The sequence below is a fragment of the Maritimibacter alexandrii genome (assembly GCF_005871115.1).
GTDB classification, from domain to species: Bacteria; Pseudomonadota; Alphaproteobacteria; order Rhodobacterales; family Rhodobacteraceae; genus Maritimibacter; species Maritimibacter alkaliphilus.
This window is the reverse complement of sequence record NZ_SWKQ01000009.1, coordinates 1,134,499-1,190,635: the sequence shown is the minus strand read 5'-3', so window position 1 is coordinate 1,190,635 and position 56,137 is coordinate 1,134,499. Positions and strand designations below refer to the sequence as shown.

The following is a 56,137-nucleotide window of genomic DNA, read 5'->3' as shown; positions in this document are numbered from 1 at the left end:
TCGCGTTGAACCCGATCTCCATACCCTCGTCGCCATAGGCCACGATCAGTTCTTCCTCGGCAGCGCCGGCATCGGGCGCGTTCACGGACAGCGTCAGTTTGTCTTCGGCCAGCGCGAGCTTCACGGCGCGGGACCGTTCCGACGACACGGTCGCCACACGGTCGACTGCCTTGGCGAATTCGGCGGCGTCCACTTCCATCTTCTTCGTGTTCCCCATCGGGATCACGCGGGTGTAGTCCGGGAAGGTGCCGTCGATGACCTTGGAGGTCAGCGTGATGTCGGGGGTCGCGAAGCGCACCTTGGTTTCCGACACCGACACGGCGATCTGCATGTCGTCATCGTCCAGAAGCTTGCGAAGCTCGCCCACGGTCTTGCGCGGGACGATCACGCCGGGCATATCCTCGGCCCCTTTGGGCAGATCGGCGTCGATGCGGGCCAGACGGTGACCGTCGGTCGCCACGCAGCGCAGCACCTTGCCGCCCTCGGCATCGGACACGTGCATGTACACGCCGTTCAGGTAATAGCGCGTTTCCTCGGTCGAGATCGCGAATTTGGACTTGTCGAACAGGCGGCGCAGCACCGGCGCGGGGGCCGAGAAGTTGGCGCTGTATTCCGACGAAGCCATCACCGGGAAATCTTCTTTCGGCAACGTGGCGAGCGAGAAGTTCGAACGACCCGCCTCGACCGTCAGACGGCCCGCGGCACCATCGTCGGTGAGCTGGACCATCGCGCCGTCCGGCAGCTTTCGCACGATTTCGTGCAGCGTGACCGCGCTGACCGTCGTGGCGCCCGCGCGTTCGACCATCGCGGGGGCCTTGTCGACCACTTCGATGTCGAGATCGGTGGCGCGAAAGCTGACCGTGCTCCCCTCGGCCTCGATCAGCACGTTGGCGAGGATCGGAATGGTGTTGCGGCGTTCAACGACCGACTGCGCCTGACCGACCGCTTTCAACAGCACGGCGCGTTCGACGGAAATCTTCATGTCCCACTCCCGATATCGTCAGGGCGCACTGGCCCCGGGACGGCGACATTACCCGGTTCCCCGCCCGTCTCAAGGTTTTTCGCACTGTCTGAGTGTTTCAAGGCAGGGTCAAGGCCCCGCCCCGGCATCGACGTGCGTCCATCGCGCTGGGCCTAGTGCTCCAGCGCCTTGCGCAAAAGGTCGACGTCTTCGGCGATCTGGTGGTCCGTCGAGACCAGTTCCTCGACCCGCTTGACCGCATGCATGACCGTCGAATGGTCACGGCCACCGAAGCGGCGCCCAATGTCGGGATAGGACCGGGTGGTCAGATCCTTGGACAGCTTCATCGCCACCTGACGCGGACGCGCGATCGAGCGCAGGCGTTTGGGGCCGATGAGGTCGGACAGGCGAATTCCGTAATGTTCGGCCACCTTGCGCTGGATTTCTTCGACCGTGACCTTGCGGTCCGAGGCGCGCAGCACATCGGTCAGGCATTCCTGAGCACGGTCCAGCGTGATTTCCCCCCCGACGAGCGAGGCGAAGGCGAAGAGCCGCATCAGGGCCCCTTCGAGCACGCGGACATTCGTGGTGATCCGGTGGGCGAGGAATTCCAGCACGCCGTCTGCGATGGACAGGTCAGGGTAGGTTTCGCGGTAGGCCGCGACTTTGGATTGAAGCACGCCGAGGCGCAGTTCGTAATCGGTCGGGTGCAGATCGACGACAAGGCCGCACTGGAGGCGCGACTTGATCCGCTCTTCCAGATCCTTGATCTCGCCCGGCGCACGGTCGGCGGAAATGATGATCTGCTTGTTCTGGTCGATCAGCGCATTGAACGTGTGGAAGAACTCTTCCTGCGTCGAATCCTTGCCCGCGATGAACTGCACGTCATCGACCATCAGGACATCGACCGAGCGGAACATGTGTTTGAAGTCCATCATCTGCTTGTCGCGCAGCGCCTGCACGAAGCGATACATGAACTGTTCGGCGGACAGGTAGAGGACGCGCAACTGCGGCTGCCGCTCGGTCATTTCATGCGCGATGGCATGCATCAGGTGCGTCTTGCCGAGACCGACGCCACCATAAAGGAACAGCGGGTTGAAGGTGACGGGGCCACCCTCGGCCACGCGGCGTGCGGCGGCATGGGCAAGCTCGTTCGGCTTGCCGACGACGAAGCTGTCGAAGGTGAAGCGTTTGTCGAGCGGCGCCCCCGGAAGGTCGTCGCTCGCCCCGGACTTGGCGGCGGCAGGCCGGGCGTTTCCGTTCGCGGGTGCCGGGGCCTCGTCCGCGGCGGCGGCACGGTTCGTCTCACCGACACGGGGCACGACGAATTCGAGCCGCGAGACCCGCGCACCGGCATTCACCATATGCTGAAGAATCTGCTCGCCGAAATTGCGCTGAACCCAGTTACCCATGAAGTTCGTCGGCACGAGGAACGTCGCGACGCCCCCGTCCAGATCGTTGAACTCGAGGGGTTCGATCCAGTTCCGATAGTTATTCTGCCCGACCGAGCGTTCCAGCCGCTCGCGTACTTGTCCCCACATATTATCCGCCATCTCGTCTCTGACCTGCTTCGTTTAGTCCGCGTGTCGCGCGGCCCGTTCCCCCGGCAAGGCACATGCCGGTTCAGCGATCATCTCTGACAAGACTGACGGCCCATGACCCGCAAAGGTCACGCGCCACCAAACGCAACAAGCGCCCGACGGAATACTCCGTAGGTGCCGGATTGCGTCCGGTTTGCAGCCGAAGGTACCCCCTCAGATCCCTTCGGTACGGCTGAACGAGGATCCCCACCCCCGTTTTCCGTTCTGTCCCAAGTCAGCGATGTGAATCGCCTGCTCAAGATAGGTGGGGGGTCGGGAGAGTCGCAACTGATCTTCGCGCTTGACTCTGACTGGGGTCAAACGAATCCAGAGCCGCTTTCACAATTGCAATGTTTCACTTGGGAAACTGTCGGTTTGAACCGAATCGTGGCTTTGGATCGAATTGTCCGAAAGCATACATGGCGTGTCCGTTCGGCATCATCTGCACGCCCGAACGAAAAAACGCGGCCCGCTTGGGGCCGCGCCTTGATGTCGCGTCGTCACGTCCGATGACGGATCAGGCAAGCGCCTTCACGCGCGAAGACAGGCGGGACATTTTCCGCGCTGCGGTGTTCTTGTGGTAGACGCCTTTGGTCACGCCACGCATCAGTTCGGGCTGGGCGGCTTTGAGGGCGGCGGTCGCCGCTTCCTTGTCGCCCGAAGCGATGGCTTCCTCGACTTTGCGGAGGTAGGTGCGGATGCGCGAACGGCGGGCTTTGTTGACGGCAAAACGACGCTCGTTCTGACGGGCGCGTTTCTTGGACTGGGGCGTATTCGCCATGGTGATCTTCCCTTCGTCGGGTTCGTTTCAAATATCGGCAGCATGAGACGACGTCCCGACCGGGTTTCCTACCGGCTGATTCCGACCTGAGCGGGTCTCACGCGCATGTAGCGGCGGCGTATATGGGGTTTCGCACGGCTTGTGAAGTCCCTTGTGAGCGAATCCTTCAATGATCCCCGTTATTTTCATATACAAACCCTGCGCCGCGCTGTAAGGACGCTGATCTTGCGCGGCCAGATCGCGCCCATGCGTGCCAATGCACCGACGACTACGGACCACCTGAACATGACCCGCCTGATTAACGAAGCGCTCGCCGAGCGCGGTTACGACACTCTTACCCCGGTGCAGGAGGCGGTGAGCGATCCCGATCTCGCCGGTCGCGACCTGCTGGTTTCGGCCCAGACCGGGTCGGGGAAAACGGTGGGCTTCGGCCTGGCCATCGCGCCCACGCTTCTGGGTGAGGACGAAGAGTTCGGGCCTGCCGGTCTGCCGCTGGCGCTCGTCGTCGCACCGACGCGCGAACTTGCGATGCAGGTGAAGCGCGAACTGATCTGGCTTTATGGCAAGACCGGCGCGCGCCTCGCCTCCTGCGTGGGCGGGATGGACATGCGGGACGAACGCCGGGCGCTGGAGCGCGGCGCGCATATCGTCGTCGGCACGCCGGGCCGCCTGCGCGACCACATTCAGCGCGGGTCGCTGGATATGAGTGAACTGCGCGCCATCGTGCTGGACGAAGCGGATGAGATGCTCGACCTCGGTTTCCGCGAAGACCTTGAGTTCATGCTGGAAGAAGCGCCCGAAGAGCGGCGCATCCTGCTGTTCTCGGCCACCGTGCCGCCGACCATCGCGAAGCTTGCCGAGCAGTATCAGAACGACGCCGCGCGGGTGAACACGATCACGGGCGCGACCCAGCACGCCGACATCGCGTATCAGGCGATCCGCGTGGCCCAGACCGATGCCGAGAACGCGATCTTCAACCTTCTGCGCTACCACGATTCGGAAAACGCCATCGTGTTCGCCAACACCCGCGCGCAGGTCGCGCACCTGACCGCGCGGTTGTCGAACCGTGGCCTGAACGTGGTGAGCCTGTCGGGTGAGCTCAGCCAGAACGAACGCACCCACGCGCTGCAAGCCATGCGCGACGGGCGGGCGCAGGTCTGCGTGGCGACCGACGTGGCCGCGCGGGGGATCGACCTGCCGAACCTCGATCTGGTGATTCACGCCGATCTGCCGAAGAACACCGAAAGCCTGACGCACCGTTCGGGCCGCACGGGCCGCGCCGGGCGCAAGGGCATTTCGGCCCTGATCGTTCCGCCGCGCGACGTGAAAAAGACCGAGCGTCTGCTTGGCTGGGCCAAGGTCACCGCCAAATGGACCGAAGCGCCGTCGGCTGACGACATCCACGCTAAGGACGAAGAGCGTCTGCTGGCCGATCCCGTGTGGTCCGAACCTGTGACCGAGGCGCAGGCGGCCTTTGCCGAGAAACTGCTCGCCCAGCACGGGGCCGAAGCGGTCGCAGCCGCCTATCTGCGTCTGTTCCAGTCGCGCCAGGGTGCGCCCGAGGATCTGCTGCCCCCGGATACGAAGCCGGAGCGCAAGGAGCGCAAGCCGTTCGGGCCGAGCAAGTGGTTCGCGCTGTCGGTCGGGCAGGCCGAAAAGGCCGAAGCGCGCTGGCTCCTCCCCCTCATCATGCGGGCGAGTGGCGTTGACAAGGCCGACATCGGCGCGATCCGGGTTCAGGGGGCCGAGACCTATCTCGAACTGACCGAAAAGAGTGCCGAAGGGTTCCTGTCGTCGCTCGGCGCGGACGGCGAACTGGACGAGGGCATCAAGGCCCGTGCGCTGGACGCCGCGCCCGAGCTTGGTCCGCGTTCCAAGCCCGAACGCCGGGACGGCAAGCCGGGCGGCCGCGACGGAAAACCGCCCTTCAACAAAGGCCCGCGTGACCGGGGCGAGCGGAAAGAGCGGTCGGACGACAAGCCGCGCGAACATGGCGCCGCGAAGCGCAAATTCGACGACAAACGGCGCGCGCAGGCCGAGGATGGCGCGACGACCGCCTACAAGCCGCGCAAGACATCAGACCGCAAGGATGATGACAAGCCACGCGGCAAACCCAAAGGCGAGTTCAAACCCAAGGGCGACTTCAAACCGAAAGGCGAGTTCAAGCCCAAGGGTGACGGCAAGAAGCCCTACAAGCCGAAAGGCGCGAAACCTTCGGGCGACCGGCCGTCGCCGAAAGGCAAACCTGCCGGGGCTGCCAAGCCGAAACCCGCAGGCAAGCCCGGTGCAGGCGATACGTCGAAGTCGTTCAGGAAACCGCGTGCGAGCGCGGTGAAGGGCAAGCAACCGCGCGGCGCGAACGCCACGCCCCGTCGCAAGCCCTGACGCAATGTGACGCCCGGCTGGCGCAAACCAGCCGGGACAGGATCACTTGTCGCGGAACTGCGGCTCGCGCTTTTCGATGAAGGCGGCCATACCCTCTTTCTGGTCCTCGGACGCGAAGAGCGAATGGAACACGCGGCGTTCGAACAGGATCGCCTCGGTCAGCGGCATCTGGTCGGCGCGATGCACCGCTTCCTTGATCGCCATGACGCTGATCATGCCCTTCTCGGCGATCTTGCGGGCGGCCGCGGTCGCCTCGTCCAGCAGCTTCTTCGCGGGAACCACGCGGCTGACCAGCCCCGAACGCTCGGCTTCTTCCGCGTCCATGAACCGACCCGTCAGGTTCATGTCCATCGACTTGGCCCGGCCCACCAGACGCGTCAGGCGCTGCGTGCCGCCCATGCCGGCCATCACGCCCAGGTTCACCTCGGGCTGTCCGAACTTGGCGCTGTCCGCCGCGATGATGAAATCGCACATCATGGCCAGCTCGCAACCGCCGCCCAGCGCGTAACCCGACACCGCCGCGATGATCGGCTTGCGGATGCGCATGACCGCTTCTTCTTCCGGCGTGAAGAGATCACCCAGAAACACGTCGGCAAAGCTCTTGCTCGACATCATCTTGATGTCCGCGCCCGCCGCGAAAGCCTTTTCCGAGCCTGTGATGATGAAGCAGCGAACCTTGTCGTTCTTCTGCCCGTCCGCCAGCGCGTCGCCCAGTTCCTTGAGCAGTTCGAGGTTCAGCGCGTTCAGCGCATCCGGACGGTTGAGTTTGATTGTGCAGACGTGATCTTCCACGTCCACGATGATGTTGTCGTAAGCCATCTGTTATGATGCCCCTTCCCGTGCAGTCCGCCCATGCCTAAGCGAGTCTCAGGCGGGGCTTCAAGTCACCTTTGACACGTGGGGCAGTAGAAGGACGAACGGCCGGATTGCACGATCCGCGCGATTTTCGCCTGACATTCCGGGGTTTTGCAGGGCTGACCCTCTTGGTCGTAGACCCGGAAAGTGTGTTGAAAATATCCCAACTCGCCGTCGGCCTGCCGGTAATCGCGCAACGAGCTCCCCCCTGCCGCGATCGCCTCGGCCAGCACGTCGCGGATGATGGGAACCAGCGACGCGATACGGGCGGCCGAAATGCGCCCCGCCTTGCGGGCCGGGTGGATGCCCGCACGATAAAGCGCCTCGCACACATAGATATTTCCCAGCCCCGCCACGATCCGCTGATCCAGCAGCGCCGACTTGATCGGCGTGTTCTTCCCGGCGAGTTTCGCGATCAGGTAGCCTTCGTTGAATTCGTTTCCCAATGGTTCCGGCCCCAAAGCGGCGATGAGCGGATGAAGATCACCCGTGCCGGTCGTGAACAGGTCCATCGCCCCGAACCGCCGCGCATCGTTCAGCGTGATCCGCGCGCCGCCGTTCATGTCGAGCACGACGTGATCGTGTTTTTCCGGCGCGGGGTGCTCATGGTGGAACTTGCCCAGCGTGGTCCCGGAAATCAGGATGCGCCCGGACATGCCAAGGTGGATCAGGCATGTCTCATTCGTATCCAGATCGGCGAGGATGTATTTCGACCGCCGCCGCAGGCCCAGCACGGTCGCACCCGTCAACCGCTCGGCCATGCGCTCGGGAAACAGCCAGCGCAGACCTTCGCGCCGAACCTCGGCCCGCGCGATCCTGTGACCCGTCATCACGGGCTCCAACCCCCGGCGAACCGTTTCGACCTCTGGCAGTTCCGGCATCTCATCCCCCTTGGTAAGCCGTGCGTATATAGGGCATCGGCGCCCGGCGCGACAGTCTGCCCGCCAGTTCGGGTTTGTCGTTTGCCGTCAGGGAGGTTATCTGCACTCTGACCTGATCGAGGCAAGACGCATGACCGACGACAAAAAGACCACCCACTTCGGCTACCAGACCGTCGACGAGGATCAGAAGGCCGGGATGGTGCACGGCGTCTTCACCAATGTCGCCTCGAAATACGACATCATGAACGACGTGATGAGCATGGGCATCCACCGCGTCTGGAAAGACGCGATGATGGACTGGCTCGCCCCGCGCCCCGGTCAGAAACTGCTCGATGTGGCGGGCGGCACCGGCGACGTGGCGTTCCGGTTCCTGAACCGCGCACCCGGGGCCCACGCCACGGTCTGCGACATGACCGAGGGAATGCTGATCGAAGGCCGCAAACGGGCCGAAGCCGAACAGATGGCCGCAAGCCTCGAATGGGTCGTGGGCGACGCCATGGCGCTCCCGTTCGACGACAACAGCTTCGATGTCTACACCATCAGCTTCGGCATCCGGAACGTGACACGCATCGCCGACGCGCTGGCCGAGGCCTATCGCGTGCTGAAACCCGGCGGGCGGATCATGGTGCTGGAATTCAGCCAGATTCCCAACGACATGATGCAGAAGGTCTATGACCTTTACTCGTTCAACATCATCCCCCGTATGGGGCAGGTGATCGCGAACGACCGCGACAGCTACCAGTATCTCGTCGAATCGATCCGCCGTTTCCCGGATCAGGAAACCTTCGCAGGCATGATCCGCACCGCCGGGTTCGAGCAGGTGAAATACCGCAACCTGACGATGGGGATCGCGGCGCTGCATTCCGGCTGGAAGATCTGATGAAAGGCCCGATCAACATCTGGCGCCTGATCCGTATCGGCGCGACGTTCGCACGCACCGGCGCCTTGGGCGAGGTGCTGCACGCGATGAACGCCCCGCCGCTGGTCAGGGTCACGACCCGCGCGGTCAGCTGGACCTTCGCATGGGTCGGAAAACGCGGCGACAAGTCGCTCCCCCCGGTGACCCGCGCCGTGACGGCGATGGGCCCGGCCTACATCAAGTTCGGGCAGATCCTCTCGACCCGCCCCGATGTCGTGGGCGAAGAACTGGCCGAGCAACTGCAATACCTGCAAGACAAGCTCGACCCCTTCCCCACCGACGTCGCGCGCCGGATGATCGAAAGCGAGCTCGAGATCAAAGTCGACGATGTATTTTCGGACTTCTCCGATCCGGTCGCGGCGGCCTCGATCGCGCAGGTGCACAAGGCACGTATCCGCGCGACCGGCGAACAGGTCGCGGTCAAGGTGCTTCGCCCCCGCATCGAACGGGCCTTCCGCAACGACCTCGATGCCTTCCATTTCGCAGCGCGCGTGATCGAGGTGCTCCTGCCTCAGACCCGCCGCCTGCGCCCGCAGGACGTGGTCAACCATTTCGAAAACGTGGTGCTGGGTGAGCTGGATCTGCGGCAGGAGGCCTCTTCGGCGTCCGAGTTCGCCGAGAACACCGAAAAAGACGCGGGCTTCGTCGTCCCGCGCATCAACTGGGGCCTCAGTTCCCGCCGCGTGATGACGATGGATTGGGCCGAGGGCATTCCCGCGAACGATCTCGAAAAACTCCGCAGATCGAACCTCGACCTCGAAGCGATCGGGAACCGCGTCTTGCACCTGTTCCTCGCCCATGCGCTGCGTGACGGGCTGTTTCACGGCGATATGCATCAGGGCAACCTCAAGATCGCGGCGAACGGCGACCTCATCGCCATCGACTTCGGCATCATGGGGCGCATCGACGAATACACCCGCCGGGTCTATGCCGAGATTCTCTATGGCTTCATCCAGCGCGACTACAAACGCGTGGCCGAGGTGCATTTCGAGGCCGGATACGTGCCCGCCGACAAGGATGTCGAGGAATTCGCGCGGGCCCTGCGCGCCGTCGGCGAACCGATCTTCGGCATGGATGCGAGCCACATTTCGATGGGTCGGCTTCTCGCCTATCTCTTCGAAGTGACCGAAAAATTCGGGATGCAGACGCGCACGGAGCTTATCCATCTGCAACGCACGATGGTGATCGTCGAGGGCGTGTCGCGCTCGCTGAACCCACATATCAACATCTGGGAAATCGCGCGCCCAATCGTCGAGGATTACATCGCTGGCGCCATCGGGCCCAAGGCCGTCATCAACGACCTTATCAAGACGGTGAAAGTCCTATCCCGTTTCGGCCCGCGCCTGCCGGAACTCGCGGAAGCCGCGCTCATCAATCAGGCGAAACCGCAGAAAGAGGTCGACCGAGCCCGTCCGCTGCGCGCCATGGGGTATGTCGCACTTGGCGCGGCTATCACCCTTGCCGCCGTCCTGATCGAAGCGCTTCTCTGACCGCCTCGCCCCTTCTCTGTTTCCGGAAACCTCGGGAGAGCGCGAGAGGGCTGGCCCTCTCGCCCCGCCTGTGCCTGCCAGAGGCAGGGACAGGCTCATAAAGCGTGCGCGCAAGCGCACTCATCTTTCAAGCAGCGACGCCTTGCCGTATCCGTCGTCACCGCGCGCGGCCCGCCAGCGGCAGTAGCCGCGCATCCGGGCCTGATAGAGCGGCGCGAGGGCGCGGTATCGCTCGGTCACGTCGCCCTCGCCATAGGCCGCCAGAAATCCTTCCACCTCGTCCTCGGTCAAGGGCCGGTTGCCGGAGATGACCTGCATCGCCGGCGACAGGAACACCGCGATGTCGTCGCAGGCATCCCCCACGCCGGGGCATTGCCAGTCGATGAAGGTCACCCGGCCTTCCGACACCAACGCGTTCGCCGCCGTCGCATCGCCGTGGATGAACGCCTCGCGGGCTTTCGGCAGATCGTCCGGCACGACCGGGACGTTTTCGCCCAGCGCCATGGTCTGCTGAACCAAGGCATCCTTGCCCATCGGCTTGTGCGGCAGACCTTCGGGCGCTTCGATCGCGTGCAGGCGGGACAGCCGCTCGGCCACGCAGGCCACGCCATCCTCCGGCTGCCAGCCCCGACCGGGGGCGAGGCGATAGACCAGACTGTCGCCCTCGGCCGCGATCAGTTCGGGGGCGAGGTTCGTGCCTTTCAGCGCCCTCAGAACCTGCCGTTCCGCGTTGGGGTCGTTCGTGAACAGCGGCGTGTCGGCCTCGGGCCGATAAAGCTTCACCACCCGGTCGCCCACTTGCCAGAGCGCGTTGGTGTTGCCGCCCGTCAGGGGCTTCCAGCGGACGAGCGGCTCGACGGCCCCCTGCTGTTCCCAGAAATAGATGAGGTCAGCGTCCGGGAATGACACGGCGCTTCTGGCCCTTTTCGTCCCAGTTCTCCATCGCCTCGATCGCCTCCTCTGCGGTGTCCACGAACCTGAACAGCTTGAGATCGTCGGGCGAAATCGTGCCCGCATCTTCCAACGCCTTCCAGTCGATGATCCGTTCCCAGAATTCGCGCCCGAAAAGCAGGATCGGGATCTGTTTCATCCGTCCGGTCTGGATCAGGGTCAGGCTCTCGAACAACTCGTCCAGCGTGCCGAAGCCGCCGGGGAAAACGGCAATCGCCTCGGCCCGCATCAGGAAATGCATCTTGCGGATGGCGAAGTAGTGGAAGTTGAAACACAGCTCCGGCGTCACGTATTCGTTCGGCGCCTGCTCGTGCGGCAGGACGATGTTCAGGCCGATGGACACACCGCCCGCGTCCGCCGCGCCCCGGCTGCCGGCCTCCATCACACCGGGACCGCCGCCCGTGACGACGACCTTTTCTAGCTCCGGCGTCTTCAGCCCTTCGATGGTCAGAAGTCGCGCGAATTCGCGGGCCTGATCGTAGTATTTCGACAAATTGCGCAAGGTGTCGGTGCGGGCCTTGTCCTTGTTCGCGGGGGCCGGAATCCGTGCGCCGCCGAACATGACCACCGTCGACTTGATCCCCGCCTCGTTCATGACGAGCTCCGGTTTCAGAAGCTCCAGTTGCAGCCGCACCGGGCGCAATTCCTCGCGTGCCAGAAATTCGGGATCGTCGAAGGCCAGCGCATAGGTGGGGCTGCGCGTCTGCGGCGTGTCCGGGATGTCGTGGCTCGCCCGCCGGTCTTCGGAGCTGTCCCGGAACGGGTGGGCGCGGCTTTGTTCTGTCATGCTCGTCCTCTCTTGCCGCGTTGCGCGGGGCTGCGTCCGCCTTTATAGCCGTCGCGACACAAGACGTAACACGGGATTTCGGGGAGACACCATGTCCAACGCCGCACTGGAGACCGCCATCGAAGCCGCCTGGGAGGCGCGCGATACGATCACGCCGACGACCGGGGGCGAAACCCGCGAAGCCATCGAAGATACGCTGAACGCGCTCGACTCGGGCGAGCTGCGCGTGGCCGAGCGCCGGGACAACGGCGACTGGCATGTGAACCAGTGGGCCAAGAAGGCCGTTCTTCTGGGCTTTCGCATCAAGGACATGGAAATCCAGCCGGGCGGCCCGCAAGGCGGCGGCTGGTGGGACAAGGTCGACTCCAAGTTCAAGGGCTGGGGCGACAACCAGTGGAAGGCCGCAGGCTTTCGCGCCGTGCCGAACTGCGTCGTTCGCAAGTCGGCCTACATCGCGCCGGGCGTCGTGCTGATGCCGTCCTTCGTGAACCTCGGCGCCTACGTCGACGAGGGCACGATGGTCGACACATGGGCCACGGTCGGGTCCTGCGCACAGATCGGCAAGGGCGTGCACCTGTCGGGCGGCGTGGGTATCGGCGGCGTGCTGGAACCGATGCAGGCCGGTCCGACGATCATCGAAGACAACTGCTTCATCGGTGCCCGGTCCGAAGTGGTCGAGGGCGTTATCGTGCGCGAGGGTTCGGTTCTTGGCATGGGTGTCTACATCGGCCAGTCCACCAAGATCGTGGACCGCGAGACCGGCGAAGTCATGTACGGCGAAGTGCCGCCCTATTCGGTCGTCGTCTCCGGCTCCATGCCCTCGACCGGCGGCGTGAACCTGTACTGCGCGGTGATCGTGAAGCGCGTGGACGAAAAGACGCGCTCCAAGACCGGGATCAACGAGCTTCTGCGCGACTGATACCCACTCATCGCTGGGTTTTGGATCAGGGCCGGGGAACACTCCGGCCCTTTTTCGTGTTTGTTCGGGGAACACCGGCCTGCCCGGTACAGACAACAGGAGATTTGACATGACCGGAGTCGGTTGGTTTGCAGCTATCATCATCGGCGCCGTGGCCGGGTGGCTGGCGGAACAAGTCATGAAGTCCAACATGGGGCTTCTGATGAACATCATTCTCGGGATCGTCGGTGCGCTGGTGCTGAACGCCATCCTGATGTTCGTGGTGGGGAGCACGCTGGGCGGCTGGCTGGGTCAACTCGTCGTCGGCTTCATCGGTGCCTGCCTGCTGATCTTCATCGCACGGGCCTTCCGTCGCGGGACTTGAACCGGAGGTCGACGAGACCGGAGACATATTGGGCCGCGCGTCGATGGATGCGCGGCCTTCGCGTATCGCAGGGGTCGCAAGGCCTCGGTCAGGCCGCGGGTTTTTTGCGGCAGTGGATTGAAATGGCTCGGCGGGGGACCATCTGAGTCGAGCGCGGTCTTTGCGTTCTCGGAGTGCTCTTTCCCATGATCGATGTTCTGTTTCTGCTCGGCGGCCTTGTCGGGCTGGTCATCGGCGGCGAGTTTCTGGTCCGGGGGGCCGTGTCCGTCGCCGAACGGGCAGGCCTGTCGCCCATGGTGATCGGCCTTACGCTTGTGGGCTTCGGCACCTCGGCGCCGGAGCTGGTCACATCGATCCAGGCCGCCTTTGCGGGATCGCCCGGAATCGCCATCGGCAACGTCGTCGGATCGAACACCGGGAACATCCTGCTGATCCTCGGTCTCACCGCCCTGATACGGCCCGTGCTGATCGACCGGAACGCCCTGATGCGCGATGGTGGCGTGGTGATCGCGGCAAGCGTGCTCCTTGTAGCGGTCGCCCTGACCGGCGCGCTTGGGCGGGGGGCCGGCGTGCTGCTGTTCGGCCTGCTGCTGGTCTACCTCATCGCGACGCTGGTCATCGAGCGGCGGCGCAACACCGCCACCGGCGCGGTCTATGCCGCCGAGGCCGAGGCCATTCCGCAGGCCTCCCTGTCGCTGGGTGCCGCACTGGGCATCGCGGTCGGCGGTCTCGTGCTGACCATCTTCGCCGCGCGGGCGCTGGTGTTCGGGGCCGTCGGTCTGGCTGAACTGGCGGGCATGTCGGAAACCGTGATTGGCCTGACGATCGTGGCCATCGGCACGTCGATGCCGGAACTCGTCACCGCCATCATCGCGGTGCGAAAGGGTCAGGGCGACGTTGCCTTTGGCAACGTGCTGGGGTCGAACATCTTCAACATCTTGGGCATTCTCGGCGTGACCGCGATGCTGCGGCCCTTGGCCATTCCGCCGGAAATCCTGCGGCTCGACATCTGGGTCATGCTGGCCGCAACGCTCGCCATGGTGCTGTTCGCGATAACCGGCTGGCGCCTGTCACGTCGCGAAGGCGCGGTGTTCGTCGCCTCCTACGTCCTGTATCTCGGCGTGCTCATTTCCGGGGTCTGAGCCACGCGAAAGCGCGTTCGAGAACGGCTGTCCCATCGGTCGTGACCGGCGCCCCGTGCGCCACGACGACAGCCTTGGGAGACCACCCCAGAATGCGGCGAACGGCGGCGCGGGCGGCGTCCTTGTCGCTGAACGCCACGCGGAATTTCTTCGGCACGCTCGGTTCCAGACCGATCATGCCGTCGAGTCGGGCCACGATGGCCCGCCAGCCTTTGAACCAGCCGACCGGGAGTTGCTGAAGCAGGTCGCAGAACAGGACCGTGCGCGACGGTATGTGGTAGAACACGACCTCGGTCGTGATCCGGTTGCCGGGGATAACGACCTGTTCGATCACATCGGACCAAGGCGGCGCTGGATCGTTCCCCAAGGTGCCCGCGAAGGCCAGATCGCCCCGTTTTTCGGCAAGCCCCGGCGCCGCCCAGATTTCCGCCCGCGGATAGGCTTCGGCCCAGTCGGCTAGAAAGACGTGGTGCAGGTGGTTCGGTGCGACGAGGTATCCGACAGGTCCGATCGCATCGACCGCCGCACGGATATCCTGTGAAAGCGCCACGGGGGACCACAGCCACAGCGCCCCATCGGTCAGGCGCACGACCACCATGCGCGTGGGGTAGTGAAACCCCATGGCGGCAACGACCTCGGGGCCATTGGCGAGCCAGATTCCATCGGCGAACTCGTCCAGCATCATGGCCTCCTGCTACGCTCAAGGGAGCCTAGATTGGCGGCCGTGAGCCATCAAGATCGTTTGGCTTGCTGCGGAATGCGTGGAGGCGCGCGGTCCGGCATCATCGACCGAAACGACCACCGGCACCAATACCGATGTCGCGGTCGACCCATTTCCATGCGCCATCGTTATATGCCTGCAAGCGGCGGAGTTTCCTTCCCGCAGGCAAAAGGAACCCTCTGCGGTCACGTGGGTTGGGATTAGGTCCCCGGCACGAATCCCGCATGAAAGGCCCGGTTTGTTCGACGATTTCTCGACTGTCGTATTGTTCCTCGTGTTCGGCATTGCGGGCGCCCTCGTCGTCGGTGCGTCGATCAAGGCGACCGGGTTGGCCGATACCATCGCCGACCGAACAGGCATGGGCGAAGCGATGGTCGGCGGGCTGGTTCTTGGCGGCGCGACCTCGCTGTCGGGCGTCGTGGTGTCGGTGACGGCAGCGTCCTCGGGCGACGCGAGTTTCGCCATCTCGAATGCCGTCGGCGGGATCGCGGCACAGACCCTGTTCCTTGCCATTGCCGACCTGATCTATCGGCGCGCCAATCTGGAACATGCGGCGGCCGAACCTGCGAATATGTTTCAGGCCGTCCTGCTGTTGATCCTTCTGTCCCTGCCCATCGCCGCCATGGCAGGGCCGGACTTTTCGTTCTTCGCGATACACCCCGTGTCGATCATACTGTTCGCCGGATATCTCTGGGGCGTCAGGCTTGCGACCTCCGTCCGCAACCGACCGATGTGGGAACCCGTCGAAACCGGCGAGACGCGCTTCGACGAACCCGAGGATGAGGCCGACGCGGCCAAGTCCGCCCGAAAGCCCGCCATCATCTTCGCCGCGCTGGTCGTCGTCATGGCGGGCTGCGGCTGGGTCATCAGCCAGGTCGGGGGTCAGTTCATTTCGCGTTTCGGGCTGAGTTCGTCTCTGGTCGGTTCGCTCGTCACCGCCGTCGTCACATCGCTGCCGGAGCTGGTGACGACGCTTGTCGCGGTGCGCCGGGGCGCCCTTCAACTCGCGGTCGGCGGGATCATCGGCGGCAACACGTTCGACACCCTGTTCCTCGTCTTCTCCGACGTGGCCTATCGTGAGGGGTCGATTTTCCACGCGGTCGGGATGAACGATCTCTACTGGTTCGCAACGGGTCTTATCATGACGGCGGTGCTGCTGGCGGGCCTGATCCTGAGGCAGCGCGAGGGGCCGGCGCGGATCGGCATCGAAAGCGCGCTGATGATCGCCGTCTACGCGCTTGCCGTCGGGGTGGAGGTCTTTGCCCGTGCTTGACTTTGCAAGGCCCCCGGCGCACCTCTGCCGCAAGAATGCGGGGGCGGACATGACCGACAAACCGAAGAAACCGAAACGTCAGAAGGTCTATACCCTGCTGGTCGATGTCGGGCGCAAAGACGGCGACGGGTTGCCCGACGGGTCAACCGGAGCCGCGCTCGTCTGCTATGCCTCCGGCGTGGACGAGGCCGAGGCGGTGCGCGAAACGGTCGCGATCCTGAAGCAAGCCGACCTCGCCCCGCTTGACGTCACGGGCTATGGCACGCTGGAAGAGCGCCTGTCCGAAGGCCATGACATCCCGGACGAAGAACGGGCGCTGATGGATCGTGCGCTTTCCGAGAATTCGGTGGTCGTCGCGCAGATGACGCCGTTTTTCGAGGACGGCGAGGCATGAGCGACCGGCTGATCCAGATCGTCACGGCGAAAGAGCATGTCGAGACGATCACGGGCTGCCTGAAAGACCTTCCCGAAGAGCATTGGTACTGTTTCCCGTCGGGCGAGGATGATCGGCAGGTCATCATCGCGTCGCTGGATCATGTCGACATGCAGGACGTGCTCGACGCCATTTCCGAAGCGATGGACGGGCGGGAGGGCTGGACCCTTCACACGTTGCCGACCGAGGCGCGTCTGCCAAAGGCCGAGGACGAGGAGGAAGAGGAACGGGTCGCCCAGGCCGAGAACGCCAATGCGCGGGAAGAGATCTATTCCGACATTCGCCAAGGCACCGCGCTGACCGTCGATTACCTCGTGATGACGGGTCTGGCGACGGTCGTCGCGGCCATCGGGCTGTTGCAGGATCAGGTCGCCGTCGTGATCGGCGCGATGGTGATCGCCCCTCTGCTGGGGCCCATCCTCGCATTCGCCTTCGCGACGACGCTGGGCACCGTGCCGCTGATGTGGATCGCGCTGCGCGCCCTTGGGGCCGGGCTGGGGGTCGGTGTCGTCGCTGGGGTCATCCTGGGATTCATCGTGCCGTTCAACGGGGAGTCTTCGTTGATGGCCTATGACGGTTCGCTGACCCTCATGACCGTCGCGCTGCCGCTCGCCTCGGGCGCGGCGGCGGCGCTGATGGTCGCGGGTGGCCAGACCTCGGGCCTTGTCGGGGTGATGGTGGCGGCGGCCTTGTTGCCGCCGCTCGCCGCCTTTGGCCTGTTGCTGGGCAACGGGTCGTATGTGCCTGCGGTCCGGGCGCTTGCCACCGTCGTCATCAACATCGCGGCGATCAACCTCGCCGCGCTTGTGGTGTTCCGGGTCAAGGGGATCCGCCCCCGCGACTTCGAGACCGAGGAACACCAGACCTCGATCAGAACCTCGCTCGCCATCGCCGCCGCGGTCGTGGCTTTGCTTGCGCTTGCGGTCTATGCGGCCGAGCACGGGTGGCTCTTGTTCGGCGGATGACCACCGTATTCCTCGACCTTGACGGAACGCTGACGGACCCGGCGGTGGGGATCGTCACGTCGGTGATTTATGCGCTGGAACACGCGGGGCTCGACGCGCCGCCGCCCGACACCCTTACGTGGGTGATCGGGCCGCCCTTGATCGAAAGTTTCGCCCGGCTGGGCGTGCCGGACCCTGTCAGGGCGCTCGCGTTGTACCGGGAACGGTTTTCCGAGGTCGGGCTATTCGAGAATGTGCCCTATTCGGGTGTGGAGGGCGTGTTGGCGCGCCTCGCCGCAGAGTATCGACTGTGCCTCGCGACCGCGAAACCGCTGGTCTATGCGAAACGGATCACGGCGCATTTCGGCATGGATAGACACTTGTCGGCCCAGTTCGGACCGGAGCTGGACGGGACGCGCAACGACAAGGGCGATCTGCTGACCTATGCGCTGGATCAGCTCGGGGAACGTGCCGGGAATGCCGTGATGATTGGCGACCGGCACCACGACATCGACGCGGCAAGAGCCGTCGGCATGCGCTCCATCGCGGTGACATGGGGATACGGCACGCCGGAGGAACACCGGCAGGCCAATCTGGTTTGCGACCACCTCACCGACCTGCCTGAGGCTGTGGCCCGCGTGTTCGAAACGCACTAAGACCCAGGAACGAGTTCCACGTCGAAGCTGGACGGAAGGCTTTCGGGTTCCGGCATGAACATGATGGTCAGCGGGATCACGAGTTCGGCTGCGGTGCCGTCGCGGATGATCGTGCCGTTGGTCGACACGATTTCCTTGCCGATCACGGTCAGCGACATGGCGTGCCCTTCAAGCGAGTCGCCGAACATGGCCGCCATCTGCTCCCGCTCTTCCGGGGGCGGCAGGTCCGACGTCATCTCGGACAGGTCGAACGAGATCGAGATGTTGCCGTTGTCGAGTTCTTCGATCGTCACCCCGTCGCCGATTCCGATGTCGTTGTCCGGGTCGTCCATCGCCATGAGCAGGTCTTCGAGCGACCGGCGTTCGAGCATCGAACAGGTGTAGGTGCCATCGGCGTTCTCGGTTCCGATCCCTTCTTCACAGGGATCTTCGCCCATGCTCGACGCCATCTGGTAGATTTCGGCGCCCATGGTCATGACCGCATCCAGCTTGACCTCGTCGGTGTTGGTGAAATCGGCCCGGATGTCGGCGTCGAAACAGGCGGCGAGGGGCAGGATCGCCGCGAAAGCGAGTCCCTTGACGAAATGGCGCATAGCGAACTCCCTGAAATATCCTTCGGCTACTCTGTCAGCGGCATGATGGCCTGTCCACCGTCAGCGGTGGAGCACGGACGCAAGCGACCGGGCTTCGTGATCCGACAGCCGGTGACGCGCGAAACTCCGATGCGTCGGAATGGCCGAGCGCGGCATCTCGGCAAGCGCCGTGGCATCCAACCTGACCGGATCGGTGGCAATCTGGCCGACATACAGGCTTTCGGACCAGAGCGAGTCGTGCAGCAGGCAATCGTGCCGGTCGAGCAGGACGTGATAATAGGTCACGGTCTTGAGCCGGGCTTCCGACACTGCCGCGCGGCTACCCATCAACCGCTGGGCCGGAAGAAGCGCGTCTTGTTCGCCCAGAAGATATTCGGTCTCGGACCCTTCGACGAGGATGCGGTGATCGGGTGCGACCAGCATGTCTTCGGACAGGCCGAAGAACGGGGCACGGATGCGGATCGGACGAAAGCGGCCCAGCGCGGGCACCGTGCGCCGGGTGATCCAGCGTACCGGCTGGATACCGGAGGTCGCGGTCAGAACGCGGTCGCCCAGCCTGAGGTTTTCGACCCGCACCGAACCAGACGGCGTTTCGATGCGCGACCCTTTGCAGATACCGGCGGAAAGCCCGACCGGTTCCACCTTGTCCGACACCGCGACGAACGCCGCCTCGGCGCTGATCCGCGTGGAATGGCCGTTTCGCATGATCGTCAGCGCGTCGAGCATCGGCATGGGCAGCGGATTTCCCACCTTGATGACGAAGAACTCGCCCGTGTCGACAAGCTTCACCGCCAGCCGACCCCAGCGTTCCGGTGCATTCCAGCTGAAATAGAGCCTGATGGCCGCGTCACGTTCGGGCACCGGGAATTTCAGTCGCGCGATGAAACGGCTTTGTCCCTGAACCATGCGCACCTGCATCTCGCCCGATTTCCTGAGCTCGACCGACAGGTGCCGGTGCCAATCTTTGCTGCGTTCATAGTGGAGGACGGCCTGTGATCCGTCCGTCTCGGGGCGGAACAGGGTTTCGACGATCAATGTTCCGGTCGGAAGAATCTCGTTCGGCGCGGCGACCTGCACATTCGTGTGCTGCGGTTTCGCACCCAGTCCCGCCGGATTGAAAAGACCCTTGGTCAGGTCGGTAAGGCCGATCCAACTCATGGGATGACCCCCGCGCCTTCGCCGAAGATGGCGGTCGCCATCGCAAGCGCGGACGCATGTGTTCGATTCGGCAAATTCCTCGCCGTTGCCATGAAACTCTGCCCTCTGCCCACGCGGCAGCCGACGACACAGGGGGGCGAAATGCCTTGGTCCTGAAATCCGCTCGCGGGTCCTGCGCTTTGCGCGCTTTTGGGTGGACCGCTACAACTGCCTCGTTGTTATTGCGCCATCTATGAACCAAAAATTCCAATTTGTTAACCGTGTGGTTCAAAAAACTACGTTTGTCTTCAACCCCCTGTCACCCGGACGCAACATTGCGAGGCGGCGGGGCGGCGTGTATCACCGGGCGGTCAATGTGAGGCTGTCATGACCGAAACCAATCCTGTCGAAATCACGCGGCGCTTGATCGAGTGCCCTTCGGTCACGCCGGAAGAGGGCGGGGCGTTGGTCTATCTGGCCGATCTGCTCGAGGGCGCCGGGTTCGTATGCACGCGCGTGGATCGTGGCGGGATCGCGAACCTGTTCGCGCGCTTCGGGCCCAAAGGCGCGCGGCTGACACTTGGTTTCAACGGTCACACCGACGTGGTCCCGGTCGGCGATACCGGCGCTTGGACGGTGCAGCCCTTTGGCGCGGAAGAGCGGGACGGTCACCTTTGGGGGCGCGGCGCGACGGACATGAAATCGGGCGTCGCCGCGTGGGTCGCCGCCGCGATGGATGCAACGCGGGACTTGCCGGACGATTGCGGGCTGATCCTTGCAATTACGGGTGACGAAGAAGGCGACGCGACCGACGGAACCAAGGCGCTGCTCGACTGGATGGACCAGAACGGCGAGGCGATGGATGCCTGTGTCGTGGGCGAGCCGACCTGCCCCGACACGATGGGCGAGATGATGAAGATCGGGCGCCGGGGGTCGATGACCGCCTTTTTCACGGCGCGCGGCGTGCAGGGGCACGCGGCCTATCCGCACCGCGCGAAGAATCCCGTGCCTGCGCTGGCGCGGTTGGTGTCGGACCTCGATGCGCATGTTCTGGACGAAGGCACCGCCCATTTCGACGCCTCAACGCTGGCGGTCACGACCTTCGACGTCGGCAACCCGGCGACGAACGTGATCCCGGCCGAGGCGAAAGCCACGGTGAACATCCGGTTCAACGATGCGCATACTTCGGCGGGCCTGACCGATTGGCTTCAGGCCCAGATGGACCGGGTCGCCGGCGAGACGGGGATCGAGATCGGCATGGTCGTCAAAGTGTCGGGGGAGAGTTTCGTCACACCCCCCGGCCCGCTGTCCGATACCGTCGCTGCGGCGGTCGAGGCCGAGACGGGGCTGCGCCCGGTCATGTCCACATCGGGCGGCACCTCGGACGCGCGGTTCGTCAAGGATCACTGCCCGGTGGTGGAGTTCGGTCTGGTCGGCAAGACAATGCATCAGGTCGACGAGCGGGTGGAGATTGCGCAGATCGGGCAGCTCAAGTCGATCTATGGCCGGATCATCCGCGACTTCTTCGCCTGAACGGAAAACGGGCGCGCCGACCGGCACGCCCGTTCCTCAACCGACTGCCCTCAGAGCGTGATGCGGAAGCGGGCGAAACCGTCCGGACCATCGCCCGCCGGCTCGATCTCGACCCCTTCGACCGATGCAGCGTAGTCGGCCGCCTTCGGCCCGGTGTCGAACAGAACCGTCGCTCCATCCATCGGCGCAAAGGTCCAGTTGGCGTCGGCGCTGGGGTTGATGGTGCCTTGTTCGACGATGTAGCGCACGATCACGTCGCGGTTGGTGTCCGGCCCCTCGAAGATGATCGTATCGCCCTTGGCCCCCGGGAAATCGCCGCCGCCGCCCGCGCGATAGTTGTTGGTCGCGACCACGAATTCCATATCGTCGGTCACCGGGGCGCCGTCGAACATCAGGTTCACGATCCGGTTCGCATCCGAGTTGATCTGGTTTCCGATCCGGTCGAACCGCGACGGCTGGCTCAGGTCGATCTGGTAGGTCACGCCGTCGATCACGTCGAAGTTGTAGGAAGGAAAATCGGGATTCAGAAGGACCTGATCCGCTTCACCCGGCGTGATCTGGTTGAACATGCCCGCAGACCGTTCGAGCCATCCCCTGAGCTGCGCTCCGTCGATCTTCACCGCGCGCACCGTGTTGGGATACAGATACAGGTCGGCCACGTTCTTGATCGCCACCGGCCCCTCGGGCACGTCGGTGTAGTATTCCGGTCCGCCACGTCCCCCGGCCTTGAACGGGGCTGCCGCGGACAGGATCGGAAGCCCCTCGTACTCCGTCCCGCGCATCATCTGTTCGATGTACCAAAGCTGCGCGTTCGAGACGATCTGAACGCTGGGATCGTCGGCCACCAGCGCGAAGTAGCTGTGAAGCGGGGCCGAGGTTTCGCCAACTGCGCGGCGCACGTATTCGAGCGTTTCGTTGTGCGCCTGTTCGACGCTGGCCAGAACGGCGGGCACGTCTTCGACCAGCGCGGTCACGCTGCGGTCTTCGTTGCGTTTCGAAATCGGGCGCGCCTCGGTCTCGGCCATGACGACCCGCCAAGCGTTGCCGTCGCGCTCCAGCATCAGGTCGATGACGCCAAGGTGCGACCCCCAGAACCCGCCCATGACGGCGGGCTTACCGTGGATCGTTCCGGCCTCGGCGTCGAGACCCGCGTAATCGGCGTAGTCAGGCGACGGGAAGACGAGGTGGCTGTGACCCGTCATCAACGCGTCGATCCCCTCGACTTCGGCAAGCGGGACCGATGCGTTTTCCATCCGGTCCTCATGCTGGGCCGACCCGATGCCTGAATGGCTGAGCGCGATGATGATGTCGGCGCCCTCTTCCTTCATCTGCGGCACCCAGGCCTGCGCGGCTTCGACGATGTCGCGGGTCGTGACGTTACCTTCTAGATGGCGGCGGTCCCACGTCATGATTTGCGGCGGCACGAAGCCGATCAGGCCCACCCTGATCGGCGCGGTCGTCCCGTCGCCCAGCGTCACCTCGCGGTCGAGGATCACGTAAGGTTGCACCAGCGTCTTGTCGCCCCGTGGGTTTTCGGCCCGTTCGCTGACCACGTTGGCGGAAACGACCGGGAAGTCGGCCCCGGCCAGCGACTTGGTCAGAAACTCGAGACCATAGTTGAATTCGTGGTTGCCCAGCGTCGACGCGTCGAACCCAACGGTGTTCATCGCCTGAATGACCGGGTGCATGTCGCCTTCCTTCATCCCCCGCTCATAGGCGATGTAGTCGCCCATCGGGTTGCCTTGAAGGAAGTCGCCGTTGTCGACGAGCATCGAGTTCGTCGCTTCGGCGCGGATTTCCTCGATGATCGACGCGGTGCGCGACAGGCCCACGGTGTCGATAGGGCGGTCCGAGTAGTAGTCATAGGGATAGACATGAACGTGAAGGTCCGTCGTCTCCATGATCCGCAAGTGCGCCTGTGCGCCCTGTGCACGGGCCGAGAACGGGTGCAGCGCGATCAGCGCGGCACCAGCGGTGCCCGACATGAATGCGCGGCGGGAAAGGGTGAAATCCTGTGACATGCGTGTCCTCCAACTGTCCTGCCGAAAACGCTATGCGCGGTTCGTGACAGGCCAAAGACAGGATTTCCTTGTTCGGCGGATTTCAGCTTTTTACCGTGCGGTCAAAGCCTGAAACGGCCCCTGCGCGCCCATGAAACGCGCAAGCTGGTCTCATTTCGGCGCGAAACGCGAAGGGTCGCGGGCGTCCCAGATCGCTTTGGCCTGCTCGTTCGCCTCGGCCTGAGTCGCGGCGCGGCCCATGGTCTTGAGCGTAACCGCGAGCGTCGAAAGCACGGCGGCGAGCGCATAGGCATCGGCGTCCCGACCGGCCCAGACCTGTTCAAGCCGGGCGACATCCATCGTTTCGTCAGCCGGCGCATGGCCGTCGTCGAGCGTCGCGGGCCATGTCTCGACCACAGGGTCGGTGGCACCATGCGTCGTCCAGACTGGGCAGGGCTTGTTCGGGCGCATCTCGATCTCGCCCCCATCGCCGCGAAACACCGCCATGTTGGGAATGTCGAGGATTTGCGCGGCACCGGAATGGATGTCGAGGAAGCCGCGATGAAAGATCCCCTGCATCACGGTCGGCGCGTCGAACGGGTTGAGAAGCCGGGTGAAGCTGTTGACGGGCGAGCGCAGGCCGAGCACGGGCTTCAACTCGATCAGGTCGCGCAGGACCGGCGAGAGCGTCTCGAGCGGCATATAGGTCATGCCCTGCGCCTCGATCTGACCGGCGGCATCGGCGAAGTCGCAAGCGATCGGCAGGCCGAAACGCGCAAAGACGTCACGCGTATAGACGCGGCCGGGCGTGTGCCCTTCGGCCCCATGCAGCACCACGCGGGTGCCGGACTGGACCAGCGCGATGAGCGACAGGATGAACCACGGCAACTGAACCCGTTTGCCCGCGTAGCAGGACCAGTCCAGGTCGACCTGCGGGAGTTCTTCGGGACGCTCGAATGTCGCCCGCGTTCCGGCAACGAACCCCGCGATCTCTTCCGCCGTCTCTTCCTTGAGCCTGAGGAGCATGAGATAGGCCCCGATCTGCTCTGGCAACGCCTCGCCCCGCAGGATCATCGCCATCGAATCGCGCGCTTCCTCATAGGTGAAGGGTCGCTGCTTGGTCTTGCCACGCGCGAGGATCGCGACATAGGGCGCGAACGGGTGCGGGTTGTCGGCGGTGAAGGGGCGTTGGATGTTCATGTCAGCATCATACGCTGCGTTGCGGCGGGCGTGTAGGCCCTTTGAAACATGCGGATTCGCGCATTTGACACGCAGCCCGGAAAGCGGGACATGGACGAAAGAGCCAAGGGGACGCGGACATGGATTACCTTCCCATCTTTCTCGAAGTCGCGGGCAAGCGCGTGATCGTGGATGGCGGCACGACGGTCGCCGCACGACGGGTGGAACGGGCGCTGAACGCGGGCGCGCTGGTCGAGGTGTTCGATCCCGATCCGGGGGACGAGGTTCGCGCGTTCCTTGGCCACGAACGGCTGACACATCACGCGCGCGTACCGGACGAGATCGATTTTCAGGGATGCCTCGTCGCCTATGGTGCGTCGGAGGAGCATGACCGGGATGCGTTGCTTCACCGCGCCGCCAAGGCCGCGGGGGCGCTGGTGAACGTGGCGGATGAAAAGCAATACTGCGATTTCATCACCCCCTCGGTTGTCGAGCGCGACCCGATCACCATCGCCATCTCGACCGGCGGCGCGGCCCCAGTGATCGCGCGTATCCTGCGGGCGCGGATGGAGGCGATGCTGCCGGCCGCCTACGGCCGCCTCGCCAAATTCCTCGCCGATTTCCGGGGGCGCATCTACGAAGCCGTGCCGAACGGGCGCAATCGTCGCCGGTTCTGGGAGAACCTGATCGAAGGGCCGGTGGGCGATGCGTTTCTCGCGGGCGAGGAAGGTCTGGCGCAGGAACGGCTGGAGGCCGAGTTGCAGCGCGGCGCCGACGTCGATCTGAAACGCGGCGAGGTCTGGCTGGTGGGTGCAGGTCCGGGCGACCCCGATCTACTGACCTTCAAGGCGTTGCGCATGATGCAGCACGCCGATGTGGTGTTCTACGACCGCTTGGTCGGGGACGGGATCGTCGACCTGCTACGCCGCGATGCCGAACGCATCTACGTGGGCAAGAAACCCAACGAACATACTCTAACCCAGCGTGAAATCACCGATCAGATGATCGAACGCGCCAAGCGGGGCGAGCGTGTTCTGCGCCTCAAGGGCGGCGATCCGTTCATATTCGGGCGTGGCGGCGAGGAGTTGGAGGATGTCGCCGCCGAGGGTATCCCGGTCGAGGTCGTGCCGGGGATCACGGCGGCTGCGGGATGCGGCGCGGCGGCGGGTATTCCGCTCACCCATCGCGACCACGCGCAAAGCTGCGTCTTCATCACGGCCCATGGTGCGGGTGGCGTGATCGGACACGACTGGACGCGATACGCCCGCAAGGGGCAGACGGTCGTCGTTTACATGGGCCTCAATGCGATCAAGACGGTGATGGACGCGGCCCTTGCCCAAGGTGTCGATCCCGAAATGCCGGTGGCCGTCATCGACAATGGCACGCGACTGGATCAGCGCGTGATTACAGGCACGCTCGCGAATATCGAGGCCCGCGTGGTCGAGGCCGATCTACCCGGCCCCGCGCTTATCGTCATCGGGCATGTCGTGTCACTCTATGGCGCACTCGGCGTGAAAGGCGCGGTTGCGGACCAATACGACATGACGCTGAAGGCCGGATCGACGCTCTAGCCGAAAACAGGCTCTAAACCAGCGCAAGAAGCGCGTTGTGGCGGGCGACGAAGTCGTGCCGCACATCGACGGGCGGACGCGGCGCGATGGTCAGGCCCTCGATAAGCCCCTCGTCCGGGTGGCCGAAGAACCTGTCCGCTTCCGCCATCGAAAACCCGGCGATCTGGGTCGCTTCCAGCCAAGCCGACACCTTGTCGGCCTTCTTGATCGCCTTCTTGATGTTGGCGGGCACCTTGTGCGGCAAGCCGAAGCGCAGGTGGATCGCCGCCATGAGCCGATCGTCGAGTTCCCCGTAGCCCGGCCCCACGGCGGCCTTCACCGGCGAGATCATGTCGCCGATGACGTATTCCGGTGCATCGTGCAGCAAAGCGGCGAGTTGCCATTTTGCTGGGGCTTTGGGGTTCATGCGTGAGAACAGCTCTTCGACCAGAATGGAGTGTTCGGCCACCGAATAGGGAAAATCGCCACGCGTCTGCCCGTTCCAGCGCGCGACGAAGGCAAGGCCGTGCGCGATGTCTTCGATCTCGATGTCCACCGGGGTCGGGTCGAGGAGATCGAGCCTTCGACCGGACAGCATTCGTTGCCACGCACGGGCCATCAGCCTCGCCTCCCTTCAAGCGCATCGGGGTGAGCCTGCGCGGACGTCGCATGATCCGGCCCTTCGGGCACGCCACAGTGACCGCCTTGTCGTTCGTTCATCGTGTAAAACATTCGCCTGCCTTTTACGCGAAGTGTTCCCAAAGACCGCGCAAAGTCAACGCAGGCTTCGTTGCACCTTGGGTGAGGTGGTGCTAGCAACCTGCAAACGCTGACCTACGGAGAGATACCTGTGACTCAGGATTATATCGTTAAGGACATTTCGCTTGCAGACTTCGGGCGCAAGGAATTGGACATCGCCGAAACCGAAATGCCCGGGCTGATGGCTCTTCGGGAAGAATACGGTGCGACCCAACCGCTGAAGGGCGCCCGGATCGCGGGGTCGCTGCACATGACGATCCAGACGGCCGTTCTGATCGAAACGCTCGTTGCGCTCGGCGCCGACGTGCGCTGGGCGTCGTGCAACATCTTCTCGACGCAGGATCACGCGGCCGCCGCCATCGCGGCTGGCGGCACCCCGGTTTTCGCCGTGAAGGGCGAGACGCTGGAAGAATACTGGGACTATGCCGACCGCATCTTCATGTTCGAAGAGGGCGGCTGCAACATGATCCTCGACGATGGCGGCGACGCGACCATGTACATCCTGATGGGTGCGCGTGTGGAAGCGGGTGAAACCGACCTGATCGAAACGCCGACCTCGGAAGAAGAGGAATACCTCTTCAAGCAGATCAAGAAGCGCCTCGCGGCAAGCCCCGGCTGGTTCACCAAGCAGCGCGACATGATTAAGGGCGTTTCGGAAGAGACGACGACCGGCGTTCACCGCCTGTACGAGCTGATGAAGAAGGACCTGCTGCCCTTCCCGGCTATCAACGTCAACGACAGCGTCACCAAGTCGAAGTTCGACAACAAATACGGCTGTAAGGAATCGCTGGTCGACGGTATCCGCCGCGCCACCGACACCATGATGGCCGGCAAGGTCGCCGTGGTCTGTGGCTATGGCGACGTTGGCAAAGGCTCTGCCGCCTCGCTGCGTGGCGCAGGTGCCCGTGTGAAAGTGACCGAGATTGACCCGATCTGTGCGCTTCAGGCCGCGATGGACGGGTTCGAGGTCGTCACGCTCGAGGATGTCGTGTCGACCGCCGACATCTTCGTGACCACCACCGGCAACAAGGACGTCATCCGCATCGAGCATATGCGCGAGATGAAGGACATGGCCATCGTCGGCAACATCGGCCACTTCGACAACGAGATTCAGGTGGCGAGCCTGAAGAACCACAAGTGGACGAACATCAAGGATCAGGTGGACATGATCGAGATGCCCTCGGGCGCCCGCATCATCCTGCTGTCCGAAGGTCGCCTCCTGAACCTCGGCAACGCCACCGGCCACCCCTCGTTCGTCATGTCGGCGTCGTTCACCAACCAGGTGCTCGCCCAGATCGAACTTTGGACCCGTGGCGAGAACTACAAGAACGAGGTCTACATCCTGCCCAAGCACCTCGACGAAAAAGTGGCCCGCCTGCACCTCGACCGGATCGGCGTGAAGCTGACCGAGCTGAAGCCGGAACAGGCAAGCTATATCGGTGTGACGGTCGAAGGGCCGTTCAAACCGGAACACTACCGGTACTGAGCCACTCGTTTACCGAGGAAATCGAGACGCCGCTTCCCGCTTGGGGGGCGGCGTTTTCATTTCCGGCGCTTTTTCGGTCCCCGCGCATTGACCGAATCGTCCGGTCTGGCCGGATACTGGTCGTCGAGAGGAGACCAGACATGCGCCGACTCCTACTTGCCGCCGTGACGGCCTTGTTCGTTTCCGGGCCGGGCACCACTTCAGAAGCGGCCACGGACGACGAGATCGCACGCGCTGTCGCCGAAGTCATCGTCGAGGAATACCCCGATCTCACGCTCGACGTGGTCGGACGTGCGTTGCGCAAGACCTGGGCCAGCATCCAGTTCATCATGTACCACGAAATCGCGCACATGCTGATCCACGAGTATCAGTTGCCCGTGCTCGGGTGGGAAGAGGACGCGGCGGATACGCTCGCCGTGGCCATGCTGGTCGGGAACGAAACCGATGAAAATAATGAAACCCTCTACGCCGCCATTCAGGATTGGGCGATCAACAGGGGTGATCCGGCGACCCTGACCGATGCCCATTTCTACGACGAGCACAGCTTGAACCTTCAGCGGGCCTATCATGCCACGTGTCTGCTCGTGGGACGGGACGGGGACCGCTACGGCCCGATTGCCGACATCATGCAGATGCCCGACGACCGTCGGGAAAAGTGCGTCCATATCTCCGAGCGGGCGCTGGATGGCTGGCGCGCCGTGCTGAAGCCGCATCTTCTGCCCCGTGACGCACCGAGAACGGGCGGCGCGTTTGCGTTGAATTATGTGCAGCCGGAGCCGGGCATGACATACCTGCTGGGCCAGATGCTGATGGAGATGAAGTTCCTCGAGAAAGTCGAAGCTTTGATCGCCGGGAATTTCGACCTGCCCCGAGATCTCCAGATCGCCACTGCGCCCTGTGGCACCGTGAACGCCTTTTACCGCCGTGATCCGCCGGCCATCGTGATGTGCTACGAGATGGTATTCGCCAAGTTTTCCCAGTTCACGAACTACGAAATGGGATTGGCTGCCCGCGAGGAGAGCGACCGCATGGATGGAACCACGCCACCGGAGACGGAACCCGGCGTGGCCCAAAGACGGTTCGGTGGCGCCGTGGACCAGAGCGGTTGGTCGATCACGGTGACGTCCGAAGGCGAATGGTCCGGGCGCGATGCGTCCGGTAACGAGCTTAGAATGCCGTCCACGCTGACCACGAAAGGGCTGGACAACGCCCGGCGGTGCCCGGGGCGCGGAACCTGGCCGAACTGTTTTTCGGACTAGCGGAAGCGTGCGCGATCGCAGCTTCGGGGTGATCCGCGGGCCAAGCCGCCCATTACCTTTATTGTTTTTTGTCAGACACTTGATTGAAAAATGGGCAGGTTCCCGCCCGGCCTTGCTTGGGCGGAATGCGGCCCGACCTGCGGGCGGTCATCGGCCATCCTTCGCCAACCGCTCCCCGTCGCGATCCCTTAGTGGGAACCGACTCACCTCCAGCCCGGTTTGAACGGCAATACAGCGACCGAAAAGGAGGATCGTTATGAAACTCAAGACCCTTATGATGGGTGCCAGCCTGGCCGCTCTCGTGGCAGGTGGTGCCTATGCGCAAGACACCGACGAACCCATGGCGGCAGAAGAGCCGATGGCGGCCGAAACCGAAATGGGCACCGACATGACCGGCACGACGGACATGGAAGGTGACGTGGCTGCGGCCCCGACCTTCGCCTCGCTCGACGAAATGACCGTCGGCGACGTCGTCGGCTTTGTCGCCTATGACCCCGAAGACAACCGGATCGGCGAAATCGACTATGTCGTCGCCAATGGTGACGGCGCGGATGCCGTGATCGGTATCGGCGGCTTCCTGGGCCTCGGCGAATACACTGTCGCCCTGCCGCTGGAAGACTTCGAGCTGCGCGAAGACGGCATGTCCTTCGTCCTCTCGACCGACAAGGAAACGCTGAAGGAACAGCCGGAGTTCGATGAATCGGACGTCGAGGGCCTGCCGGACGAAACGCCGGTTGCCGACCTTCTCCCGGCTGAGGAAGAAGCGCCGGCGGCTGACGACGCGACCGGATCGGACGCATCGGCCAGTGCGGATGACGCGATGGAAGGTGAAGACGCGACCGAAGACATGGCCGCGGAAGAACCTGCCACGGAAGACGGCGCGGTGGAAGAAGACGTCGCCACCGATACCGAGGCGACGACCGAAGGTGCCGCCGAGGAAGACATGGCGGCCGACACCGACGCGACTGATGAGGAAGCGACCGAAGACGATATGGCCGCGACCGAAGAGGAAACTGAGACGGAAACGACCGCCCAGTAATCCGACATCCCTGAGTGTTGTTGAGGGCGCGTCTTCGGGCGCGCCCTTGCATATGCGCCGTATACCGGCAGGATCGCATCGAGATTGCAGGAGGACGTGATGCGGTTCGTTGTTTTCGGTACAGGCGCCATCGGAGGGGCGGTCGCGGCGGCCCTTCATTTGGCGCAAAAGGATGTCATCGCGATCTCGCGTGGGGCGCAGCTTGACGCGATCCGGTCCAAGGGATTGCGGCTCAGGACACCTTTGATGGACGAGGTCGTCAAGCTTCACGCCGTCGGCGCGGCCAACGACATCGAATTCGGTCCCGACGATATGATCCTGCTTGCCATGAAAGGTCAGGATACAGGCGAGGCGCTGGAAGACCTGCGTGCGGCGGGTGTGACCGATCAGCCGATCTTCTGCCTCCAGAACGGGGTCGCGAACGAGTCAAAGGCGTTGCGGCTCTTTCCGAACGTGCACGGCGTGACGGTGATGATGCCCGCGCTGTTTACCGTGCCCGGTGAAGTCGTCGTGCAATCGGCACCCAAGACCGGGCTGTTCTACATCGGTCGGTATCCGGGCGGCGTGGACGACGCGGATGAAAGCCTGTGCGCGGCACTGACCGACGCTGGCATCGCCGCTTTCCCGAAAGACAACGTGATGGCCACGAAATACGGGAAGCTGCTCATGAACCTGTCGAACATCGTCGGCGCCGCACTGGGCCATGGCGCGCCCGCCCCCGGCTTGCGCGAGACGATGCGCGCCGAGGCCGAAGCGGTTCTGGCCGCTGCAGGCATCGATTGGGAGGACGTGGGAATGGATCACCCGGACCGAAAAGCCCACATGACGTTCACCAAGGTTCCCGGTGTCGAGAACGCCGGAACCTCGACGACCCAGAGTTTTCTGCGAAAAACTAAACGTGTCGAAACGGATTGGCTGAACGGCGAGATCGTCTGGCTTGGGCGAATGCACGGGGTGCCGGTGCCGGTGAACGCGGCCCTCACCCGGATCGCGGCCCGCATGGCGCGCGACGGGGTTGCGCCCGGCAGCGTGACAATGGATGAGATCGAAGCAAAAATTCGAACGTCTTGAAGGCATTGCACCCGTGAAATTCATTCTCATCCCGGCGATTTCGGTCGGCATCTTCTTTGCCATCGCATTTGTTCTGATCCTGTCCCAGCCGCCCAAGGGTTTCGTCTCGGCCGAAACGCTCGACTTTCCCGAGGGCGATTCCGGCGCGCCGGTGTCGGACCTTTTGACCTTCACCGCGCGGGATGGGGCGACGCTTGGCTATCGCGACATTGCGGGAACGGGTTCGGGCGACATGATCCTGGTCCACGGGTCAGGGTGGCACGGCGCGGCCTATGAGCCGCTTGCCCAAGCGATCTCGCAGCGGTGCGGTTACCGTGTGATCGTGCCCGACCTGCGCGGACACGGGCCGCTGGCCGACCCGCGCGGCGATATCGCCTATGTCGGACAACTGGAAGACGACCTTGCCGATCTGCTGGATCATCTGGGGTTGGACCGCGCCGTGTTCGCGGGGCATTCGTCGGGGGGCGGTCTGGTCATCCGGTTTGCGGGCGGTGCCCATGGGGCACGCATGGACCGTGCGGTTCTGATCGCGCCCTTTCTGAAATACAACGCGCCGACCGCAACCGAAGGGTCCGTCTGGGCCCGCCCGTTGACGCGCCGGATCGTCGGTCTGTCGATGCTGAACGCGGTGGGCATCCGCGCACTGAACGGCCTGACCGTGATCGAGTTCAACTTGCCCGAAACCGTGCGAGCCACCGAACAGGGGCAATGGGCCACGGCGTCCTATAGCCACAGGCTGAACACCGGATATGCGCCGCGTTCCGATTATCTCGCCGATGTTGCCGCGCTTCCGCCCTTCCTCCTGCTGGCCGGGTCGGATGATGCGGCCTTTCGGCCCTTTGAGTATGAGCCGGTGATGTCCGGCGCCTCGACCAACGGGCGCTACGAGATCCTTCCCGGTCTCGGTCACCTCGGCATTCTCGACGCGGCGGAAACGACCGAGGCGATTGCGGACTTCCTCGGATGCCCCAAATAAGAAAGGCCCGGAATTCAGCCGGGCCTTCCGCTTGAAGAACGCTGTGCCGATCAGGTCGGAATGCGCAGCACCTGACCCGGGTAGATTTTGTCCGGGTGCTTCAGCATCGGTTTGTTCGCCTCGAAAATCTCGTTGTAGCGCGAACCATCGCCCAGGGTTTTCTGGCTGACCGCCCAAAGCGTGTCGCCCTTTTCGACTGTATGAAACAGCGTCTCGGTCTCGACATCGGCTTCGACCTCGGAAATGCCTTCGACGTTGCCGACGGCAAGGATGACCTTTTCCTTTTCTTCGGTCGTCATCGATCCGCCGGTCACCTTGACCTTGTCACCCTCGACCTTGATCTCGAGCCCCTCGGTCGAAACGCCGAGTTCCTCGACCTCTTTCTTGAGCGCGTCCTCGTTCTTGGCGTCTTCGCCGCCGAAAAGCGACTTTCCCGCCCCTTTCACAAAACTCCAGAGTCCCATCGTACCCTCCGATTGATAAAATGCGCCGCCATGTTGCGCCATCCGGGCCGTGATGGGTAGAGGGAATGATCGGGGGATAATTTTCTTTCGATTTGGCACATTTGCGCCTAGGCTCCCCGGCGAGGGACGGACGCCCTCGGGACAGAACTGGGAGTCTTTTCATGGGAAAACGTGACGACAAGATCGCCACTTACGCGGACGATCTGAAGAACAAGTGCGGGATGACCCCCGACATGGACCTGCTGACCAAGGTGACGATCGGCTGCGGTCCGGCGATCTACAACCCCGACGCCGAAACGGTGGCCGGAAGTCAGGCGCACGAGCTTGAGACCGTCAAAAACAATTTCCTCATCAAGAAACTTGGCCTGACCGATGGCCCGCAACTGATGGACGCGATCAACGCGGTGATCGAGACCTACGGCAAGTCCGAGCGCAACAAGTATCGGGCCGTGGTCTATTACATGCTGGTCAAGCATTTCGGCAAAGAGTCGGTCTACGCCTGACCCCACACCATTCGTTGTCATGCTTCGAGGGCGGCCGCTGGTCGCCCTTTGTCGTTCTGCCCGTCGCGTCGAATTTGGCTAAAATCCCAGAGACTTGGAGATTGAGCGACTCGATGAGATGCCCTATCTCTCTTCTCGAAGGCCAGGACGGTCGGACCCTAAATTCAGAGACACGTGCGGTGCTGAGGGAGCACGTGGGGTGGATGGAGGGTTCGGCGCGGGGCCGGACCCTCCAGTTTTTTTCGGGCTGCGTTTCTCAGAACGCCATCAGGATTGCGCCGATGATCGCGCAGCCGCCGACGGCGTAGCCTCCGTCGATCACGGTCAGCAGGAAGGGGCGGCCCGGATAGGCGTTGTTGATCATCGTCCAAGGCGTGATGAAGAACAGACCGATCCCCATACCAGCGACGAAGCCTTTGCCGATGGTATCGATGGCCGTCATCGCGAAGATGTGGCGCATGAACCCGGCGACGACGATCATTGCCACTGCCGACAGGATGAAAGGAAGCGCGCCGCCCATCGGGCGCCCAGTCTGTTCGTCGACCTTGACGCCAGACACCCGCATCCACGGTTTCGACAGCACCATGTACCAGACGGCCCCGAAGACCCACGCCGCGGCAGCCGCGACCAGAACGTTGACGATTTCCATGATTGTCCCTCACTGACACAGTTTGTTGTGAGCCAATCATGCCGTGAGGGGGCAATTTCCCCTAGTCCTATTCTCCGGCCAGTTCGAGAACGACGTTCCATTCCGCTTCGGTCACGGGCTGCACCGACAGGCGGGTGTTGTTGACCAGAACCATGTCGGCAAGGCGCGGGTCGTTCTTGCACATGTCCAGCGTCACGGGGTTTTTCACCGGGCGGACCGCCTTGATGTCCACGCATTCCCAGCGGGGATCGTCGGTCGTGCTGTCGGGATGGATTTCCTTGCAGACCTCGACGATCCCGACCACGCGTTTTTCGTCGACGGAATGGTAGAAAAACCCAAGGTCGCCCAGCTTCATCTCACGCATGTTGTTGCGGGCCTGATAGTTGCGGACACCGTCCCACTCCTCGCCCGCCTCGCCTTTGGCGACCTGATCGTCCCATCCCCAAGCGTTCGGTTCGGATTTGAACAGCCAGTAACGCATCAGCCGACCACCTTTTTCCATTCCTCAATCCGTACGTCGGCGAACAGGTCGGCCTTGGCATACGGGTCACCCTTGGCCCAGTCGAGTGCCGCCTCGCGCGAAGTAACGGACAGGATGACGAGTGAGCCGTTCATGTCGCCGTTGTCGTCAAGAAACGGCCCCGCCATGACGACGACGCCGGTGTCCTCGATATAGCCGAGGTGCGCGTCACGGTTGGCTTTGCGGATGTCCAGGCTTCCGGGCTTGTCGGTGCAGATGACTGCGAACATTCATTCCTCCTTGAGCGGGCGGGCGAGCAACAGATCGCTCGCCTCGTTGATCGTAATATTGCCGGACATGACCGCGACGACCATATTCGTGATCGGCATTTCGATCCCGGCTTTCGTGGCGGCGTTCGCGACGGCCTTGGCCGTGGCCTTGCCTTCGATCGTCACGCCTTCGGCCTGAGGCTCGCCCCGGCCGAGAGACAGGCCATAGGCGAAATTGCGGGACTTTTCCGAAGTGCAGGTCAGCGTCAGATCTCCGAAACCGGACAGGCCCTGAAGCGTGTCGGCTTCGGCCCCCCGCGCGATGGCGAAGCGGTTCATCTCGGCGAACCCGCGCGTCATCAGGGCGGCGCGGGCGGATTCGCCCAGCCCGGCGCCGATGGCGAGCCCGCAGGCAATGGCGATCACGTTCTTCATCGCCCCGCCGGTTTCGACCCCGATCATGTCCGTCGACCGATAAAGCCGCAGATTGCCGCCCGTCAGCGCATGTTGAAGCGGTTCAGGCTCTGATGCGGCCAAGGTCAATGCAGTCGGCAGGCCCGCCGCGACGTCGACGGCAAAACTGGGACCGGACAGAAGCGCGGGGGTCGCGTCGGGGCAGAGACGGCGAATGATCTCGCCCGGTCCTTCGCCGGTCTCGACGTCGATGCCCTTGCAGGTCGCGACCAGCGTGCGCCCTGACAGCACTTCACAATACTCGGACAGGAACGCGCGCAGCTTCTGCATCGGGACGGCGAGCAACACGACATCGTCCGTGACCGCGGATATGTGTTTTGTGATCACAAGCTTGTCCGGGAAGGCGAAGCCGGGCAGGCGAAGAGTATTCTCGCGCTGGTCCGCCATATCCCGAACATCGCGCGCCCAAAGTGTCACGCCCTTGCCGGACCGCGCCATGGCGATGGCCAGCGATGTTCCGAAAGCCCCTGCACCAAGGACAGCCACGCTCATGCTTTCGCTCCCTTCTTGCCGAACCCGAGCATCGGCGCCGCACTCTGATCCAACGGCCAGCGCGGGCGGGCGGCCAGCGTCATGTCGTCGGTGTCCCCGGATCGGAACTTCTCGATCCCGGCCCAGGCAATCATCGCTGCATTGTCGGTGCACAGGGCCAGCGGCGGCGCGACAAAGCCGACGCCATTCTCCGCCGAAACAGTCTCTAACGCAGCACGAATGGCGGAATTCGCGGCCACACCGCCCGCGACCGCGATCACGGGTACCGTTGGCGACAGGGCCAAATATTCGGCAATCGCGCGGCTGGCCTTTTCCGCCAGAACGTCGGCAACAGCCGCCTGAAAGCCCGCGCAAAGGTCGGCTCGATCCTTGACCGTGATCCCGCCTTGAGCGGTGACGAGTTTGTCCCGTTCGCGCAGAAGCGCCGTCTTGAGGCCAGAGAAGCTCATATCGCATCCCGGCCGGTCCAGCAGGGGCCGTGGGAGGCGAAACCGCTTCGGGTCGCCCGCGCGCGCCTCAACTTCGACCGACGGGCCGCCGGGTTGCGGCAGGCCCAGCAAACGCGCGGTCTTGTCGAACGCCTCGCCGGGCGCATCGTCGATGGTGCCGCCCAGCCGCGTGAACCGATCCGGTCCATGCGCGATCAGGAATTGGCAATGCCCCCCCGACACAAGCAGCATGAGATAGGGAAAGGATGTGCCGTCGGTCAGACGCGGCGTAAGCGCGTGGCCTGCAAGGTGGTTCACCCCGACAAGAGGCAACCCCGTCGCCACGGCAAGACCTTTGGCCGTCATCACCCCGGCCAGAACGCCGCCGACCAGACCCGGTCCCGCCGTCACCGCGATGGCGTCGAGGTCGGGCAATCGCAGCCCGGCAGCTTCAAGGGCTTCCTCGACACAGAGGTCGAGCTTCTCCGTATGTGCGCGCGCGGCGATTTCCGGCACCACACCCCCATATGCCGAATGCAACTCGGTTTGACCGGCCACGACCGACGACAGGATCTCGGGATCGTGCCCCGGACGATGGCGCACGACCGCAGCTGCGGTGTCGTCACAGCTGCTTTCCAGCCCGAGAATCGTGATGGTGCGCGACATGGTGCGGTGGTTGCTCCGAAGGTCTCGCCGGGATACCAAGACACACCGTTCCCGTCCATCCCGCGAGACGCCATGACCCCGAAGCCCACGGTGATCCTGACCCGCCCGCGCGAGGCGAGCGAGCGTGCCGCGGCGGCCGTGTCGGGGATCGATGTGATCGTGTCGCCCGTGACCGAGATCGAGGGAACGGGCGCTTCGGTCGATCCGGCGGAATTCGCCGGTCTGATCCTCACGTCTGCACATGCCGTTTCGTTCCTGCCAGATCTGGCCGGAGTTCCGGTCTATTGCGTCGGCGCACGCACTGCCGAAGCGTCGGGCGGGGAGGTCAGGCTCGTCGCACGGGATGCCGATGATCTGGTGCAGCGCCTCGAAGCGGAAGGGCCGCTGCTTCACGCGAGGGGGCGCGAGACGCGCGGCGAGGTTGCAGAACGGCTGAATTCCGCTGGAATAGAGACACATGAGTGCGAGGTTTACGCGCAGATCGCCCGCGACCTCAGCCCCGAAGCGAAGGCCGCGCTCGAGGGGCCGGACCGCGTGATCCTGCCCCTGTGGTCACCACGATCCGCCGAGCGCGTGGCAAACCAGTTGGCAACGATTGGATCCAACCTCCACGTGATTGCGTTGAGCCCGGCGGTCGCCGCTGCGTGGACAAGCGCGACCGGCGGACGAAGCGAGGTCTGCACCGATCCGAACGGCGACGAGATGATCGCGCGAATTGTCGCTGCGGCATCTCGGTGACCCGCCTTGAGACCTTGGTGCGCCGTAGCTAAGTTTGAACCGAAGTCCGGCTTGTCCGACAATGAGTTAAGATTCGAAAGGTGCACGCGTGGCGAAAACCCCGAAATCCGACGACACAACCGAAACGGGCGAGCCCGACTCGCCCAAGGTTGCTCAGGATGCCGTGGAAGACGCGGTCGTCATCGAAGAAATCGCGCCTGAGGACGAGCCCGAAGTCACAATCCTGACCGATCAGGACGGGACGCGTGACGACAGCGGGGCCGACACCGACGATGAGGCGCCAGCGCAGGACGTGGACCCCACGCCGAGCATCGCGCCCGTGGTGCGTGAAGAACCGCGGCGCGGCGGCGCGGCGCTCCCGTTCGGGGGCATGATCGTCGGCGGGCTGTTCGCGGGTGCAATCGGGTTCGCGGCGGCGCAGGCGTTCGTCCCCGGCAGTTGGCCGTTCGGGTCGGACCCCGGCCCGGACCCGGTGCAGGAGGCGCTGAACGCGCAATCGGAGCAGATCGCGACGCTTCAAAGCACCATCGACGAACAATCCGTGACGATCAGCGCCCTTCAGGGCGACACATCGGTCGAAGATCTGGGCGGCGCGCTGCGCGCGGACATCGTCGCGACCCAGAACCGGATCGAGGATCTGGCGGCCACCGTCAGCGGATACGAAGCGCGTATCACCGCGCTTGAAAAGATGCCTCAGGGCGACAGTGCGGAAGCGGCGGAAACCGCGGCTGCCGCCTACGAACGGGAGTTGGCGAGCATCCGGTCGATGCTTGAGACCGAACTTGAAAAGCTGCGCGCCGAACAGGCCGACGCGGAAGAGCTTCAGGCCAGCGCGGCGCAGGCCGCGCAGGCGGCCACCGGGCGCGCCGCCTTGTCCCGGATCATGGCTGCACTGGACTCCGGTCAGCCGTTCGAGGACGCGCTTTTCGACCTGACGACCGCGACGGGGGCCGAAGCACCGGACGCACTGGCCGCAGTCGCTGGCGACGGCGTGCCCACGCTGGGCAGCCTTCAGGAAAGCTTCCCCGACGTGGCGCGAGAGGCGCTTGACCTGAGCCTGCGCGCGATGGTCGAGGCGGGCGAGATCGGTCGGGGCGAGGCGTTCCTTCGCACCCAGCTTGGAACCCGGTCGCTGGAACCGCAGGAGGGCGACGACCCGGATGCGATCCTGTCGCGCGCCGAGTTCGCCCTCAACAACGGTCGCATTGCCGAGGCGCTCGACGAACTGTCGGCGATGCCGGACGCCGCACAACCGGCGATGACCGACTGGATCGACCGCGCGCAGACGCGGCTTGCCGCGCTCGAGGCCGGATCGGCCCTTGCCCAAGACCTGAACCAATAAGGAAGACGTAATGCTCTGGTCCCTGTTCAAGATCATTCTGTTCGTCGTCCTGATCGGTGCGGCAACGGTCGGCGCGACCTATATGCTGGAAACCGACGGCGGCATCCGCGTCGATATCGGCACGCAGGAATACAACCTCGGTGCGCTTCAGGCGGTCATCGCCCTGATCGTTCTGGTCGTCGCGCTTTGGATTTTGTTGAAGCTGGCTGGCCTGATCGTCGCCACGATCCGGTTCCTGAACGGAGACGAAACCGCGATTTCCCGGCACTTCGACCGCAATCGCGAGCGAAAAGGGTATGAGGCGCTGGCGGACGGGATGATGGCGCTCGCTTCGGGCGAAGAGCGGACGGCGATCACCAAAGCCGCACGGGCCGAACGGTATCTGCGACGCCCGGAATTGACCAACCTCATCACAGCGCAGGCCGCCGAAATGGCCGGCGACCGGAAGAAGGCGACCGAGGTCTACAAACGGCTTCTGGCCGATGAGCGCACACGGTTCGTCGGCGTGCGGGGTTTGATGAAGCAGAAGCTGGAAGAGGGCGACACGGACACGGCGATGAAGCTGGCCGAGAAAGCCTTTGCGCTCAAACCGCAACATGCCGAGACCGGAGACGTGCTGCTCGCCCTGCAAGCCACCCAGAACGACTGGCACGGCGCGCGGGAAACGCTGGGCAAGAAGGTCAAGCATGGCGCGCTTCCCAAGGACGTCGGCAAGCGCCGGGATGCCGTGCTCGCCCTTCAAGAAGCCAAGGGCATTTTCCAGGACGGCAATTCGATCCGCGCCCGCGAGGCGGCGATCGAGGCGAACAAGCTGTCGCCGGATCTGATCCCCGGATCGGTGCTCGCTGCGCGCAGCTATCTGGAACAGGACAACAAACGGTATGCCGCGCGGGTGCTGACGAAGACCTGGAAGGTGCAGCCGCACCCGGACATTGCCGAAGCCTTCGCCGAGATCGAGCCGGACGAAACGCCGGAACAGCGGCTGAAACGGTTCAAAGCCCTGACGAAAGAGCATCCGGATCATCCCGAGAACAAGATGCTTCTGGCCGAGTTGCACATCGCCGCAGAACAATTCGACAAGGCGCGTGAGGCTTTGGGCGATCTGCCCACGACCAAGCCGACCCAAAGGGTGCTGACCCTCATGGCGGCCATCGAACGCGGGCTCGAAGCACCGGACAGCGAAATCCGCGCATGGCTTGCCAAGGCCGTCGTCGCGCCGCGCGGACCGCAGTGGGTGTGCGACAAGTGCCATACGGTTCATGCCGACTGGGGCCCGGTTTGCGAGAACTGCGGTGCCTTCGACACCCTGTCATGGACCGAACCGCGCGAGACGGACATGAAAATGCCGGGCGGAACGCGGATGGACGCGCTGCTCGTCGGCGCCCCGGACATCGCCCCGGACCGCGAGATGGTCGCCGAAGCCCGCGCCGAGGACCACGAAGCACTGGTCGGCGGCTCCGATCCTGCCGACGAGGCGGTCGACGTGACCCCGGCGGAAGCCACGGAAACCGAGAGCAAAAATTAGGGCTACACACCGCGCAAAGGTGGTGATAATGACCCCGCACCGAAGCGGTGTGCCGCTGTAGCTCAGCTGGTAGAGCACGTCATTCGTAATGATGGGGTCGGGGGTTCGAGTCCCTTCAGCGGCACCACTTCGGGACCAGTCCGACAGACGCGACCATCAGGGGCGGGGCACGATGCCCCGGGCCAGCCAGTCGTCGAAGGTCGCCAGCACCGTATCGACGAAGGCATCGTCATTGATGTGGGCGTCCAGAGCCTTGAGCGTCACGTTGTCCGGGCAGACTTTCGTCAGTTCATCCACGAAAGCGGCAAGTCCGTCGGGATCGCACAGATCGGCCCCCGGCCGGTCCAGGGCGTGGCATCCTTGCGTGGGCAGGATGAACACCGTCTCGCCCTTGGCGCCTGCCAATCGTTCGGCCAAAGCTCGCGCCACATCGCGGCGGCGGGGTGCATCCAGAACGACAGACGTCAAAAGACGGTTGTGGGCATGGGACGGCAGGCCCTGCAAAGCTCCGGGCATCGGCTGCCACCCCGCCAGATCCACGAGGTCGTAGCAGCCGGACGACACGATCTGCGGTATGCCCGCGCGTCCAGCGGCGGTCAGGCGCGATTCGCCTGCGTGGATGGCGGACCCGTTGATGTAATTCCCGACCTCCTGCGTGGCGAAATCCATAACGCAGGCGAACGCGCCTTGGGCGGCAAGGCTTTCGAACGCCCGGCCCCCCATCCCCGTCGCGTGGAACACCGCGACATCGAAACCACGGGATTCCAGTGCCGGTTTCAGCGCGACCATGTAGGACAGGAAGGATTTGCCGAAGCTCGTCATGCCGATAAGCGGGCGTTTCGTATCCGGCTTTTCCACGGCGCGAGCCGCCCCCAGAACGGCCCCTGCGGCTTGGGAGAGGGACGCTTTGCAGACGGCATTGAGCCCGTAAAGCCCCCCGGCCCAGAGGATCATCTGCACATCGACCGGCAAACGCTCGGCCGGGATCAGGGGTGAAAACGAGACGGTCGAAACGATGTACTTGGGAACGCCGAGCGGCACCGCGTTGCAGACATCGAGGGCAAGGTCCGTGCCCATCGTGCCCCCAAGCACCAGAAGGCCGTCGAAGCGTCCATCGGCAAACAGGCGAGACACGAGCGTCGATGCACCCTGCGCCATGATCTGCATCGCCGTGTTTTCGTCGCCGCTGTCGATGGCGGCCTGAATGGAACTGCCGCCCGCCTCGGCCACGTCATGCTTGGAAAAATCCGTCGGTTCGGTCGGGTCGCCAAGCACGGACACGTCCATCGTGACCACCGCGCCGCCCTGCCCCCGGATCACCCCGGCGATGTAGTTCAGTTCGTCGTCCTTGGTGTCGTAGGTCCCGACGATCAGGATCGTGCGGTCGGTCATAGTTTGATCCATGCGGTTTTCAGGTCGAGGTACTTGTCGAAGGCATGGAGCGATTTGTCATGCCCGTTTCCGGATTGCTTCACTCCGCCAATCGGCACGGTCACGTCGGGTCCGCCGTAGGTGTTGACGTGAACGACCCCTGCCCTGATCGCCCGGATCATCCGGTGCGCGCGGGAAAGATCGCGGGTCCAGACCGCTGCGGCAAGGCCGTAATCCGTGCCGTTGGCGATCCTGACCGCCTCATCCTCGCTGTCGAACGGGATGACGGCAACGACGGGTCCGAACACCTCGTTCTGGGCAATCGGGTCGCTGGGGTCGACGCCGGTGACGATGGTCGGCTCCATGAAGTAGCCCCCCGTCTCTTCGAGGATGCGCGACCCGCCGATGACGGCGCGCCCGGCCGACCGCGCCTCATCCACGAAGCAAAGGTTCTGATCGAGTTGCCGGAGAGAGTTGACTGCGCCCGCGCTTGTCGAGGGATCAAGCGGGTTGCCGACCGACATCGTTTTCACAAATTCGGCCAGTCTTGAGACGAATTCGTCGTGGATCGAACGCTCGACCAGCAGTCTCGACCCGGCGACGCAGACTTGCCCGGCATTGCGGAAAATACCGTTGGCCGAGACCTTGACCGCCTCGGTCAGGTCCGGGGCGTCCGCGAAAACGATGTTCGGGGATTTGCCACCGAGTTCGAGGTACACGCGTTTCAGGTTGGATTTCGCCGAATACTCCAGAAGCCGCCTGCCCACAGGACCGGACCCGGTGAAGACGAGCACGTCGACGTCCATCGACAGCCCCATCGCCTCACCCACAACAGCGCCTTCGCCCGTGACCACGTTGAACACGCCGGGCGGGATACCAGCCTCGAGCGCCAGTTCCGCGATGCGAAGAAGCGTGAGCGATGCGGTCTCGGCGGGTTTCAGGACGACCGAGTTTCCGGCGGCCAGTGCGGGCGCGACTTTCCACGCGCCGATCATCAGCGGGAAGTTCCACGGGACGATGGCGCCGACGACCCCGACCGGAGCGCGGTGCACGAGGGCGAGGATCGAGGGGTCGGTCGGGGCGATCTCGCCGTAGAGCTTGTCGATCGCTTCGGCGTAGTAGCGGATCGTTGCGACCGCCGACAACGGCTCGGCCTTGAACGCCATTCCGATTTCGGTCCCGTTGTCACGCACGCCCAGAACCGCGAGTTCCAATGCGTTCGCCTCAATCAGATCGGCCCATTTAAGGAGCGTCCGCTTGCGGGCTGCGGGTGGAAGATCGGCCCAGCGGCCGTCCTCGAACGCACGACGAGCGGAGGCGATTGCGCGGTCGGCGTCCTCACGCGTCCCGCGCGGGATGGTGGTCAGAACCTTGCCGTTGAGGGGTGAAATCACATCCATTTCGCCACCATCGGACGCGCCGCGCCGCTCGCCGTCTATGATATGCGCACCGGGGCGCACATCCTGTGCTGCCAAGGTGTCGATACGTGCCTGATCGAGCATGAAACCCCCTTAACGCGTTTGGCTGTCATGGATGTCGTGGTCGTGCTCGTTTTCCGGGACCGCGCGCCGTTTCTCGCGAAACAGACCCCAGACATGACCGACGATCAGCAGGACGATTGCGATGGCGAGAAGCGCGGCGATGGGCCGATCCACGAAGTCGAGCGGCGTCTTCACCCGTGCCATCGCGGCGCGCAGTTTGACCTCCATGATCCCGCCAAGGACCATGCCGAGAACGATTGGCACCACCGGCAAGTTCATCCGTTTGAGCACAAGGCCGATGATCCCGAAGCCAGCCGCTAAGGCGCAGTCGATCACCGAATTGCGTAGCGAGTAAACCCCGACGAATGACAGGGTCAGGATCATCACGCCCAGAAAACGGGTGGGCACGCGGATGATGCGGATCAGCCAGTTCGAGGCGAACAGCATAAACACCACGACGATCACGTTAAGCAGGATCATCGCGATATAGAGCGCGTATACGAAGTCCATGCTGTTCTGGAACAGTCCCGGACCCGGAACGACGTTGTGGACGTAGAACACCGACAGCATCATCGCCGTCAGCGCCTCGCCCGGGATGCCCAGCGCGAGCAGAGGGATCATCGCGGCGGCGGGCACGGCGTTGTTGGCCGATTCCGAGGCTACGAGGCCTTCGGGGCTGCCGTTACCGAAGGCGTCGGGGTCTTTGGAAGTCTTCTGCGCATAGGTATAGGTCAGAAACTGCGCCGTGAACTCCCCGACGCCGGGGATCATGCCCATGAGCACGCCGAAGAACGACCCTGCCCCGGCGACCCGTTTGTGCCGGAACACGCCGAGCATCGCGGTGAACATGTTGCCTTGGACCCGTTGCGTGATGGGCGCGCGTTCCGGGTCGGTGAGCAGCACGAAGGCCTGACTGAGCGCGAAAAGGCCCAGAACCACGACGATCAGGTCGACACCGGACGACAGCCAGTCCTGCCCGAAGGTGAACCGCTGGGTGTAGCGCACAGGCTCCAGCCCGATTGTATTGATGAGGATGCCGAAAGCGGCGAGCGATCCCGCGACGAGCGTCTGGCCACGATGCGCGATGACCACGAGGACGATACCGAGCAGGGCCGCGAGAAAGATTTCACGGCTGCCGAACAGGGGCGCGACCTTGGCCAACACGGGCGACAGCAGGATCAGGGCGGCGATGGACAAGATTCCGCCCACGAAGCTCGCCCCATAGGCCAGACCCAAAGCACGCAGCGCCTCGCCCCGCCGGGTCATCGGGTGTCCGTCATAGGTGGTTAGCGCGTTGACCGCCGTGCCGGGGGTGTTGATGAGGATGGCGGGAAGGGAGCCGCCGTACATCGACGACCCGTAGATGCCGAGCAGCATGGTCAGACCGACGAGAGGTTCGAGCGCGAAGGTGGCAGGCAGCAGGATCGCGATGGCGACCGCCGCACCGACACCCGGAATGGCACCGATCACGACTCCGCCGATGGACCCGATGAACAGTGCAAAGACGACCGCCGGATCGGCGAGCAGATTCAGACCGGATAGAAAATCGCTCATGCCGCCCTCACAGCCAGATCATCACGAAAAGTCGGAACTTGCCCGATGGCAGAAGCGAATAGATCTCGCCCGATGGGATTTTCACATGCAACAGGCCCTTGAAGATCACGACGACCGCGATTGAGAACAGGGTCGCAAAGGCGAACCAGCGTGCTTGCCGGTATCCCAGACGAAAGACGAGGAGGTTCGTGAATATGAGCGTCGAGGGCAGGTATCCAAGACGCGGCACGATCAGCACATAGGCGATGAACCAGATCGCGAACTCGATGGATCGCAGCCAATAGACCACCTCTTCGGTTCGGCCCCGGATGCGTTCGGACAGCATCGCGCCCAGAAGGTGAAGGCCGGAAAAGACGACCATCGCCCAGACCGCAACCGTGGGCCAGAATGCCGGTTGGCCGAGAAGCGGCTGACCGTCGACCCATGTCGTCTGGCTCGGCAATGCGGCAAGGAGAGCCAGACCGAACAGGAACGAGACAAGCGAAATGATGAAATCGCCCGGTCGCCGGTAGCGTTTGAACAGATCCTGAAACGTCTTGCTGCGTGCCATGTCCTGCCTCGTGAAGGACGCGCCCCGATGTGACCGGGGCGCGCGTTGATGGCGTTACTCGAGCATGGACGAGATGGTGCCGAGCGTTTCGGTATCCGCCTCGATCTGGGCCGCCGATTCCTCGGCATTCTGCCAATAGATCAGGGCGCCCGTATCCTCGGCCAACTGCTTGGCGGCGTCGGAGGTGACGACCTTCTGAGCCACGGCGACGATCTTTTCGCGCACGTCTGCGGGCGTGTCCTTGTGTACGAACAGTCCGTTCCACAGTGACACGTCGAGCGCCGGCGCGACCTCCCCGACCGTGGGGGCATCGGGCGTCAGCGGGATGCGTTCCGCACCGATGGACGCAAGAACCTTCACGTCGTCGAGGCAGGGCAGGATGAGTTGCAGCGTCGTGTTGATGACATCGGCATCACCCGAGGCCAGCGTGTTGCAGTCCAGCGCGTCGAACGCCGCGTCCGAGGCGAACGAGAACCCCTTTTCCTTGGCGAGGGCCAGCGTCACCTGCGTCGGGACGAGCGGGGCACCGAAGTGGCCCAGAACGACGTCGTTGTCCTGCGCATAGGCGGCGAGTTCGTCGACCGAACCATAGGTTGCATCGCCGGAGGCCGCGATCACGAAGGGATAGGTCAGGAAGATGCCGAGCGGATCGAACGGGTTCGGGTTCAGCGCCGGAATGCCGACCTCGGGCCCGACGATCGGCACGGCGATGACGAACGACCCGATGGTGTAGCCGTCCGCCGGAGCACTGGCGACTTCGGCGGCACCGGGGAACGGCCCACCGCCGCCACCCGGCTTGTTCACGACCGCGGCCGGAACGCCGTAGGTGGCCTGAAATTCGTCCGCGATCATGCGGGTCAGAACGTCTTCGAGGTCACCGGGCGGAAACGGCACGACGAACTCGACCGGCTTTTCAGGGTACTCGGCCTGCGCGGCCATCGGCAGGGCTGCGGCGGCGAGTGCCACGGCGCTTGCAAGGACTGTCTTCATGTCTGGCTCCCGTTGGTTGGGTTCATTATTTGAACCACTGGTAGCATTTATTCTTGCAGCTTCGAATCTTTTCTGTCAACGTCGTGACGAAAAAATTGCACTCGCAACGATCGGACAACCGGCCCGCAGATGGGAACGATTACCAAAGCGCTGGACCTGCTGAATTTCTTCGCAAAGCAGAAACCCGAGATCGGGCTGACCGAGTTCGTGCGCCTTGTGAACCGGGACAAGGCGACCGTGCATCGCCACCTTACCGAGTTGATGGAAAACGGTTTTCTCGAACAGAATCCGGTCACGCGGGCCTATCGTCTCGGCCCTGCTATCCTGCGTTTGTCCGGGGTGCGCGAAGCGACCCATCCGCTGAGATCCGTCCTGCGCCCTATCGTCGAAGACATCGCGAGACAGGTCGGAGAGCTCACTCACGTCTCGCTGTTGCAGGGCGATGTCCTGTCCCCTGCACTGCATTTCGACCCGATGACCCATGGCACGCAGGTGGCCTTCGACGAATCAGAGATCCTGCCTTTGCACGCCACGTCATCGGGACTCGCGGTTCTTGCCTTCGCGGATGAGGACGTGACCCGAAGCGTTCTGAAGCGACCCCTGACCAAATACGCGGACGGAACGATCACCACGGCAGACGAGCTTCGGTCGGTTCTGGACGAGGTGCGACGCACCGGCACCGCATCGCAGGACCGGACATTCGACAGCGAAGTCTGTTCGCAAGGCGCCCCCCTGTTCGGCGTCGGCGGCAAGGTCGTCGGCGCGGTGTCCATCGCGCTGCCCGCCGTGCGCGACACCGACGAGAAACGGGCCGAGATCCGCGAAGCCCTGCGTGATGGGATGGTCAGGATCACCCATCAGCTCGGCGGCGACCTGCCGCCCGATCACGCCGACAAATGGCAGTCCGCCGCCTGAGGCAGGCTTTCCAAGAACCCCGTGACGACAGAGGACCGGACCATGAAAGACGCGAATTTCCTCAAAGAACGCAACGCCCGTGCGATCTGGCATCCGATGGCGCATCCGGCCGACAGTATCGCCAACCCGCCCGACATCATCGTGGGTGGCGAAGGCGTCACCATCACCGATGTGGACGGCCACACCACGGTCGATGCCGTCGGCGGCCTGTGGAACGTGAACCTCGGGTTCTCCTGCCAGCCGGTGAAGGATGCCATCGCGACCCAATTGGACCGCCTGCCCTATTATTCGATCTTTCGCGGCACTTCGAACGATCAGGTCATCGAACTGGGCGAGATGCTTGCGGATTTCTTCGCGCCCGACGGGCTGACGCGCGCATTCTACACCTCCGGCGGGTCGGATTCGGTCGAAGTGGCGCTGCGACTGGCGCGCCAGTATCACAAGGTGCGCGGCGAAGCGGGCCGGGTGAAGTATCTGTCTTTGAAAAAGGGCTATCACGGCACGCATACGCTGGGGGCATCGGTCAACGGTAACGCCAATTTCCGAACGCAGTACGAGCCCTTGATGCCGGGCTGCTACCACGTGCCGGCCCCCTACACCTATCGCAACCCGTTCAACGAGACGGACCCCGCGAAGCTCGCGCAACTCTGCCTCGCCGCGATCGAGGACGAGATCAAGTTTCAGGACGCTTCGACCATCGCGGCCTTCATCATGGAGCCGGTGTTGGGCGCGGGCGGGGTCATCCCGCCGCATGAGAGCTTCATGCCGGGGGTTCGCGAGATTTGCGACAAGCACGGCATTCTGTTGATCGCGGACGAGGTCATCACCGCTTTTGGCCGCACCGGCGACTGGTCGGGTAGCCGCCATTGGGGCGTGCAACCGGACCTGATGTGCACGGCCAAGGCGATTACGAACGGCTATTTCCCGTTCGGCGCCGTCATGATTTCGGACAAGGTGTCCGACGTGTTCGAGAACGACACCACCGGAAAGGGGGCCATCGGTTCGGGATACACCTATTCCGGTCACCCGGTCGGTGCGGCGGCGGCAATCGCCTGCCTAGGCGAAACCGTCCGGTTGAACGTCAAAGACAACGCGGCAGCGCGGGGCGAACAGCTTTTCGCCGGTCTGAAGGCCTTGCAGAACGAATACGACATTATCGGCGATGTGCGCGGGGGACATGGCCTGATGCTCGCGCTGGAACTGGTCTCGGACCGCGCCACCAAGACGCCCATCGACAAGCAGGCCATCGGCAAGCTGCACCGCGTGACATATGAAAGCGGGGCGATGGTCCGGGTTTCGGGCAACAACGTGATCCTGTCCCCCTCGCTCATCCTGAGCGAAACGGAAGCCCGCACGATCCTCGACGCTCTCCACATGGGATTTGCCGCGATCTGATCCGGGTCAGCCGCCGACCGCGCCCTTTTCGCGCAGGTTGACCCCTTCCCAGCTTCCCTCGGCCCAGAGAAGCGTCATGCGCGTGAACGACCCTCGGGCAAGGTCGGGGTGATCCGCGACCTTCATGGCCGAGCGATGGGGTTCGCTGCGGTAGGCGGCCGAAATCACGGCGCCCTCGTTTTCCCAGAGCGAAAGGGTCGGCGCATCCAGACGTTGATCGTCCGGCAGCAACTGCTGTTCGAGGATCACGGACGGCAGGTCGGAAAAGGCCTGCCTTACCGCGCGCGTCCCTTTGCCGAAGGCGATCATGCCTTCGCCGGGATTGCCGATCCCCAGTGTCGTGAGGACAAAGACGGGCCGGGACGACTTCGGTCGCGGGCCGAGGTCATGGAACACCGATCCCGCCTTGCCGTCAGGGTGCCAGTTCAGATCACCGTGGCTTTGGTAGGGCAGCAAAAGCCCGCTCCACCACTCTTCCGCCTGCGTCAGCAGGGGAATGTTTTCGACCCGCCGCTTCAGGAACCGTCGTCCGGCATCGCGATCCGGCCACAGCGCGATCCAGGTCCGAATGGTCCGGTTGCGAGAGGGCAGGCCCGCCTCGTTCCATGCCACTTCGGACCCGGCAAGGGCAAAGTCCGCGCCCTCCGGCCCGACGCTCGTGTCGTCGGTCGCGGAAAGGTCACGGGGAAATCTGGCAGAAATGATCGTGAATGCCTGTGCCACCCGCACCCCCTTTCGACCCGGAGCCTAAGGGGTAAGTGGCGAATTACCAAGCATTTGGCCGCGCGATCAGATCGCGATCAGATGATTGTCCCAAGCCGAGGGCGTTCGGTTCAGGGCGCGTGGCCCGGCATGGTCGAGGGCGATCAGGCCGCCAAGCCCGTCCGACGCCAGATACCCATCCCCCAACGTGGCAAGTCCGCAAACGTCGCTTCGCGCGAAAGACGCGATGAAATCGCCGTCGGGTGTGAACCGATGCAGGCGACCGCCGCGCGGCGAGGTGATGGCGACCTCGCCACCATTTCCCGCGAAGGCGATGCTGCCCGCATAGCCCTGCATCAGCAATTGTTCGTCCAGCGGGGCGCTCGCCAAGATCGGTGCCTCGGTCATCCTATGCAGGCCAAGCAGAGGCATCGCCGCGCCCTCTTCGCCCTGCCATTGCATCGCGAAGGCCACCAGACCGTCGGGGCGGATCGCAAGGTGGCGGATCGAGTTCTGGTGGAGGTCCGGGTCGAGGATCAGTTTGTCGAGCACGCGGCCCGACAGGTCCGTGTAGACGAGGCTCGGCTCCATCCGGTCGATGTTCATTTTTTCCCGGTCATCGGTTTCGATCCCGCCATTCGCGACCACAAGCCGGGCGCCATCCGGCATAAGCCGTATCTCGTGCGGGCCAAGCCCGGTCGTCGGGAAGCTGCCGAGGCGCGTGTAGGTTTCGGCATCCCAGATCCCGACATGGCCCGCGCTTCCAACGATCTCCTGCTCGGAGGTGAACAGCGTCGATCCATCCTTGGAGTAAACGCCGTGCCCGTTGAAATGACGGTCCGTTGGCGGTTCGAGATGGCGCAGGACGACGCCTGTTGCGCAGTCGATCACAAGCGCGAAACGTCCGGGGCGACGCGCGAAACCGATCGCTTCTGCCCGCGTCGGGTGCCCGCAAGCCGCATGGCCGCGTGCGGGCAGTGGGATCGAGAATGTTTCGCGTCCGTCCGCGTCGATCCCGTGGATCGCGTAGGTTCCGTCGGGTTCCCTGGCTGCCGCGATGTAGGACGGCGAGCCGACCGCCGACCATCCCAGTCGCGGCGCACCGGCGGCTGCGATCAGCCCGCCCAGAAACGCGCGTCTGTTCGTCATGTCAGTCTCCGTCCGACGAATTGAAGCCGGGCGTGATCCCGTATCGGGTGCCCACTTCGACTTCGACCGCGTTCTCGACCGCGTCGATTTTCTGCTGAAGAATCTCGACATCCAGACGCTTCATGAGATCGCCGATGTTCTGAAAAGACGGGTCGGTGATGGTTTCGGCCTGCTCGCGAACGGCGTCGAGCGCCGCACGGGTTTCAGGGATTTCCCAGTCGGCCAGAGCCTCGGCCAGCCCGACCGCCGCTTCGGTCGCCAGCACGGATTGGGTGAGGCTGCGCCCGGACCGCCAGGCTTCGGCGCGCGTCGGTCGAGCGCGGGCGACCTCACCCAGCGGCCGCCCAAGCCGCGTGTCTTTCGTGAATTCGAGGGCTGAAAGGATCTGCGTATAGATCGCGCGCTGGGCCTCGGCTTCGTCGAGGTAGGTCGTGTTGCCCGCGCTTCCCGGGTCGAGGAGGAGCGGCGCGAAATCGGTCCATTGCGCTTGAAGCGCAGTCGCCTGATCCACCACGTCGCGCGTCAACGCCCGGACCAGCGTGCAGGCGTAATCGCCCTCGGCATAGTCGTTGAACTGACTGTCGTAGAGCATCCGCTCCAAGGCGAAGAATCCGCGTGCCGCAATGGAAATCTCCTCGAACGCCGCCTGATCTTCAGCCACCGGGTCTTTGTTCGAGATCAGGTCCGCGAGCGTTCTCTCGGTGAAGCCGCGTTTGTCGGGCCAGAAGGACAGGGACAGCGCGCCTTGTTCGCTTGGCCCCAGCCGCACGTCGGCGACCGCCATCCAACCGTCGAACGCGGCGTTGTATGGCCCGACAAGCCCTTCGGCTTCGCAATTGGCCTGTGCGGCGTCTTCCAAAACCTCGGCGGCCTCGGTGAAGGCGGCGAGATGTGGAAGGATGTAATCGTTCACGGCCTCTTCGACGCCCGCGACGGCGGGCGTGGCGATCAAGGCGGCGGCGTAGATCAAGTGTCTCACAGCGACTCCAGAAATTTTACAAGGGCGTCCCGATCCGGCTTCGGTCGCGCGACGATGGCGTCACGGGCGGCTTGCGCTTCCCCGCCATGCCAGAGGATCGCTTCCATCAGGGTGCACGCACGTCCATCATGCAGATAGTTTTCGTGGCCCGACACGAGCTTCGTCAAGCCGATCCCCCAAAGCGGTGCGGTGCGCCATTCATTGCCGGTCGCGCGCCCCTCGGGCCGGTTGTCGGCCAGCCCATCCCCCATGTCGTGCAAGAGCATGTCTGAATAGGGCCAGATGAGTTGGAAACTCTGGGCGGGCTGATCTGTTAGGCGGTGGGTCACGAATTTTGGCGTGTGGCAGGCGGTGCAACCTGCGTCGTAGAACACCTGTTTGCCGCGCAGAACGTCGGGATCGTCCGACCCGCGCCGGGCAGGCACCGCAAGATTCCGGGCGTAGAAGGTGACGAGGTCCAGTCCGGTGTCGTCGACTTCGAACCCGCCCTGGGCATCGTCATCGCCGTGGGCCGCCCCCACGCAGTCGGTCTGGTTGCCGGTGCATTCGCCCCAGGCGTTCGGAAACAACGGTGTCGAAATTCCGATGTCGCCGGAAAAGGCGGCTGCGCTTTGGTGCCGGATCGTCGGGGTGCCGGCCTTGAGCCCGAAGCGCCCGAGCATGATCTTTTCATTTTCGATCGACCAGACGAGGTTCGGGCGACCCGATATTCCATCCCCATCCTCGTCCGCCTCGTCGGCATGGGCGAGGATGTCCTGCGCGGGAATCGCCTCGAGCAGACCGAGCCCGATCATCTGCGGCGTCAGTCGCGGCGACAGCATCGCATCCGGGTGCAGGGGACCATAACCAAGGTCCGTCAGCGCGTAGGTCGGGCTGCGAAGGGTGACGATCTCGCCTCCGGCCAGCTCGACCGGAATATCCTCATAGGTGATCGAGACCTGTGCTTCGGCGGGCAGGCCGGAGGTGCCGAAATCCTGTATCTGGCCGCCATAGTTGGGTTCTTCGGTGGCCCCGATGAAATCCTCGACCTCCTGCATGTCCAACGCGACTTCGGCCGGAATAGACACGCGAAGGAAGAACGAAACCGCATTGTCGTCGGCCCCTTCTGGCAGATGCCCGCGCCCGTCCTTGATGTGGCAGTTCTGGCAGCCCCGGGCGTTGTAGAGCGGGCCGAGACCATCGGACGCCTCGGTCGACGAGGGTGCCGTGACCCAGATTTTTCGGAAAAGACCGTTGCCGACTTTGAACTCCAGCTCGCCTTCGAAGCCGATGTTGGCCGAGGGCTGGCTGAAGGCATCGGCATTGTCGCGGGCCCGCACGGTGGCGGCACCGGCCGGACGCTCTTCGAATTGCTCGGGCGCCGAAAAATCTGTCGTCGGCGCGGTCACCTTGGCGATCCGCGCCGCTTCTTCTTGCGTGCGTGGCACGACGTGCAGATGCTCGTCGCCAAGCGTCGTCAGGTCGAACCCGACGGCTGGCCCGGCGGCGATCAGAAAAGCGGCAAGGCTACTCTTCGCTATCCATCTTGGCGGCGTTGAGATGCGCGTAGTTTTCGGCCCCGATCCGTTCGTAGAGGTCGATCTGGGTTTCAAGGAAGTCAATGTGGCCCTCTTCATCGGCAAGCAGGTCCTCGAACAACTTCATACTCACATAGTCGTTCTCGTCCCGGCAGACATCGCGCGCTTCTCGGTACAGTTTGGCCGCCGAATACTCTGCCGCAAGGTCGCAGTCGAGCGTCTCGCGCGGTGTTTCCCCGATCCGGAGCGGGTCGAGTTTCTGAAGGTTCGGATGCCCTTCCAGAAAGATGATCCGCTCGATCAGCTTGTCGGCGTGCTGCATCTCTTCGATGCTTTCTTCGCGGCTCTTGGCCGCCATGTGCTTGAGCCCCCAGTCATCCTGAAGACGATAGTGCAGCCAATACTGGCTGACCGCCGTCAATTCGTGCCGAAGCGCCGAATTGAGGTATTCAATAACTTTCTCGCTGCCCTTCATGGCGCTTCTCCTCTGCCGGGTGCCCGCGCAGATTGCGCAGGCTTAAAGGTACATGGAGGCTATCACTTTGGCGCATCGTCGCAACGAAGAGCGACATGCAGCCACCGCAATCCGCGGATTTCCCGAGCGCATGGTAGATGCGCCCGGGTGTGATGATCGTCCGTTCATCCGCGGCGCGCATCCAGTCGATTGCGGCGTGGATGTCGCGATCCGAGATGTTCTGGCAGTGACAGACGATCATACCGCGTAGCGCCTTACTGAAAGACCGCGTTGGGGTTGTCGAGACTGTCGGAGCCTTCGAACTCGATCGCCTCAAGGCCCAGATCGGCCACGATACGTTCGATCGTCGCGGTCTGGTCGATGAGGCCGTCGATGGCGTCCATCATCAGCTTTTCGCCCTCTTCATTGCCGGGGGCGAGCATCTGATCCACGGCCATACCGTTTTCGGCCGCGTCCGAAATCGCCGTCATGGCGGTCATGGTGGTGTCCAGCTTTTCCTTCATCTCGGCGTCGAGATCGGCGTTGGCTTCGGCCACCAGATCGGACAGCGACGGCCCTTCGACGACCGATCCGTCCACGCGGGTGTAGGATCCGAGGTAGACGTTCTGCACACCGAGGCCGTCGTTGTAATGCGACCGATGGGTGTTGTCCGAGAAACAGTCATGCTCTTCTTCCGGATCGTTCAGCATCAGGCCAAGGCGCATACGCTCACCAGCCTGTTCACCGTAGGAGAGAGAGCCCATGCCGGTCAGGATCGCGATGATCCCGGCGTCTTCGTTCGCCATCACGGCTTCGCGGGCTTCGCCGCCCTGACCCCATGCCGCGACCATCTCTTCGAGGTCGGAAATGAGCAGGTCCATCGAGGCTTCGAGATAGTCGACGCGGCGGTCGCAGTTGCCATTGGTGCAGTCGTCGCCCATAGCGAAATCGGTATAAGGGCGATCGCCCGCGCCGGCGTCGGTGCCGTTCAGATCCTGACCCCAAAGCAGAAATTCGATGGCGTGGTAGCCACGCGCGACATTCGATTCGATCCCGTCGGCTTCGTTCAGCGTGTCAGCGATCAGTTCAGGCGTGATGGACGAGGCGTCGACCTCCTGCCCGGCGATGGTGAGCTGCGGGTTCGCGATCACGTTGACCGCAGCGAAGGGGTTTTCGTCGGTGGCGCCGCCATAGCTTTCGTCGACATAGTCGATCAGGCCCTCGTCCAGCGGCCACGCGTTCACCTTGCCTTCCCAATCGTCGACGATCGGGTTGCCGAAACGGTAGACTTCGGTCTGCTGATAGGGCTCGCGCGCCGCAACCCATGCCGCGCGTGCCGCAGCGAGCGTGTCTTCGGACGGGCTGGCGATCAGCGCCTCGACAGCATCGTTCAAAGCCTGCGCGGTGGTCAGGCTGTCTTCATAGCCCGCGTGTGCGATATCGGCATAGGTCGTGAGCACTTCGCCCTTGGTTGCCGCAAAAGCCGGAACGGTGCCGAGGATCAGGCCGGCCGCCGTAAGTGTCGCGCGTTTCATCATATCAGTCCCTTTGGTCACTTCGTAATTCTGGTGCTTGGCCGAATAGCTGATTGATTTGGTCGGATAAGTCAAGGAATGCCCGAGTAAAGTGATCGGGAATTTGGAATGGTTCCAATCAGAATCGAAAAAGGGCGGCCCAGCGGACCGCCCAGATGCGTTTTTCATGGCCTATGGCGTCAGAACAGGTCCGGCAGGAACAGAACGAGCGCCGGGAAGGCGATCACCAGCGCGACCACGAGGATGTCGGACAGCAGAAAGGGAATCACCCCTTTGAACACCTGCACGACGCTGACGTACTTGCTCGCCACGTTTTTGATGACGAACACGTTCAACCCGACAGGGGGCGTAATCATCCCGATCTCAAGCAGTTTCACCACCAGCACGCCGAACCAGACGAGGTCGATGTGCTGGGCTTCGAGCACGGGCAGGAACACCGGCAACGTGACCAGCATCGCGCCGAACGGCTCCATGAACGTGCCCAGCGCGAGGTAGATCAGGACGATGATGAACATCAGACCGACATAGCTGATGTCCGCCCCCGCGACGGCCTGCGCGATGAAGCTTTGCAGACCGGACAGACCAAGGAACCGCGTGAACATCGTTGCCGCGAACCCGATGATAAGCAGCGATCCGGTGGTGGTCACGGTTTCGATCAGGGACCGCGAAATCGCTTTGCGGGTGAGCTTTCCGGTCGCGCCCGCGACGACGAAGGTGCCGAGCGCGCCGATGGCCCCGGCCTCGGTGGCCGTGAACAGGCCGCTGAAAAGCCCGCCGAAGACGATCAGGATGAGCACCAGAACGGGGAGGAGCGACAGGAACACGCGCGCACCCTCGCCTTCGTCCACTTCGGCGCGACGGGGGATGACGTCAGGCCGGGTCAGGCTGATGACAAGGATCACGAGCGTATA

Annotated in this window: 55 protein-coding genes and 1 tRNA gene (2 of these 56 running past the window's edge); 24 read left to right on the top strand and 32 right to left on the bottom strand. The window is 63.7% G+C overall.

Translation table 11 applies throughout. The features are described 5' to 3' along the window. From dnaN to rpsT, 3 genes are all read right to left on the bottom strand, one after another. On the bottom strand, positions 1 to 982 hold the 5' portion of the coding sequence (gene dnaN / locus FCT00_RS06655) for a DNA polymerase III subunit beta (RefSeq protein ID WP_008332281.1). Its footprint begins 137 nt before the window's first position; 982 of the gene's 1,119 nt are visible here — the first part of the coding sequence; its start codon is at positions 980 to 982; its stop codon lies off the left edge, out of view. 152 nt (positions 983 to 1,134) lie between these two features. After that, on the bottom strand, positions 1,135 to 2,514 hold the full coding sequence (dnaA, locus tag FCT00_RS06650; protein WP_138422321.1) for a chromosomal replication initiator protein DnaA: 1,380 nt from the start codon (positions 2,512 to 2,514) through the stop codon (positions 1,135 to 1,137). 544 nt (positions 2,515 to 3,058) lie between these two features. After that, positions 3,059 to 3,322 carry a 30S ribosomal protein S20 gene (gene rpsT, locus FCT00_RS06645; protein ID WP_008332285.1) on the bottom strand — a complete coding sequence of 88 codons (264 nt, stop codon included), beginning with the start codon at positions 3,320 to 3,322 and terminating at the stop codon, positions 3,059 to 3,061. A gap of 285 nt (positions 3,323 to 3,607) precedes the next feature. Here rpsT and FCT00_RS06640 point away from each other — a divergent pair, with 285 nt between their 5' ends. Beyond that, positions 3,608 to 5,707 (top strand): DEAD/DEAH box helicase, encoded by a 2,100-nt coding sequence (locus FCT00_RS06640; protein ID WP_171042909.1) that lies wholly within the window; start codon positions 3,608 to 3,610, stop codon positions 5,705 to 5,707. Positions 5,708 to 5,749: 42 nt separating this feature from the next. Here FCT00_RS06640 and FCT00_RS06635 read toward each other — a convergent pair whose 3' ends face one another. Continuing rightward, entirely contained in the window at positions 5,750 to 6,526 is a 777-nt protein-coding gene (locus tag FCT00_RS06635; RefSeq protein ID WP_008332287.1) for an enoyl-CoA hydratase, read from the bottom strand. A 65-nt stretch (positions 6,527 to 6,591) separates the two neighbouring features. Continuing rightward, positions 6,592 to 7,443 carry a bifunctional DNA-formamidopyrimidine glycosylase/DNA-(apurinic or apyrimidinic site) lyase gene (mutM, locus tag FCT00_RS06630; protein WP_138422319.1) on the bottom strand — a complete coding sequence of 284 codons (852 nt, stop codon included), beginning with the start codon at positions 7,441 to 7,443 and terminating at the stop codon, positions 6,592 to 6,594. Positions 7,444 to 7,573: 130 nt separating this feature from the next. On the opposite strand from mutM, the gene ubiE reads away from it, so the two are divergent. Continuing rightward, the gene (ubiE, locus tag FCT00_RS06625; RefSeq protein WP_138422318.1) at positions 7,574 to 8,323 is read left to right on the top strand and encodes a bifunctional demethylmenaquinone methyltransferase/2-methoxy-6-polyprenyl-1,4-benzoquinol methylase UbiE; all 750 of its coding nucleotides are present in this window, start codon (positions 7,574 to 7,576) and stop codon (positions 8,321 to 8,323) included. Next, positions 8,323 to 9,852, top strand: coding sequence for a 2-polyprenylphenol 6-hydroxylase (gene ubiB / locus FCT00_RS06620; RefSeq protein ID WP_138422317.1), 1,530 nt, complete (start codon positions 8,323 to 8,325; stop codon positions 9,850 to 9,852). The genes ubiE and ubiB overlap by 1 nt, the downstream gene beginning before the upstream one ends. 120 nt (positions 9,853 to 9,972) lie before the next feature. On the opposite strand, the gene FCT00_RS06615 is transcribed toward ubiB, so the two are convergent. Then, positions 9,973 to 10,761: a phosphotransferase family protein gene (locus FCT00_RS06615; protein ID WP_008332291.1), complete on the bottom strand. Its 789-nt coding sequence runs from the start codon at positions 10,759 to 10,761 to the stop codon at positions 9,973 to 9,975. After that, positions 10,742 to 11,590: an LOG family protein gene (locus FCT00_RS06610; RefSeq protein WP_138422315.1), complete on the bottom strand. Its 849-nt coding sequence runs from the start codon at positions 11,588 to 11,590 to the stop codon at positions 10,742 to 10,744. The genes FCT00_RS06615 and FCT00_RS06610 overlap by 20 nt, the downstream gene beginning before the upstream one ends. A 91-nt stretch (positions 11,591 to 11,681) precedes the next feature. Between FCT00_RS06610 and dapD the strand changes: the two genes are divergently transcribed. The 3 genes from dapD to FCT00_RS06595 all read left to right on the top strand — a co-directional run bounded on the left by dapD (position 11,682) and on the right by FCT00_RS06595 (position 14,015). Continuing rightward, positions 11,682 to 12,509 (top strand): 2,3,4,5-tetrahydropyridine-2,6-dicarboxylate N-succinyltransferase, encoded by an 828-nt coding sequence (gene dapD, locus FCT00_RS06605; protein ID WP_008332307.1) that lies wholly within the window; start codon positions 11,682 to 11,684, stop codon positions 12,507 to 12,509. 109 nt (positions 12,510 to 12,618) lie between these two features. Next, complete coding sequence (locus tag FCT00_RS06600) at positions 12,619 to 12,873, top strand: GlsB/YeaQ/YmgE family stress response membrane protein (protein ID WP_008332309.1); 255 nt, start codon at positions 12,619 to 12,621, stop codon at positions 12,871 to 12,873. Between the two features lie 185 nt (positions 12,874 to 13,058). Further along, the gene (locus FCT00_RS06595) at positions 13,059 to 14,015 is read left to right on the top strand and encodes a calcium/sodium antiporter (protein ID WP_138422314.1); all 957 of its coding nucleotides are present in this window, start codon (positions 13,059 to 13,061) and stop codon (positions 14,013 to 14,015) included. On the opposite strand, the gene FCT00_RS06590 is transcribed toward FCT00_RS06595, so the two are convergent. Further along, entirely contained in the window at positions 13,999 to 14,697 is a 699-nt protein-coding gene (locus tag FCT00_RS06590; RefSeq protein WP_235888946.1) for a DUF4336 domain-containing protein, read from the bottom strand. The genes FCT00_RS06595 and FCT00_RS06590 overlap by 17 nt on opposite strands. 277 nt (positions 14,698 to 14,974) lie before the next feature. Between FCT00_RS06590 and FCT00_RS06585 the strand changes: the two genes are divergently transcribed. The 4 genes from FCT00_RS06585 to FCT00_RS06570 are packed head-to-tail and all read left to right on the top strand — an operon-like array spanning position 14,975 to position 18,042. Beyond that, positions 14,975 to 16,009 (top strand): sodium:calcium antiporter, encoded by a 1,035-nt coding sequence (locus tag FCT00_RS06585; protein ID WP_138422312.1) that lies wholly within the window; start codon positions 14,975 to 14,977, stop codon positions 16,007 to 16,009. 49 nt (positions 16,010 to 16,058) lie between these two features. After that, the gene (locus FCT00_RS06580; RefSeq protein ID WP_138422311.1) at positions 16,059 to 16,403 is read left to right on the top strand and encodes a hypothetical protein; all 345 of its coding nucleotides are present in this window, start codon (positions 16,059 to 16,061) and stop codon (positions 16,401 to 16,403) included. Continuing rightward, positions 16,400 to 17,407, top strand: coding sequence for a TIGR00341 family protein (locus FCT00_RS06575; RefSeq protein WP_008332314.1), 1,008 nt, complete (start codon positions 16,400 to 16,402; stop codon positions 17,405 to 17,407). Before FCT00_RS06580 ends, FCT00_RS06575 begins: the two co-directional genes overlap by 4 nt. Further along, positions 17,404 to 18,042, top strand: coding sequence for an HAD hydrolase-like protein (locus FCT00_RS06570; RefSeq protein WP_138422310.1), 639 nt, complete (start codon positions 17,404 to 17,406; stop codon positions 18,040 to 18,042). Before FCT00_RS06575 ends, FCT00_RS06570 begins: the two co-directional genes overlap by 4 nt. On the opposite strand, the gene FCT00_RS06565 is transcribed toward FCT00_RS06570, so the two are convergent. Both FCT00_RS06565 and FCT00_RS06560 read right to left on the bottom strand, forming a co-directional pair. Then, on the bottom strand, positions 18,039 to 18,635 hold the full coding sequence (locus FCT00_RS06565; protein ID WP_138422309.1) for a hypothetical protein: 597 nt from the start codon (positions 18,633 to 18,635) through the stop codon (positions 18,039 to 18,041). The two genes, FCT00_RS06570 and FCT00_RS06565, sit on opposite strands and share 4 nt — an antisense overlap. 60 nt (positions 18,636 to 18,695) lie before the next feature. Beyond that, complete coding sequence (locus FCT00_RS06560; RefSeq protein ID WP_138422308.1) at positions 18,696 to 19,793, bottom strand: Hint domain-containing protein; 1,098 nt, start codon at positions 19,791 to 19,793, stop codon at positions 18,696 to 18,698. A gap of 366 nt (positions 19,794 to 20,159) precedes the next feature. Here FCT00_RS06560 and dapE point away from each other — a divergent pair, with 366 nt between their 5' ends. Beyond that, positions 20,160 to 21,305, top strand: coding sequence for a succinyl-diaminopimelate desuccinylase (gene dapE, locus FCT00_RS06555; RefSeq protein WP_138422307.1), 1,146 nt, complete (start codon positions 20,160 to 20,162; stop codon positions 21,303 to 21,305). A gap of 50 nt (positions 21,306 to 21,355) precedes the next feature. Here the strand turns inward: dapE and FCT00_RS06550 are convergent, their stop codons facing one another. Next, on the bottom strand, positions 21,356 to 23,326 hold the full coding sequence (locus FCT00_RS06550) for a bifunctional 2',3'-cyclic-nucleotide 2'-phosphodiesterase/3'-nucleotidase (protein WP_138422306.1): 1,971 nt from the start codon (positions 23,324 to 23,326) through the stop codon (positions 21,356 to 21,358). Positions 23,327 to 23,476: 150 nt separating this feature from the next. Further along, entirely contained in the window at positions 23,477 to 24,505 is a 1,029-nt protein-coding gene (locus FCT00_RS06545) for a glycosyl transferase family protein (RefSeq protein WP_138422305.1), read from the bottom strand. 119 nt (positions 24,506 to 24,624) lie between these two features. On the opposite strand from FCT00_RS06545, the gene cysG reads away from it, so the two are divergent. After that, positions 24,625 to 26,055, top strand: coding sequence for a siroheme synthase CysG (gene cysG / locus FCT00_RS06540; RefSeq protein ID WP_138422304.1), 1,431 nt, complete (start codon positions 24,625 to 24,627; stop codon positions 26,053 to 26,055). A gap of 13 nt (positions 26,056 to 26,068) precedes the next feature. Here the strand turns inward: cysG and FCT00_RS06535 are convergent, their stop codons facing one another. Beyond that, a complete protein-coding gene (locus tag FCT00_RS06535; RefSeq protein ID WP_138422303.1) occupies positions 26,069 to 26,653 on the bottom strand; it encodes an HD domain-containing protein in 585 nt (194 codons plus the stop codon). A 231-nt stretch (positions 26,654 to 26,884) separates the two neighbouring features. On the opposite strand from FCT00_RS06535, the gene ahcY reads away from it, so the two are divergent. The 5 genes from ahcY to FCT00_RS06505 all read left to right on the top strand — a co-directional run bounded on the left by ahcY (position 26,885) and on the right by FCT00_RS06505 (position 32,624). Then, positions 26,885 to 28,279, top strand: a complete 1,395-nt coding sequence (ahcY, locus tag FCT00_RS06530; protein WP_138422302.1) for an adenosylhomocysteinase — start codon at positions 26,885 to 26,887, stop codon at positions 28,277 to 28,279. Positions 28,280 to 28,419: 140 nt separating this feature from the next. Then, entirely contained in the window at positions 28,420 to 29,538 is a 1,119-nt protein-coding gene (locus tag FCT00_RS06525; RefSeq protein ID WP_138422301.1) for a DUF4344 domain-containing metallopeptidase, read from the top strand. A 256-nt stretch (positions 29,539 to 29,794) separates the two neighbouring features. Beyond that, complete coding sequence (locus FCT00_RS06515) at positions 29,795 to 30,577, top strand: hypothetical protein (RefSeq protein ID WP_171042908.1); 783 nt, start codon at positions 29,795 to 29,797, stop codon at positions 30,575 to 30,577. A gap of 99 nt (positions 30,578 to 30,676) precedes the next feature. After that, complete coding sequence (locus tag FCT00_RS06510) at positions 30,677 to 31,648, top strand: ketopantoate reductase family protein (RefSeq protein WP_138422298.1); 972 nt, start codon at positions 30,677 to 30,679, stop codon at positions 31,646 to 31,648. 13 nt (positions 31,649 to 31,661) lie between these two features. Next, positions 31,662 to 32,624, top strand: coding sequence for an alpha/beta hydrolase (locus FCT00_RS06505; RefSeq protein WP_212747994.1), 963 nt, complete (start codon positions 31,662 to 31,664; stop codon positions 32,622 to 32,624). Positions 32,625 to 32,674: 50 nt separating this feature from the next. Here the strand turns inward: FCT00_RS06505 and lysM are convergent, their stop codons facing one another. After that, positions 32,675 to 33,088 (bottom strand): peptidoglycan-binding protein LysM, encoded by a 414-nt coding sequence (gene lysM / locus FCT00_RS06500; RefSeq protein ID WP_008332337.1) that lies wholly within the window; start codon positions 33,086 to 33,088, stop codon positions 32,675 to 32,677. Between the two features lie 161 nt (positions 33,089 to 33,249). Here lysM and FCT00_RS06495 point away from each other — a divergent pair, with 161 nt between their 5' ends. Next, a complete protein-coding gene (locus tag FCT00_RS06495; protein WP_008332339.1) occupies positions 33,250 to 33,591 on the top strand; it encodes a DUF2853 family protein in 342 nt (113 codons plus the stop codon). 256 nt (positions 33,592 to 33,847) lie between these two features. On the opposite strand, the gene FCT00_RS06490 is transcribed toward FCT00_RS06495, so the two are convergent. The 5 genes from FCT00_RS06490 to tsaD form a co-directional block, all read right to left on the bottom strand. Next, entirely contained in the window at positions 33,848 to 34,240 is a 393-nt protein-coding gene (locus FCT00_RS06490) for a DUF1761 domain-containing protein (protein WP_138422296.1), read from the bottom strand. A gap of 67 nt (positions 34,241 to 34,307) precedes the next feature. Further along, on the bottom strand, positions 34,308 to 34,721 hold the full coding sequence (locus FCT00_RS06485) for an EVE domain-containing protein (RefSeq protein ID WP_138422295.1): 414 nt from the start codon (positions 34,719 to 34,721) through the stop codon (positions 34,308 to 34,310). After that, a complete protein-coding gene (locus FCT00_RS06480) occupies positions 34,721 to 34,990 on the bottom strand; it encodes a YciI family protein (RefSeq protein WP_008332344.1) in 270 nt (89 codons plus the stop codon). Before FCT00_RS06480 ends, FCT00_RS06485 begins: the two co-directional genes overlap by 1 nt. Continuing rightward, positions 34,991 to 35,935, bottom strand: coding sequence for an NAD(P)H-dependent glycerol-3-phosphate dehydrogenase (locus tag FCT00_RS06475; protein WP_138422294.1), 945 nt, complete (start codon positions 35,933 to 35,935; stop codon positions 34,991 to 34,993). After that, positions 35,932 to 37,029 (bottom strand): tRNA (adenosine(37)-N6)-threonylcarbamoyltransferase complex transferase subunit TsaD, encoded by a 1,098-nt coding sequence (gene tsaD / locus FCT00_RS06470; RefSeq protein ID WP_138422293.1) that lies wholly within the window; start codon positions 37,027 to 37,029, stop codon positions 35,932 to 35,934. The genes FCT00_RS06475 and tsaD overlap by 4 nt, the downstream gene beginning before the upstream one ends. A gap of 72 nt (positions 37,030 to 37,101) precedes the next feature. On the opposite strand from tsaD, the gene FCT00_RS06465 reads away from it, so the two are divergent. From FCT00_RS06465 to FCT00_RS06450, 4 genes are all read left to right on the top strand, one after another. Continuing rightward, positions 37,102 to 37,767: a uroporphyrinogen-III synthase gene (locus tag FCT00_RS06465; RefSeq protein ID WP_171042907.1), complete on the top strand. Its 666-nt coding sequence runs from the start codon at positions 37,102 to 37,104 to the stop codon at positions 37,765 to 37,767. An 88-nt stretch (positions 37,768 to 37,855) separates the two neighbouring features. Then, entirely contained in the window at positions 37,856 to 39,109 is a 1,254-nt protein-coding gene (locus FCT00_RS06460; RefSeq protein WP_138422291.1) for a COG4223 family protein, read from the top strand. Positions 39,110 to 39,119: 10 nt separating this feature from the next. Beyond that, on the top strand, positions 39,120 to 40,634 hold the full coding sequence (locus FCT00_RS06455) for a heme biosynthesis protein HemY (RefSeq protein WP_138422290.1): 1,515 nt from the start codon (positions 39,120 to 39,122) through the stop codon (positions 40,632 to 40,634). A 51-nt stretch (positions 40,635 to 40,685) separates the two neighbouring features. Beyond that, a tRNA-Thr gene (locus tag FCT00_RS06450) sits at positions 40,686 to 40,761 on the top strand. A gap of 29 nt (positions 40,762 to 40,790) precedes the next feature. Here FCT00_RS06450 and FCT00_RS06445 read toward each other — a convergent pair. Genes FCT00_RS06445 through FCT00_RS06425 form a run of 5 tightly spaced genes read right to left on the bottom strand, consistent with a single transcriptional unit; the run spans position 40,791 to position 46,580 of the window. After that, positions 40,791 to 42,026 carry a Tm-1-like ATP-binding domain-containing protein gene (locus tag FCT00_RS06445; protein ID WP_138422289.1) on the bottom strand — a complete coding sequence of 412 codons (1,236 nt, stop codon included), beginning with the start codon at positions 42,024 to 42,026 and terminating at the stop codon, positions 40,791 to 40,793. Next, a complete protein-coding gene (locus tag FCT00_RS06440; protein ID WP_138422288.1) occupies positions 42,023 to 43,507 on the bottom strand; it encodes an aldehyde dehydrogenase in 1,485 nt (494 codons plus the stop codon). The genes FCT00_RS06445 and FCT00_RS06440 overlap by 4 nt, the downstream gene beginning before the upstream one ends. 9 nt (positions 43,508 to 43,516) lie before the next feature. Then, positions 43,517 to 45,040, bottom strand: coding sequence for a tripartite tricarboxylate transporter permease (locus FCT00_RS06435; protein ID WP_138422287.1), 1,524 nt, complete (start codon positions 45,038 to 45,040; stop codon positions 43,517 to 43,519). 7 nt (positions 45,041 to 45,047) lie between these two features. After that, complete coding sequence (locus FCT00_RS06430) at positions 45,048 to 45,590, bottom strand: tripartite tricarboxylate transporter TctB family protein (RefSeq protein WP_138422286.1); 543 nt, start codon at positions 45,588 to 45,590, stop codon at positions 45,048 to 45,050. Between the two features lie 54 nt (positions 45,591 to 45,644). Continuing rightward, a complete protein-coding gene (locus FCT00_RS06425) occupies positions 45,645 to 46,580 on the bottom strand; it encodes a tripartite tricarboxylate transporter substrate binding protein (protein ID WP_138422285.1) in 936 nt (311 codons plus the stop codon). A gap of 129 nt (positions 46,581 to 46,709) precedes the next feature. Here FCT00_RS06425 and FCT00_RS06420 point away from each other — a divergent pair, with 129 nt between their 5' ends. After that, positions 46,710 to 47,495, top strand: coding sequence for an IclR family transcriptional regulator (locus tag FCT00_RS06420; RefSeq protein ID WP_138422284.1), 786 nt, complete (start codon positions 46,710 to 46,712; stop codon positions 47,493 to 47,495). 42 nt (positions 47,496 to 47,537) lie between these two features. Further along, positions 47,538 to 48,890, top strand: coding sequence for an aminotransferase class III-fold pyridoxal phosphate-dependent enzyme (locus FCT00_RS06415; protein ID WP_138422283.1), 1,353 nt, complete (start codon positions 47,538 to 47,540; stop codon positions 48,888 to 48,890). Between the two features lie 6 nt (positions 48,891 to 48,896). Here the strand turns inward: FCT00_RS06415 and FCT00_RS06410 are convergent, their stop codons facing one another. From FCT00_RS06410 to FCT00_RS06375, 8 genes are all read right to left on the bottom strand, one after another. Next, positions 48,897 to 49,613 (bottom strand): hypothetical protein, encoded by a 717-nt coding sequence (locus tag FCT00_RS06410; protein ID WP_138422282.1) that lies wholly within the window; start codon positions 49,611 to 49,613, stop codon positions 48,897 to 48,899. Between the two features lie 66 nt (positions 49,614 to 49,679). Further along, entirely contained in the window at positions 49,680 to 50,741 is a 1,062-nt protein-coding gene (locus FCT00_RS06405) for a DUF1513 domain-containing protein (RefSeq protein WP_138422281.1), read from the bottom strand. 1 nt (position 50,742) lies between these two features. Next, on the bottom strand, positions 50,743 to 51,720 hold the full coding sequence (locus FCT00_RS06400) for an imelysin family protein (protein ID WP_328591394.1): 978 nt from the start codon (positions 51,718 to 51,720) through the stop codon (positions 50,743 to 50,745). Next, complete coding sequence (locus FCT00_RS06395) at positions 51,717 to 53,210, bottom strand: di-heme oxidoreductase family protein (RefSeq protein WP_407943651.1); 1,494 nt, start codon at positions 53,208 to 53,210, stop codon at positions 51,717 to 51,719. The genes FCT00_RS06400 and FCT00_RS06395 overlap by 4 nt, the downstream gene beginning before the upstream one ends. A gap of 16 nt (positions 53,211 to 53,226) precedes the next feature. Beyond that, on the bottom strand, positions 53,227 to 53,712 hold the full coding sequence (gene bfr, locus FCT00_RS06390) for a bacterioferritin (RefSeq protein ID WP_138422280.1): 486 nt from the start codon (positions 53,710 to 53,712) through the stop codon (positions 53,227 to 53,229). Then, positions 53,687 to 53,953 carry a (2Fe-2S)-binding protein gene (locus tag FCT00_RS06385; protein WP_138422279.1) on the bottom strand — a complete coding sequence of 89 codons (267 nt, stop codon included), beginning with the start codon at positions 53,951 to 53,953 and terminating at the stop codon, positions 53,687 to 53,689. The genes bfr and FCT00_RS06385 overlap by 26 nt, the downstream gene beginning before the upstream one ends. Before the next feature lie 13 nt (positions 53,954 to 53,966). After that, positions 53,967 to 55,226: an imelysin family protein gene (locus tag FCT00_RS06380; protein WP_138422575.1), complete on the bottom strand. Its 1,260-nt coding sequence runs from the start codon at positions 55,224 to 55,226 to the stop codon at positions 53,967 to 53,969. A gap of 179 nt (positions 55,227 to 55,405) precedes the next feature. After that, positions 55,406 to 56,137 carry the 3' portion of a TRAP transporter large permease gene (locus FCT00_RS06375; RefSeq protein WP_008332371.1) on the bottom strand. Its footprint extends 567 nt past the window's final position, so only the last 732 of its 1,299 coding nucleotides appear in the window; its start codon lies beyond the right edge, outside the window — the gene reads right to left on this strand; its stop codon occupies positions 55,406 to 55,408.

Bases quoted from the DNA above. Each gene is read 5' to 3' on its own strand.
- FCT00_RS06565 (WP_138422309.1), bottom strand. From the start codon at position 18,635: ATGCGCCATTTCGTCAAGGGACTCGCTTTCGCGGCGATCCTGCCCCTC.
- FCT00_RS06550 (WP_138422306.1), bottom strand. From the start codon at position 23,326: ATGTCACAGGATTTCACCCTTTCCCGCCGCGCATTCATGTCGGGCACC.
- cysG (WP_138422304.1), top strand. From the start codon at position 24,625: ATGGATTACCTTCCCATCTTTCTCGAAGTCGCGGGCAAGCGCGTGATC.
- lysM (WP_008332337.1), bottom strand. From the start codon at position 33,088: ATGGGACTCTGGAGTTTTGTGAAAGGGGCGGGAAAGTCGCTTTTCGGC.
- tsaD (WP_138422293.1), bottom strand. From the start codon at position 37,029: ATGTCGCGCACCATCACGATTCTCGGGCTGGAAAGCAGCTGTGACGAC.
- FCT00_RS06385 (WP_138422279.1), bottom strand. From the start codon at position 53,953: ATGATCGTCTGTCACTGCCAGAACATCTCGGATCGCGACATCCACGCC.
- ubiE (WP_138422318.1), top strand. From the start codon at position 7,574: ATGACCGACGACAAAAAGACCACCCACTTCGGCTACCAGACCGTCGAC.
- FCT00_RS06560 (WP_138422308.1), bottom strand. From the start codon at position 19,793: ATGAGTTGGATCGGCCTTACCGACCTGACCAAGGGTCTTTTCAATCCG.
- FCT00_RS06635 (WP_008332287.1), bottom strand. From the start codon at position 6,526: ATGGCTTACGACAACATCATCGTGGACGTGGAAGATCACGTCTGCACA.
- FCT00_RS06545 (WP_138422305.1), bottom strand. From the start codon at position 24,505: ATGAACATCCAACGCCCCTTCACCGCCGACAACCCGCACCCGTTCGCG.
- rpsT (WP_008332285.1), bottom strand. From the start codon at position 3,322: ATGGCGAATACGCCCCAGTCCAAGAAACGCGCCCGTCAGAACGAGCGT.
- FCT00_RS06600 (WP_008332309.1), top strand. From the start codon at position 12,619: ATGACCGGAGTCGGTTGGTTTGCAGCTATCATCATCGGCGCCGTGGCC.
- dapE (WP_138422307.1), top strand. From the start codon at position 20,160: ATGACCGAAACCAATCCTGTCGAAATCACGCGGCGCTTGATCGAGTGC.
- dapD (WP_008332307.1), top strand. From the start codon at position 11,682: ATGTCCAACGCCGCACTGGAGACCGCCATCGAAGCCGCCTGGGAGGCG.
- FCT00_RS06440 (WP_138422288.1), bottom strand. From the start codon at position 43,507: ATGCTCGATCAGGCACGTATCGACACCTTGGCAGCACAGGATGTGCGC.
- FCT00_RS06445 (WP_138422289.1), bottom strand. From the start codon at position 42,026: ATGACCGACCGCACGATCCTGATCGTCGGGACCTACGACACCAAGGAC.
- FCT00_RS06435 (WP_138422287.1), bottom strand. From the start codon at position 45,040: ATGAGCGATTTTCTATCCGGTCTGAATCTGCTCGCCGATCCGGCGGTC.
- FCT00_RS06380 (WP_138422575.1), bottom strand. From the start codon at position 55,226: ATGAAACGCGCGACACTTACGGCGGCCGGCCTGATCCTCGGCACCGTT.
- FCT00_RS06415 (WP_138422283.1), top strand. From the start codon at position 47,538: ATGAAAGACGCGAATTTCCTCAAAGAACGCAACGCCCGTGCGATCTGG.
- FCT00_RS06640 (WP_171042909.1), top strand. From the start codon at position 3,608: ATGACCCGCCTGATTAACGAAGCGCTCGCCGAGCGCGGTTACGACACT.
- FCT00_RS06590 (WP_235888946.1), bottom strand. From the start codon at position 14,697: ATGCTGGACGAGTTCGCCGATGGAATCTGGCTCGCCAATGGCCCCGAG.
- dnaA (WP_138422321.1), bottom strand. From the start codon at position 2,514: ATGGCGGATAATATGTGGGGACAAGTACGCGAGCGGCTGGAACGCTCG.
- FCT00_RS06580 (WP_138422311.1), top strand. From the start codon at position 16,059: ATGACCGACAAACCGAAGAAACCGAAACGTCAGAAGGTCTATACCCTG.
- FCT00_RS06570 (WP_138422310.1), top strand. From the start codon at position 17,404: ATGACCACCGTATTCCTCGACCTTGACGGAACGCTGACGGACCCGGCG.
- FCT00_RS06485 (WP_138422295.1), bottom strand. From the start codon at position 34,721: ATGCGTTACTGGCTGTTCAAATCCGAACCGAACGCTTGGGGATGGGAC.
- FCT00_RS06510 (WP_138422298.1), top strand. From the start codon at position 30,677: ATGCGGTTCGTTGTTTTCGGTACAGGCGCCATCGGAGGGGCGGTCGCG.
- FCT00_RS06455 (WP_138422290.1), top strand. From the start codon at position 39,120: ATGCTCTGGTCCCTGTTCAAGATCATTCTGTTCGTCGTCCTGATCGGT.
- FCT00_RS06575 (WP_008332314.1), top strand. From the start codon at position 16,400: ATGAGCGACCGGCTGATCCAGATCGTCACGGCGAAAGAGCATGTCGAG.
- FCT00_RS06610 (WP_138422315.1), bottom strand. From the start codon at position 11,590: ATGACAGAACAAAGCCGCGCCCACCCGTTCCGGGACAGCTCCGAAGAC.
- FCT00_RS06525 (WP_138422301.1), top strand. From the start codon at position 28,420: ATGCGCCGACTCCTACTTGCCGCCGTGACGGCCTTGTTCGTTTCCGGG.
- FCT00_RS06430 (WP_138422286.1), bottom strand. From the start codon at position 45,590: ATGGCACGCAGCAAGACGTTTCAGGATCTGTTCAAACGCTACCGGCGA.
- FCT00_RS06420 (WP_138422284.1), top strand. From the start codon at position 46,710: ATGGGAACGATTACCAAAGCGCTGGACCTGCTGAATTTCTTCGCAAAG.
- FCT00_RS06480 (WP_008332344.1), bottom strand. From the start codon at position 34,990: ATGTTCGCAGTCATCTGCACCGACAAGCCCGGAAGCCTGGACATCCGC.
- FCT00_RS06475 (WP_138422294.1), bottom strand. From the start codon at position 35,935: ATGAGCGTGGCTGTCCTTGGTGCAGGGGCTTTCGGAACATCGCTGGCC.
- FCT00_RS06405 (WP_138422281.1), bottom strand. From the start codon at position 50,741: ATGACGAACAGACGCGCGTTTCTGGGCGGGCTGATCGCAGCCGCCGGT.
- mutM (WP_138422319.1), bottom strand. From the start codon at position 7,443: ATGCCGGAACTGCCAGAGGTCGAAACGGTTCGCCGGGGGTTGGAGCCC.
- FCT00_RS06490 (WP_138422296.1), bottom strand. From the start codon at position 34,240: ATGGAAATCGTCAACGTTCTGGTCGCGGCTGCCGCGGCGTGGGTCTTC.
- FCT00_RS06535 (WP_138422303.1), bottom strand. From the start codon at position 26,653: ATGGCCCGTGCGTGGCAACGAATGCTGTCCGGTCGAAGGCTCGATCTC.
- bfr (WP_138422280.1), bottom strand. From the start codon at position 53,712: ATGAAGGGCAGCGAGAAAGTTATTGAATACCTCAATTCGGCGCTTCGG.
- FCT00_RS06465 (WP_171042907.1), top strand. From the start codon at position 37,102: ATGACCCCGAAGCCCACGGTGATCCTGACCCGCCCGCGCGAGGCGAGC.
- FCT00_RS06595 (WP_138422314.1), top strand. From the start codon at position 13,059: ATGATCGATGTTCTGTTTCTGCTCGGCGGCCTTGTCGGGCTGGTCATC.
- FCT00_RS06425 (WP_138422285.1), bottom strand. From the start codon at position 46,580: ATGAAGACAGTCCTTGCAAGCGCCGTGGCACTCGCCGCCGCAGCCCTG.
- FCT00_RS06495 (WP_008332339.1), top strand. From the start codon at position 33,250: ATGGGAAAACGTGACGACAAGATCGCCACTTACGCGGACGATCTGAAG.
- ubiB (WP_138422317.1), top strand. From the start codon at position 8,323: ATGAAAGGCCCGATCAACATCTGGCGCCTGATCCGTATCGGCGCGACG.
- FCT00_RS06515 (WP_171042908.1), top strand. From the start codon at position 29,795: ATGAAACTCAAGACCCTTATGATGGGTGCCAGCCTGGCCGCTCTCGTG.